At 56.5% G+C, this 55,373-nt stretch carries 57 protein-coding genes and 1 pseudogene (2 of these 58 cut by a window edge); 41 read left to right on the top strand and 17 right to left on the bottom strand.

Annotation, left to right across the window (positions count from 1 at the left end; translation table 11 throughout):
* The 15 genes and pseudogenes from ACIQY3_RS22190 to ACIQY3_RS22120 form a co-directional block, all read left to right on the top strand.
* Positions 1 to 978 carry the 3' portion of a DegT/DnrJ/EryC1/StrS family aminotransferase gene (locus ACIQY3_RS22190; protein WP_403023586.1) on the top strand. Its footprint begins 144 nt before the window's first position, so 978 of the gene's 1,122 nt are visible here — the last part of the coding sequence; its start codon lies beyond the left edge, outside the window; it ends in the stop codon at positions 976 to 978.
* A 6-nt stretch (positions 979 to 984) separates the two neighbouring features.
* Entirely contained in the window at positions 985 to 2,256 is a 1,272-nt protein-coding gene (locus ACIQY3_RS22185; protein ID WP_403023583.1) for an O-antigen translocase, read from the top strand.
* 41 nt (positions 2,257 to 2,297) lie between these two features.
* The gene (locus ACIQY3_RS22180; RefSeq protein WP_403023580.1) at positions 2,298 to 3,263 is read left to right on the top strand and encodes a glycosyltransferase family 2 protein; all 966 of its coding nucleotides are present in this window, start codon (positions 2,298 to 2,300) and stop codon (positions 3,261 to 3,263) included.
* Between the two features lie 2 nt (positions 3,264 to 3,265).
* Entirely contained in the window at positions 3,266 to 4,438 is a 1,173-nt protein-coding gene (locus tag ACIQY3_RS22175) for an O-antigen polymerase (RefSeq protein ID WP_403023577.1), read from the top strand.
* A 67-nt stretch (positions 4,439 to 4,505) separates the two neighbouring features.
* Positions 4,506 to 5,639, top strand: coding sequence for an NAD-dependent epimerase/dehydratase family protein (locus ACIQY3_RS22170; protein ID WP_403023574.1), 1,134 nt, complete (start codon positions 4,506 to 4,508; stop codon positions 5,637 to 5,639).
* A gap of 11 nt (positions 5,640 to 5,650) precedes the next feature.
* Positions 5,651 to 6,217, top strand: coding sequence for a serine O-acetyltransferase (locus ACIQY3_RS22165; protein ID WP_403023571.1), 567 nt, complete (start codon positions 5,651 to 5,653; stop codon positions 6,215 to 6,217).
* Positions 6,214 to 7,212 carry a hypothetical protein gene (locus ACIQY3_RS22160; RefSeq protein WP_403023566.1) on the top strand — a complete coding sequence of 333 codons (999 nt, stop codon included), beginning with the start codon at positions 6,214 to 6,216 and terminating at the stop codon, positions 7,210 to 7,212. Before ACIQY3_RS22165 ends, ACIQY3_RS22160 begins: the two co-directional genes overlap by 4 nt.
* Positions 7,209 to 8,189 carry an NAD-dependent epimerase/dehydratase family protein gene (locus ACIQY3_RS22155; RefSeq protein WP_403023562.1) on the top strand — a complete coding sequence of 327 codons (981 nt, stop codon included), beginning with the start codon at positions 7,209 to 7,211 and terminating at the stop codon, positions 8,187 to 8,189. Before ACIQY3_RS22160 ends, ACIQY3_RS22155 begins: the two co-directional genes overlap by 4 nt.
* A 10-nt stretch (positions 8,190 to 8,199) precedes the next feature.
* Positions 8,200 to 9,210 (top strand): glycosyltransferase family 4 protein, encoded by a 1,011-nt coding sequence (locus ACIQY3_RS22150; protein ID WP_403023559.1) that lies wholly within the window; start codon positions 8,200 to 8,202, stop codon positions 9,208 to 9,210.
* A 96-nt stretch (positions 9,211 to 9,306) separates the two neighbouring features.
* The gene (locus tag ACIQY3_RS22145) at positions 9,307 to 11,301 is read left to right on the top strand and encodes a polysaccharide biosynthesis protein (protein ID WP_403023556.1); all 1,995 of its coding nucleotides are present in this window, start codon (positions 9,307 to 9,309) and stop codon (positions 11,299 to 11,301) included.
* A 128-nt stretch (positions 11,302 to 11,429) separates the two neighbouring features.
* The gene (locus tag ACIQY3_RS22140) at positions 11,430 to 12,365 is read left to right on the top strand and encodes a glycosyltransferase family 2 protein (protein ID WP_403023553.1); all 936 of its coding nucleotides are present in this window, start codon (positions 11,430 to 11,432) and stop codon (positions 12,363 to 12,365) included.
* 197 nt (positions 12,366 to 12,562) lie between these two features.
* Positions 12,563 to 12,679 (top strand): annotated as a pseudogene (locus tag ACIQY3_RS22135) (isomerase); the annotation flags it as partial.
* A 60-nt stretch (positions 12,680 to 12,739) separates the two neighbouring features.
* Complete coding sequence (locus ACIQY3_RS22130) at positions 12,740 to 13,177, top strand: sugar 3,4-ketoisomerase (protein WP_403023624.1); 438 nt, start codon at positions 12,740 to 12,742, stop codon at positions 13,175 to 13,177.
* Positions 13,170 to 13,553: a GtrA family protein gene (locus tag ACIQY3_RS22125; protein ID WP_403023550.1), complete on the top strand. Its 384-nt coding sequence runs from the start codon at positions 13,170 to 13,172 to the stop codon at positions 13,551 to 13,553. Before ACIQY3_RS22130 ends, ACIQY3_RS22125 begins: the two co-directional genes overlap by 8 nt.
* A 19-nt stretch (positions 13,554 to 13,572) precedes the next feature.
* Positions 13,573 to 15,039 carry a hypothetical protein gene (locus tag ACIQY3_RS22120; RefSeq protein WP_403023547.1) on the top strand — a complete coding sequence of 489 codons (1,467 nt, stop codon included), beginning with the start codon at positions 13,573 to 13,575 and terminating at the stop codon, positions 15,037 to 15,039.
* A 157-nt stretch (positions 15,040 to 15,196) separates the two neighbouring features.
* On the opposite strand, the gene ACIQY3_RS22115 is transcribed toward ACIQY3_RS22120, so the two are convergent.
* Together ACIQY3_RS22115 and ACIQY3_RS22110 are read right to left on the bottom strand one after the other, a co-directional pair.
* Positions 15,197 to 15,673: an acyltransferase gene (locus ACIQY3_RS22115; protein ID WP_403023544.1), complete on the bottom strand. Its 477-nt coding sequence runs from the start codon at positions 15,671 to 15,673 to the stop codon at positions 15,197 to 15,199.
* Positions 15,674 to 15,789: 116 nt separating this feature from the next.
* Positions 15,790 to 16,920: an SGNH/GDSL hydrolase family protein gene (locus ACIQY3_RS22110; RefSeq protein ID WP_403023542.1), complete on the bottom strand. Its 1,131-nt coding sequence runs from the start codon at positions 16,918 to 16,920 to the stop codon at positions 15,790 to 15,792.
* A gap of 305 nt (positions 16,921 to 17,225) precedes the next feature.
* Here ACIQY3_RS22110 and ACIQY3_RS22105 point away from each other — a divergent pair, with 305 nt between their 5' ends.
* From ACIQY3_RS22105 to fabF, 3 genes are all read left to right on the top strand, one after another.
* Positions 17,226 to 17,561, top strand: a complete 336-nt coding sequence (locus tag ACIQY3_RS22105) for a ComEA family DNA-binding protein (RefSeq protein ID WP_403023539.1) — start codon at positions 17,226 to 17,228, stop codon at positions 17,559 to 17,561.
* Positions 17,562 to 17,765: 204 nt separating this feature from the next.
* Positions 17,766 to 18,560 (top strand): SDR family NAD(P)-dependent oxidoreductase, encoded by a 795-nt coding sequence (locus ACIQY3_RS22100; RefSeq protein ID WP_403023536.1) that lies wholly within the window; start codon positions 17,766 to 17,768, stop codon positions 18,558 to 18,560.
* Positions 18,561 to 18,592: 32 nt separating this feature from the next.
* Positions 18,593 to 19,867, top strand: a complete 1,275-nt coding sequence (gene fabF, locus ACIQY3_RS22095) for a beta-ketoacyl-ACP synthase II (RefSeq protein ID WP_403023532.1) — start codon at positions 18,593 to 18,595, stop codon at positions 19,865 to 19,867.
* Here the strand turns inward: fabF and ACIQY3_RS22090 are convergent.
* The 3 genes from ACIQY3_RS22090 to eat form a co-directional block, all read right to left on the bottom strand.
* Entirely contained in the window at positions 19,864 to 20,421 is a 558-nt protein-coding gene (locus tag ACIQY3_RS22090) for a TetR/AcrR family transcriptional regulator (RefSeq protein WP_403023529.1), read from the bottom strand. The two genes, fabF and ACIQY3_RS22090, sit on opposite strands and share 4 nt — an antisense overlap.
* 131 nt (positions 20,422 to 20,552) lie before the next feature.
* Complete coding sequence (locus ACIQY3_RS22085; protein ID WP_081744012.1) at positions 20,553 to 20,720, bottom strand: DUF2897 family protein; 168 nt, start codon at positions 20,718 to 20,720, stop codon at positions 20,553 to 20,555.
* A 124-nt stretch (positions 20,721 to 20,844) separates the two neighbouring features.
* Positions 20,845 to 22,209: an ethanolamine permease gene (gene eat, locus ACIQY3_RS22080; RefSeq protein ID WP_403023526.1), complete on the bottom strand. Its 1,365-nt coding sequence runs from the start codon at positions 22,207 to 22,209 to the stop codon at positions 20,845 to 20,847.
* Positions 22,210 to 22,604: 395 nt separating this feature from the next.
* Between eat and kdpF the strand changes: the two genes are divergently transcribed.
* The 6 genes from kdpF to ACIQY3_RS22050 all read left to right on the top strand — a co-directional run bounded on the left by kdpF (position 22,605) and on the right by ACIQY3_RS22050 (position 30,715).
* Positions 22,605 to 22,694, top strand: a complete 90-nt coding sequence (gene kdpF / locus ACIQY3_RS22075) for a K(+)-transporting ATPase subunit F (protein WP_007899818.1) — start codon at positions 22,605 to 22,607, stop codon at positions 22,692 to 22,694.
* Positions 22,695 to 22,702: 8 nt separating this feature from the next.
* Positions 22,703 to 24,397 (top strand): potassium-transporting ATPase subunit KdpA, encoded by a 1,695-nt coding sequence (kdpA, locus tag ACIQY3_RS22070; protein WP_403023523.1) that lies wholly within the window; start codon positions 22,703 to 22,705, stop codon positions 24,395 to 24,397.
* 10 nt (positions 24,398 to 24,407) lie between these two features.
* Positions 24,408 to 26,465, top strand: a complete 2,058-nt coding sequence (gene kdpB / locus ACIQY3_RS22065; protein ID WP_403023520.1) for a potassium-transporting ATPase subunit KdpB — start codon at positions 24,408 to 24,410, stop codon at positions 26,463 to 26,465.
* A gap of 156 nt (positions 26,466 to 26,621) precedes the next feature.
* Complete coding sequence (gene kdpC, locus ACIQY3_RS22060; protein WP_401323968.1) at positions 26,622 to 27,167, top strand: potassium-transporting ATPase subunit KdpC; 546 nt, start codon at positions 26,622 to 26,624, stop codon at positions 27,165 to 27,167.
* Positions 27,168 to 27,302: 135 nt separating this feature from the next.
* Positions 27,303 to 29,948, top strand: coding sequence for a DUF4118 domain-containing protein (locus ACIQY3_RS22055; RefSeq protein ID WP_403023516.1), 2,646 nt, complete (start codon positions 27,303 to 27,305; stop codon positions 29,946 to 29,948).
* Positions 29,949 to 30,016: 68 nt separating this feature from the next.
* Positions 30,017 to 30,715, top strand: coding sequence for a response regulator (locus tag ACIQY3_RS22050; protein ID WP_403023513.1), 699 nt, complete (start codon positions 30,017 to 30,019; stop codon positions 30,713 to 30,715).
* Between the two features lie 123 nt (positions 30,716 to 30,838).
* Here the strand turns inward: ACIQY3_RS22050 and ACIQY3_RS22045 are convergent, their stop codons facing one another.
* Positions 30,839 to 31,876: a patatin-like phospholipase family protein gene (locus ACIQY3_RS22045; RefSeq protein WP_403023510.1), complete on the bottom strand. Its 1,038-nt coding sequence runs from the start codon at positions 31,874 to 31,876 to the stop codon at positions 30,839 to 30,841.
* 222 nt (positions 31,877 to 32,098) lie between these two features.
* Between ACIQY3_RS22045 and ACIQY3_RS22040 the strand changes: the two genes are divergently transcribed.
* The 3 genes from ACIQY3_RS22040 (at position 32,099) to ACIQY3_RS22030 (ending at position 34,268) form a co-directional block, all read left to right on the top strand.
* Positions 32,099 to 32,377, top strand: a complete 279-nt coding sequence (locus ACIQY3_RS22040; RefSeq protein ID WP_054051974.1) for a hypothetical protein — start codon at positions 32,099 to 32,101, stop codon at positions 32,375 to 32,377.
* Positions 32,378 to 32,466: 89 nt separating this feature from the next.
* Entirely contained in the window at positions 32,467 to 33,234 is a 768-nt protein-coding gene (locus tag ACIQY3_RS22035; RefSeq protein WP_403023506.1) for a CHAD domain-containing protein, read from the top strand.
* Positions 33,235 to 33,470: 236 nt separating this feature from the next.
* Positions 33,471 to 34,268, top strand: a complete 798-nt coding sequence (locus tag ACIQY3_RS22030) for an acyl-CoA thioesterase (protein WP_403023504.1) — start codon at positions 33,471 to 33,473, stop codon at positions 34,266 to 34,268.
* Between the two features lies 1 nt (position 34,269).
* On the opposite strand, the gene ACIQY3_RS22025 is transcribed toward ACIQY3_RS22030, so the two are convergent.
* The 3 genes from ACIQY3_RS22025 to ACIQY3_RS22015 form a co-directional block, all read right to left on the bottom strand.
* Positions 34,270 to 34,632, bottom strand: coding sequence for a terminase (locus ACIQY3_RS22025; RefSeq protein WP_403023502.1), 363 nt, complete (start codon positions 34,630 to 34,632; stop codon positions 34,270 to 34,272).
* A 204-nt stretch (positions 34,633 to 34,836) separates the two neighbouring features.
* Positions 34,837 to 36,321: a methyl-accepting chemotaxis protein gene (locus ACIQY3_RS22020; protein WP_403023499.1), complete on the bottom strand. Its 1,485-nt coding sequence runs from the start codon at positions 36,319 to 36,321 to the stop codon at positions 34,837 to 34,839.
* A gap of 148 nt (positions 36,322 to 36,469) precedes the next feature.
* Positions 36,470 to 37,279 carry a TatD family hydrolase gene (locus ACIQY3_RS22015; protein WP_290025036.1) on the bottom strand — a complete coding sequence of 270 codons (810 nt, stop codon included), beginning with the start codon at positions 37,277 to 37,279 and terminating at the stop codon, positions 36,470 to 36,472.
* 234 nt (positions 37,280 to 37,513) lie between these two features.
* On the opposite strand from ACIQY3_RS22015, the gene ACIQY3_RS22010 reads away from it, so the two are divergent.
* The 3 genes from ACIQY3_RS22010 to ACIQY3_RS22000 all read left to right on the top strand — a co-directional run bounded on the left by ACIQY3_RS22010 (position 37,514) and on the right by ACIQY3_RS22000 (position 40,030).
* Complete coding sequence (locus tag ACIQY3_RS22010; RefSeq protein WP_403023495.1) at positions 37,514 to 38,935, top strand: transglycosylase SLT domain-containing protein; 1,422 nt, start codon at positions 37,514 to 37,516, stop codon at positions 38,933 to 38,935.
* A 103-nt stretch (positions 38,936 to 39,038) separates the two neighbouring features.
* The gene (locus ACIQY3_RS22005) at positions 39,039 to 39,473 is read left to right on the top strand and encodes a DoxX family protein (protein ID WP_403023492.1); all 435 of its coding nucleotides are present in this window, start codon (positions 39,039 to 39,041) and stop codon (positions 39,471 to 39,473) included.
* 248 nt (positions 39,474 to 39,721) lie between these two features.
* Positions 39,722 to 40,030: a class I SAM-dependent methyltransferase gene (locus tag ACIQY3_RS22000; protein ID WP_403023490.1), complete on the top strand. Its 309-nt coding sequence runs from the start codon at positions 39,722 to 39,724 to the stop codon at positions 40,028 to 40,030.
* Positions 40,031 to 40,048: 18 nt separating this feature from the next.
* On the opposite strand, the gene greB is transcribed toward ACIQY3_RS22000, so the two are convergent.
* The 3 genes from greB to ACIQY3_RS21985 are packed head-to-tail and all read right to left on the bottom strand — an operon-like array spanning position 40,049 to position 43,767.
* Complete coding sequence (gene greB / locus ACIQY3_RS21995) at positions 40,049 to 40,546, bottom strand: transcription elongation factor GreB (RefSeq protein WP_129436988.1); 498 nt, start codon at positions 40,544 to 40,546, stop codon at positions 40,049 to 40,051.
* A gap of 33 nt (positions 40,547 to 40,579) precedes the next feature.
* Positions 40,580 to 43,084, bottom strand: a complete 2,505-nt coding sequence (locus ACIQY3_RS21990; protein ID WP_403023485.1) for an ABC transporter permease — start codon at positions 43,082 to 43,084, stop codon at positions 40,580 to 40,582.
* Complete coding sequence (locus ACIQY3_RS21985; protein ID WP_007939984.1) at positions 43,084 to 43,767, bottom strand: ABC transporter ATP-binding protein; 684 nt, start codon at positions 43,765 to 43,767, stop codon at positions 43,084 to 43,086. The genes ACIQY3_RS21990 and ACIQY3_RS21985 overlap by 1 nt, the downstream gene beginning before the upstream one ends.
* A 10-nt stretch (positions 43,768 to 43,777) precedes the next feature.
* Here ACIQY3_RS21985 and ACIQY3_RS21980 point away from each other — a divergent pair, with 10 nt between their 5' ends.
* From ACIQY3_RS21980 to ACIQY3_RS21970, 3 genes are all read left to right on the top strand, one after another.
* Positions 43,778 to 44,383: an arylesterase gene (locus ACIQY3_RS21980; protein ID WP_403023482.1), complete on the top strand. Its 606-nt coding sequence runs from the start codon at positions 43,778 to 43,780 to the stop codon at positions 44,381 to 44,383.
* A gap of 56 nt (positions 44,384 to 44,439) precedes the next feature.
* Positions 44,440 to 44,733 carry a hypothetical protein gene (locus tag ACIQY3_RS21975; protein WP_003226812.1) on the top strand — a complete coding sequence of 98 codons (294 nt, stop codon included), beginning with the start codon at positions 44,440 to 44,442 and terminating at the stop codon, positions 44,731 to 44,733.
* Positions 44,734 to 44,963: 230 nt separating this feature from the next.
* Positions 44,964 to 45,935 carry a L,D-transpeptidase family protein gene (locus ACIQY3_RS21970; RefSeq protein WP_403023479.1) on the top strand — a complete coding sequence of 324 codons (972 nt, stop codon included), beginning with the start codon at positions 44,964 to 44,966 and terminating at the stop codon, positions 45,933 to 45,935.
* A gap of 123 nt (positions 45,936 to 46,058) precedes the next feature.
* Here the strand turns inward: ACIQY3_RS21970 and oprI are convergent, their stop codons facing one another.
* On the bottom strand, positions 46,059 to 46,310 hold the full coding sequence (gene oprI / locus ACIQY3_RS21965) for an outer membrane lipoprotei OprI (RefSeq protein ID WP_002553018.1): 252 nt from the start codon (positions 46,308 to 46,310) through the stop codon (positions 46,059 to 46,061).
* 645 nt (positions 46,311 to 46,955) lie between these two features.
* Between oprI and ACIQY3_RS21960 the strand changes: the two genes are divergently transcribed.
* The gene (locus ACIQY3_RS21960) at positions 46,956 to 47,243 is read left to right on the top strand and encodes a GNAT family N-acetyltransferase (RefSeq protein WP_020800382.1); all 288 of its coding nucleotides are present in this window, start codon (positions 46,956 to 46,958) and stop codon (positions 47,241 to 47,243) included.
* A 64-nt stretch (positions 47,244 to 47,307) separates the two neighbouring features.
* Here the strand turns inward: ACIQY3_RS21960 and ACIQY3_RS21955 are convergent, their stop codons facing one another.
* Together ACIQY3_RS21955 and ACIQY3_RS21950 are read right to left on the bottom strand one after the other, a co-directional pair.
* Complete coding sequence (locus ACIQY3_RS21955; RefSeq protein ID WP_095128921.1) at positions 47,308 to 48,384, bottom strand: 3-deoxy-7-phosphoheptulonate synthase; 1,077 nt, start codon at positions 48,382 to 48,384, stop codon at positions 47,308 to 47,310.
* A 129-nt stretch (positions 48,385 to 48,513) separates the two neighbouring features.
* A complete protein-coding gene (locus ACIQY3_RS21950; protein ID WP_403023471.1) occupies positions 48,514 to 48,957 on the bottom strand; it encodes a PilZ domain-containing protein in 444 nt (147 codons plus the stop codon).
* On the opposite strand from ACIQY3_RS21950, the gene ACIQY3_RS21945 reads away from it, so the two are divergent.
* The 5 genes from ACIQY3_RS21945 to cysB all read left to right on the top strand — a co-directional run bounded on the left by ACIQY3_RS21945 (position 48,956) and on the right by cysB (position 52,906).
* The gene (locus tag ACIQY3_RS21945) at positions 48,956 to 49,342 is read left to right on the top strand and encodes a thioredoxin family protein (RefSeq protein WP_403023468.1); all 387 of its coding nucleotides are present in this window, start codon (positions 48,956 to 48,958) and stop codon (positions 49,340 to 49,342) included. The two genes, ACIQY3_RS21950 and ACIQY3_RS21945, sit on opposite strands and share 2 nt — an antisense overlap.
* The gene (locus ACIQY3_RS21940; protein ID WP_403023465.1) at positions 49,339 to 50,292 is read left to right on the top strand and encodes a putative 2-dehydropantoate 2-reductase; all 954 of its coding nucleotides are present in this window, start codon (positions 49,339 to 49,341) and stop codon (positions 50,290 to 50,292) included. Before ACIQY3_RS21945 ends, ACIQY3_RS21940 begins: the two co-directional genes overlap by 4 nt.
* Positions 50,293 to 50,316: 24 nt before the next feature.
* Complete coding sequence (locus ACIQY3_RS21935) at positions 50,317 to 51,222, top strand: 5'-nucleotidase (protein WP_054052013.1); 906 nt, start codon at positions 50,317 to 50,319, stop codon at positions 51,220 to 51,222.
* A 94-nt stretch (positions 51,223 to 51,316) separates the two neighbouring features.
* Positions 51,317 to 51,820: a universal stress protein gene (locus tag ACIQY3_RS21930; protein ID WP_403023462.1), complete on the top strand. Its 504-nt coding sequence runs from the start codon at positions 51,317 to 51,319 to the stop codon at positions 51,818 to 51,820.
* Positions 51,821 to 51,931: 111 nt separating this feature from the next.
* A complete protein-coding gene (gene cysB, locus ACIQY3_RS21925; RefSeq protein WP_403023459.1) occupies positions 51,932 to 52,906 on the top strand; it encodes an HTH-type transcriptional regulator CysB in 975 nt (324 codons plus the stop codon).
* Between the two features lie 6 nt (positions 52,907 to 52,912).
* Here cysB and ACIQY3_RS21920 read toward each other — a convergent pair whose 3' ends face one another.
* Positions 52,913 to 53,395, bottom strand: coding sequence for a transcription elongation factor GreAB (locus tag ACIQY3_RS21920; protein WP_403023456.1), 483 nt, complete (start codon positions 53,393 to 53,395; stop codon positions 52,913 to 52,915).
* Positions 53,396 to 53,397: 2 nt separating this feature from the next.
* Complete coding sequence (locus ACIQY3_RS21915) at positions 53,398 to 53,805, bottom strand: hypothetical protein (protein WP_403023451.1); 408 nt, start codon at positions 53,803 to 53,805, stop codon at positions 53,398 to 53,400.
* A gap of 124 nt (positions 53,806 to 53,929) precedes the next feature.
* Between ACIQY3_RS21915 and earP the strand changes: the two genes are divergently transcribed.
* Positions 53,930 to 55,087, top strand: coding sequence for an elongation factor P maturation arginine rhamnosyltransferase EarP (gene earP, locus ACIQY3_RS21910; protein WP_403023446.1), 1,158 nt, complete (start codon positions 53,930 to 53,932; stop codon positions 55,085 to 55,087).
* 48 nt (positions 55,088 to 55,135) lie between these two features.
* Positions 55,136 to 55,373: the start of an elongation factor P gene (locus tag ACIQY3_RS21905; RefSeq protein ID WP_007943632.1), read on the top strand. Its footprint extends 332 nt past the window's final position; only the first 238 of its 570 coding nucleotides appear in the window; it begins with the start codon at positions 55,136 to 55,138; its stop codon lies beyond the right edge, outside the window.

Raw genomic sequence — 55,373 nt, 5'->3', positions numbered from 1 at the left:
GGTGCGAAATTCTGCTTTGGCGTGGCGAATGGGCTGGATGCGCTCACTTTGACCTTGAGGGCTTGGAAAATTCTCGGAAAGCTGAGCGTTGGCGATGAAGTGATCGTTCCTGCCAATACCTACATTGCGAGTATTTTAGCCATCACCGAAAATGGCTTGATCCCGGTTCTCGTTGAGCCGGATGAGTCTTTGAATATTTCCCCGGCTCTTATCAAGTCGGCGATTGGGCCTAAAACGAAAGCGATCATTCCCGTTCATTTGTATGGGCAGTTGGCTGACATGCCAGCGATCATGAGTATTGCCAAAGACCACGGCCTATTGGTTCTGGAAGACTCAGCGCAGGCACATGGCGCTAGTATTGGCGGAAAAATTGCGGGTAGCTGGGGTGATGCAGCAGGGTTCAGCTTTTATCCAGGGAAAAACCTTGGGGCGCTTGGAGATGCCGGAGCCATCACCACTAATGATGAGGAATTGGCTCACGTTGTAAAGGCCCTGCGTAATTATGGCTCTCACGAGAAATATAAAAATATCTATCAAGGTGTAAATAGCCGGCTTGATGAGATACAGGCGGCAATGCTAAGTGTGAAACTGAAATATTTGTCAGAAGATATTCAGAGTCGCAGGAAAATAGCAGAGTTGTACATGAACGGCATTAATAATGATCTCATTCGCCTGCCCATAGAGAAAGGTGTATCTCCATTAACTCTCGAGAGCCACGTATGGCATCTCTTTGTTGTACGCTCAGATAAGCGAGATGCGCTGCAGAAACACTTGGCCGCAGCGGGTGTTCAAACGCTTATTCATTACCCGATTCCACCTCACAAGCAACAAGCTTACAAGGACTGGAATAACTTGTCTTTCCCGATCACCGAAAACATACACGATCAGGTTCTGAGTCTCCCAATCGGGCCAACAATGTCTTTGGATGATGCTGCGACAGTGATCAGCGCGTGTAACAGTTTCAACGGTAATGGTTGAAGGATAATGACGCTGATTAAAACGAGTTTGCTCAACGGGATTGCTGTTCTCGTTAAAATGCTCACGCTGCTCGGGATAAATAAAGTACTGGCAATTTATGTTGGCCCTGTGGGCTATGCGGCGCTCGGACAGTTTCAGAACGCCATTCAAATGATAACTACATTTGCTAGCGGCGCGATCAATACGGGCGTTACCAAGTACACGGCAGAGTATCATTATGATGAGAAAAAGCAGCAGTCTGTTTGGCGAAGTGCTGGGACAATAGCTATCTCAGGCTCGTTACTATGCAGCGTCATCATATTGGTATTCAGTGACGAATTGGCAAATTGGATACTTAAAAGTACAGCGTTTGGAGGTGTTTTCAGGTGGTTCGCGGCCACTCTGGTTTTCTTCACCTTGAATACACTTCTGCTCGCTATACTCAATGGTAAAAAGGATCTGATTCGTTATGTGGCTTCCAATATTGCCGGAAGCGTATTTGCGTTTATAGTGACTACAGCCCTGTCTATATTTTCAGGGCTCTACGGTGCCCTGATAGCACTGGCCATTTATCAGTCAATCAGTTTTTTTGTTACTCTGTTTATTTGTTTCAAGGCCCCGTGGTTCCGTTTGACATACATGTTCGGACGTATCGACAGGGAAGTGGCGAAAAACTTCTTGAAGTATACCGCTATGGCCCTGACTTCAGCGGTTTGCGTACCGGTCAGTCATATTCTTGTGCGCAATCACTTAGGTGCGACGCTTGACTGGGAGGCAGCGGGTTACTGGGAAGCTATGTGGCGCCTGAGCGCCGCATATTTGATGTTAGTGACGACAACCTTGAGTGTTTACTACTTACCCAAGCTTTCGGAACTAACAAGTCAGGAAGAGGTAAGAGAAGAAATAATACAAGGCTATAAGTTTATTTTGCCTTGTGCTGCAGTTTGCGGATTAGTGATCTACCTGTTGCGTGATTTTATAATCCAGGTGTTGTTTACCGCTGACTTCCTTCCCATGAGAATCCTGTTTGCCTGGCAAATTGTTGGTGACACACTGAAGATTGGTAGTTGGATTTTAGCCTACGTCATGCTTGGTAAGGCGATGTTCAAACTATTTATATTCTCGGAAGTATTCTCCGCGGTATGTTTCTATGTGTTGACTGTTGTTTTAACTAAGTATATGGGGTTGGAAGGTGTTTCATTGGCTCACGCAATAAATTACGCAATTTATTGGGTCTTGATGATGTGGTTTGTTGCAAGGGCGCTCAAAAGGATGAAAGCCGAAGGTTTGGCAGGCTGACAGTGTTGGGCACTTGATTTTTTTTTCGTGAGGCGGTTACGTTGAATATTTATAATCCAAAAGTTTCTGTAATGATAATAACCTATAATCAATCTCATTTGATTGCGGAAACTATCGAGAGCGTTCTTGTTCAAGATTATAAGAATCTTGAAATAGTAGTGGCGGATGACGCTTCAACTGATGGGACGCGAGAAGTAATTTTAGATTTTCAACGTCGGTATCCCGATATAGTGATACCAGTCCTGAACGAGAAAAATATTGGCATTACTGGTAATTCCAATGCTGCCTTTTTTGCTTGTAGTGGTGAGTTAGTCGCTATTTTGGGCGGTGATGATCTATTCCTGCCTGGGAAAATAAAAGCACAGGTTGCACAATTTGAAGATTCGAAAGTAGTACTTTCCTATCACCCTGTGGATATTTTTAATCATGCGGACGGGAAAGTTCTTTTTCGCACCAACACGACTGAAAAAGAAAAAATCAATAACGTCTACGATCTGATATCGAAGGGGGGAATCCCCGGTGCATCTTCTGTCATGGTGAGACGTTCTGCATGCCCTTCGCACGGATTCGACCCGCTCTTCCCGGTTGTATCGGACTGGATTTTTTATATTGAAGTTGCGTTGCGTGGCGAAATTCGCGAACTGGCTGGCGTTTATGGGAAGTACCGTAAACACGGGTTGGGAGCAAGTGACCGAACATTTGAATTGCTGCAAGAGTCTCTTTTGACGGTTGATCTTATTGCTCAGCGTTATGAGAATGATCCTTCTATTCAAAAAGCCTGTCAGCAAGGTGGGTATCGTTATCTTCTTGGAGAACTATTTCGACAAGTTGTTAAAAAGAACAAGGCCAACGTAGAAGCTCTTCACCCTTTGTTTTTAAAGTATTCTCCTGGCAATAAAAAGTTGTTGACCAATGTTTTGTTCGGCCTACTCAAGAATTCGCTGGTTTTCAATTTTGTATCCGGTGCGCTTCCAAGATTAAAAAATGCAATCAAACGGAATGTGTAAGTATGCTTAATCCGGCATTTGTTTATATCTCTATGTGGTCGCTGGTTCTGCTGTTGTATTTTTTCGGCTTGACGACCAATTTGGTCTCTCCGTCAATAGTGGGGCTGATGGTCATATTGATGAATATGGTCAGCATATTCCTGCTCTATGTGCTTTTGAAAGGTCGGAAGAAAGTTCAATCTCTAAGCCTGGAAAAAGAAGGGGCTTATATAGGTATTGTTGGTAGGTTCTTTCGTTTGCTGTTCGGTATTTGGATAGTTGGCACGGTTTTCGAAGTGTACTACTCCGGCGGCGTCCCTCTCTATTGGCGTCTTGCGGGTATAGATAAGCTGTACACGGAGTTTGGTGTTCCTTCTCTTCATGGTGTAATGAACGCTTGTTATTTGCAAATGTTGTCAATGGCAACTTATTTGTCAATAAAAACGAAGTCCAAAACATTGGCTTTGGTGATCGCTGCATTGTTGTTCTGGCCAGTACTTATGTTAGGGCGAGGGATTTTGCTAAGCGGATTAATACAAATAGTCTGTGTGTCTCTTTTGTTGACGAAGATATCGTACAAAAAGATATTTGCACTGCTTATTGTTGCTTTATCCGTAGTCGTTGTATTTGGCTATCTTGGCGATATGCGACAAACTTCAAATCCGTTTTCCTATCTGGTATCGGGCAGATCCGCAGAAGTTTTTGACGCACTGCCAAGCGGCTTTCTTTGGTTCTATGTTTACCTGACGGCGGGTCTGAGTAACTTTTTCCATAACATAGACATCGTGAACCCTGCATGGTCGGTGTCTTATTCAATGTCTAATATGTTGCCTTCGGTCGTAAAAGCTTTTTTTGGATTAGACGCCAGGAACGATCTGTTTGAGTTTGTGGACCGGAATCTGAATACGTCAACTATTTATGCTGGCTTCGTATCTGATGTGGGGGCCTTTGGTGGCTTTGTCTTCGTTGCCCTGATTCAGTTGGTGTGTTGCTTTGTATATAATACGTCGCTGAAGGGGAGGCCATGGGGGATTTTTGCGTACTCAGTCGCTTTCCAGATTCTCGTGTTTTCAATATTTTATGACATGTTTTTCTTGCTTCCGACGCTGTTTCAGTTTTTTATCTGCTTTTCGCTTTATATTTTTGCGAATATGCGTGTAGGTATTCAAAAAAAGGAACCGCTGCAAGATACGTAAACTTTTGCTTATTCGGAACCCCCAGCTTTAGAAGATTGTTTTACTGTCGATTTCCAGAGGTACCATCATGAAAAAAATTCTAATCACCGGCGGCGCAGGATTCATAGGTTCGCATCTCGTTCCCAAATTGCTGAGCACCAACCATACAGTACGGATTCTGGACCCTCTGACCGTCCAGGTGCATGGCAGTCTTCCGACTGATCTCGATTGGTTGAGTGGTGAAGGGGTTGAATTCATTCGTGGGAGCGTCACTTCCCGAGAAGACTGGATAAAAGCGCTGGACGGGGTCGACGGTATTGTCCATCTGGCCGCCGAGACCGGCACAGGCCAGTCGATGTACGAAATTGCCCGCTACAACGAGGTTAACTCCCAAGGCACAGCCTTGATGTTTGATGTCTTGGGCAAGTTGCCGTCGCATAGCGTTAAACGGATTATTCTTTCTTCCAGCCGTTCGGTTTACGGTGAGGGTGCGTACATCAATCCCGAGACCAATCAGCGGGTCTGCCCGGCTGCTCGCTCGGCCGAGGCTTTGGGTAAGCAAATGTGGGAGCCGCTGTGCCCGTCTACCGGCACCGCCCTGCAACTTGTACCAACGACTGAAACGGACCTTATTGCGCCGTCTTCGTTTTATGCTGCGACGAAGTATGCGCAAGAAGATCTTGTTCGTATCGGTGGCCAATCAATGGGCATAGATTACACAATATTCCGTTTGCAAAACGTCTATGGGGAACGTCAGTCTCTTAACAATCCTTACACCGGAATTTTGTCAATTTTCTCAACCAAAATCCGCCGTGATAGCATTCTTCCTCTTTTTGAGGATGGTCTGGAAAGTAGAGATTTTGTTCACGTTGATGACGTCACGGATGCACTGCTTGCAGGATTGCTCGTCGAGAAGTCGCCAAATACTATCGTGAACGTCGGCAGCGGTATCGCCACCTCTGTTAAAGAGGTCGCAGAAGAGTTGACTCGTGCTTTTGGCAAGGAGCCAAATGTAACAGTCACCGGGCAATTCCGGGTCGGAGATATCCGCCACAATTATGCTGATATCACACGTTTGAACGAACTGTTGGGTGTTCATCCAAAAGTTACTTTGAAGGAAGGTCTCAAACGTTTCGCTGAATGGGTTCTTCAGCAACCGTTGCCGGAAGATCAACTGGAAAAGGCAAATCAAGAGTTACGCGCCCGAAAGTTGATGAACTAAGGAGATCGTTTATGGAGCAGGGCAGCCAGAGTTTGCGCAGTTTGTTGCGTGCGGATATTGACAGGCAGAGGGCGTTGTTTAACGCTCCCCTGGCCACGTCTAAAATAAAGTTGATCTTGGGTATGCTCTCCCCAAGGTTTGCTCCTGTCCTGCTCTATCGTTTGTCTTATTCAATGAATCGTAGGGGCTTCAAAATACTCGCCCGCTTTTTTTCCCTACTGAACTACACCGTATTTGGTATTGAAATAGCTGTTATCTGCAAAATTGGTCCGGGATTGTTTTTTCCTCACACTCAAGGGACTGTGATCGGTGCTGTCAGCATCGGCGCTAATGCAGTTATCTATCAAGGTGTCACTCTCGGTGCAAAAGACCTCGATTTCACATACGACGAAAGTCGTCGTCCGGTTGTCGGCGATAATGTCGTTATCGGTGCCGGTGCGAAAGTCCTGGGAGGCCTGACGCTGGGGGATAACGTTACGGTAGCCGCTAACTCAGTATTGCTCATGAGTGTGCCGGCAGATGTAGTCGTAGCTGGCATGCCTGCAAAGATTGTTAAACAACGGACGATTGAGTCGTGAAGTACTTGTTAGAAAACAAAAAAGTTTTATATATCGCTCCGGTTTTTTTTGGTTATGAGAGTGAGATAAAAAAAGAGTTGGAACAGCAGGGAGCTGACGTTGAGTTTTTGCTGGATCGACCATTTGATTCGCCGTTTTTAAAGGCCTTGACTCGGGTGCGGCGTGAATGGGTGATTGGTGCCGCCGATCGTTATTATAAAAATAAATTGGCTTCAGTTGATACTGAGTTTGACTACATCTTTGTTGTTAACGGACAAACGTTGTCTACCCATACACTTGCGGCCTGGCGTGAGCGGTACCCTTCGGCGAAGTTCATACTTTATATGTGGGACTCTTTTTCTAATCGGCAGCAGACTCTAAAAAATCTAAAATATTTTGATAGCGTCTTTACGTTTGACAAAAATGACTCTGAACAATACAGCGTCAATTTTCGTCCTCTGTTTTTTTCGGCTGGGTTTGAGTCAGTTGATGAAACGCCAGCCCAGTATGATATTAGTTTCATAGGCACGGCGCATACCGACAGGTTTTCCATAGTTGATAAGATTGACAAGCAACTTGCCTCGCCTATTAGAAAGTATTGGTATCTTTTTTTACAGGCCAAGTGGGTTTATTTGCTTTATCGTCTTACCAATAGCGGTTATCGCACTGCTAAATACGATGATTTCAAATTTGAATCTATTTCCAAAGCTGAAGTGCAACGTGTTTTTAATGCTTCCAAAGCGATACTGGATATAGAACATCCCCAACAGACTGGGCTGACTATGCGCACGTTGGAAACGTTGGGTGCGCGGAAAAAATTAGTGACCACTAATTCTAGTGTAAAGCAGTACGATTTCTACTCCGAAGATAATATTTTTATTATTGATCGACACACTCCTGTCATTCCGCAGGCATTTTTAGATAAACCCTATAAGGCGGTTGAGCCCCATATTTATCGTCGCTATAGTTTAGCCGGTTGGCTCGAGGAAATTATCGGTTTGGTGAACGAAAAATGAGAATTCTGGTTACAGGGGCGAGCGGATTTATAGGTCGTGCCTTATGCCTGGATCTCCAGGCCAAAGGTTTTTCCGTACGTGCGATGATGCGGAAGCAGTCCTCGGCTTGTACTGATTACGAGTGTGTGTTTGGTGAGTTAGATGATGAGGCGTTTCTTGCAGGGGCATTGGTCGACGTAGATGTCGTTGTTCATCTTGCAGGTAGAGCTCACCAATTCGGCAAGGCTTCGAAGAATCTGGACGCGATGTTTTCGGTGAACAGGGATCTCACCCTTAAATTTGCTTCTATCGCGGAAGGGCTTGGGGTAAAGCGGTTTGTCTTTGTCAGCTCTATTGGCGTAAACGGTGTAGAAACCGGATTGACGCCTATCGATGAGACGTCGCCGGCTAATCCCGTCAAGGACTATGCATTGTCCAAGTATGAGGCTGAGGTAGGCCTGAGTGCGCGATACGTAGATAAAAATAGCGAAATGGAGCTGGTTATTATCCGGCCTCCTCTGGTCTATGCAGCGAATGCGCCTGGCAATTTCCAAAGGCTGCTCAAGCTGGTTGAGCTTGGAGTGCCCTTGCCTTTTTCTGCGGTCGCTAACCAGAGAAGCATGGTCTCACTTAATAATCTCACTGATTTTATAAGGATCTGCGCGATTCATCCGAATGCGGCTGGCCAGTTGTTTATGGTTTCTGATGGTGACGATCTTGCGTTGCCAGAAATACTTGAAGCGCTTTCAGAAGGAATGGGACGGAAGTCCAGGCTCTTTTACTTTCCCGTACCGATCATGTCGGCAGTGAGCAGACTGCTCGGTAAAGCTGCGTTAATGACGCAATTGTGCGGTTCTTTCGTATTGAGCTCTGGTAAAGCACGGACGTTGCTAAACTGGACGCCACCTTTTTCTTCACGTGATGAGCTGATCAAATCGGCGCGAGAATTTGAGTTGTCCGGTGAAGCACGCCGTTCAAAACCGGGACGGTCCCAATAAGGAGTTTTTAATGCTGTGGTTATTTTTACCGGTCATCGCGATTTCTTCTTTCGCACTGACTTGGATTCTTCGTCGGTACGCATTGGCTCGAAGTCTTATCGATGTGCCCAACGCACGTAGCTCTCACACAACGCCCACTCCCAGGGGGGGCGGTGTCGCCATCGTCTTGTGCTTCCTGGCCGCTACCGTCGTGATGTTCTTTCTGGATATGTTGCCGCTGAATCAGGTGATAGCACTGCTGGGTGCCGGTTCGTTGGTGGCTATCCTGGGTTTTTTGGATGATCACGGACATATCGCAGCAAGATGGCGCCTTTTAGGCCATTTCCTGGCAGCGTTTTGGGCTTTGTACTGGATCGGTGGTCTCGCACCTATCACTATTTTTGGACTCAACATTGAGCTGGGCCTTTTCGGCTATTTCGTCGCAGCAATGTTTTTGGTCTGGATGCTCAATCTTTACAATTTTATGGACGGCATTGACGGCATCGCCAGTGTCGAGGCGGTAACGGTTTGCGTTGGCGCCGCGTTGCTGTATTCGCTGCAAGGGGGGGCCGCAGTAGTGGGACCGCTATTGCTTGCTAGCGCGGTGCTTGGATTTCTTTGCTGGAATTTTCCCCCTGCACGGATATTTATGGGTGATGCAGGAAGCGGGTTTCTGGGCGTGATTCTCGGTATCTTTGCTCTCCAGGCAGCGTGGGTATCGTCCAACTTGTTTTTTGCGTGGCTGATCCTGCTGGGTGTATTTATTGTCGACGCCACCGTCACGCTGATTCGCCGTTTGTTGAGGGGAGAAAAAGTCTACGAAGCGCATCGCAGTCACGCTTATCAATTTGCCTCACGTCAGTACAAACGGCATTTGCCTGTGACATTGGCGACAGGGATACTCACCATTGCATGGTTGCTACCGATTGCGTTCCTGGTGGTTGATGGCAAGCTGGAAGGCGTAGTCGGATTGCTTATAGCGTATGTACCTTTGGTGTTGCTGGCACTAAAATTCCGAGCCGGGGATGTAGAGCTTCGCTAGCCCGAGTAGGTTTTGGCGTGTTGGTCCTCTGATGAGCCTTCACGGAAAGGGGATACTGACCGTCCAGCCGTTTTATGTAAGGTGCTTAAAGGATTTATGGATAAATTACGTACTTTTTTGGTAGGGCTACCTCGTCGGCAGAAGCGCTTGATTCAGGTGTCTGCGGATATTGTTCTCGTTTGGCTGGCGTTATGGCTCTCCTTTGTGGTTCGGCTGGGGGTGGATGTACTTATAAACCCTTTTACTATGCACGAAGTGCTGTTTTTGAGCGCTCCAGCCATCGCTATTCCCTTGTTTGTCCGATTTGGCATGTATCGTGCCGTCATGCGGTACTTCGGCAGTGATGCACTAATAGCCATCATCAAGGCCGTAACCCTTTCCTCGTTAATCTTGGGTGTTGTCGTGTTCTGGTACAGCAATCACCAGAATATTGTTCCAAGATCGATCATTTTCAACTATTGGTGGCTCAGTCTAATAATGATTGGCGGGCTGCGGCTGGCGATGCGCCAGTATTTTCTCGGTGACTGGTTCACGGCCGCGCAACATGTTCCATTTACCAATCGCGACGATGGCCTGCCCAAGGTTGCGATTTACGGGGCAGGTGCCGCGGGCAACCAGCTGGTAGCCGCATTACGTATGGGGCGCGTCATGCGTCCGATTGCATTTATCGATGATGACAGCAGCATTGCCGATCGCGTCATCGCAGGGCTGCAGGTTTATAAACCCAAACATATTCAGCGCATGATCGACGCGACAGGTGCTCAAGAAATATTATTGGCTATTCCTTCGGCGAACCGTGTAAGGCGTCGTGAAATACTTGGATTTCTGGAAGGATTCCCGCTCCACGTTCGAAGCGTTCCCGGGTTTATGGACTTGGCGAGCGGACGTGTCAAAGTTGATGATATTCAGGAAGTAGATATCGCGGACTTGCTGGGGCGTGACGCAGTACCCGCGCAGGAAAATCTCCTCGAGCATTGCATTAAAGAGCAGGCGGTTATGGTAACCGGGGCCGGCGGTTCTATCGGTTCGGAGCTATGCCGACAAATACTTGAACTGCGTCCGACGACATTGATTCTGTTCGAGCACAGCGAGTTCAACCTATATAGTATTCTTTCCGAGTTAGAACAGCAGGTTGCCAGGAAGTCGTTATCTGTCAGACTGTTGCCGATACTTGGTTCGGTCAGTAATCCACGCAAGTTGCTCGATGTCATGAATACGTGGCAAGTAGATACTGTGTATCACGCTGCAGCGTATAAGCATGTGCCTATTGTCGAGCACAATATTGCAGAGGGTGTCATCAATAATGTCATTGGTACATTAAATACGGCTGAGGCCGCATTGCAGGCCGGTGTTGCCAACTTCGTTTTGATTTCTACCGATAAAGCCGTGCGTCCTACCAATGTGATGGGCAGTACTAAACGCCTGGCCGAACTGACGTTGCAGGCGTTAAGTCGCGAGTTGGCGCCCGTGTTGTTTCGCGATAACTCAAACGTATCTAGAGTTAATAAGACCCGGTTTACAATGGTCCGTTTCGGCAACGTTCTTGGATCTTCCGGATCGGTCATACCGCTGTTTCATAAACAAATCAAGGCCGGTGGCCCGCTTACGGTCACTCACCCGAAAATAACCCGTTATTTTATGACCATTCCTGAAGCGGCTCAGTTGGTAATTCAGGCGGGATCTATGGGAATGGGCGGTGACGTTTTTGTCTTGGATATGGGTGAGCCAGTCAAGATTGTGGAACTGGCTGAAAAGATGATTCATCTTTCTGGCTTCAGTGTACGTTCAGAGAAAAATCCGCACGGTGACATTGCGATTGAGTTTACTGGTCTTCGACCAGGAGAAAAACTGTATGAAGAGCTGCTGATAGGCGATAACGTCGTCAAGACTCCTCATCCGATGATTATGAGCGCAAATGAAGACTTTATATCCTGGGATATATTGAAAGGGAAATTGACGGAATTGATCTCGGCCGTTGAAGCCGATGACTACACACGTGTACGTCAGTTATTGCGTGATACGGTCAGCGGTTATGCGCCAGATGGCGAGATTGTAGACTGGATACATCAGCAGCGACGGCTGGATCCTTGATCGGGGCCACCTCGCTTCAGTCGCCCCCTCCAGTGGAATCGCTGTCCGGTGCTGTTTGGATGCGGACGTTTAGGTAATTGTTTCGAGTCCTGCTTGCAGGACTTTTATAATTTTTCAGGGGTCTCCTTTTGCTAACCTTAGTCATTCCTGTTTATCGCAATGAAGGTTCACTGCCTGATCTGGTCAGCGTGATAGACCGCCTAGATGACCAATTGCAACAAAACCTGGAGGTGGTTTTTGTTGTGGATGGCAGCCCGGATAATTGCTATGAGCTCCTCAGGAAAGACTTGCCTACGCGGAAATTCCGTTCGCAACTGATTTTGCTGTCTCGGAATTTTGGTTCCTTCATGGCTATCCGGACTGGTTTTCAGTTCGGTAACGGGGACCGATTTGCAGTAATGGCCGCAGATCTTCAAGAACCTCCCGAACTAATCGTTGAAATGAATAGCGTATTGATGTCCCAAGAAGTCGATGTCGTAGTCGGTGTTCGAGAGGGGAGGGATGATCCGCTGCTTTCCCGGTTGGCTTCTAAAGCCTTCTGGGGGCTCTATCGTCGTTACGTTGTTCCCGAGATCCCACTCGGAGGGGTGGATATGTTTGCCTGTAGCAAACACTTCCGTGACACGTTATTAACGCTTGAGGAGCGACATAGCTCTCTCATAGCACAGATTTTCTGGCTCGGATTTCGTCGCACCACCGTGACATACAAGCGCCAGAAACGGGAGCACGGTAAGTCAGCCTGGACGTTGCGCAAAAAAATAAACTACATGATGGACAGTGTATTTGCCTTCACCGATCTGCCGATTCGCCTGTTGACACGTGTCGGGGCAACGGGATCCATTTTGGCGTTTTTGTTTGGCTTGATGGTTGTCTGGGCGAAGCTCCACGGTGAGATCACGGTTCCCGGATATGCCGTAACAATATTGATGATTACGTTGCTTGGAAGTTTGAATTTGATGGGTTTGGGTATTGTCGGCTCTTATGCGTGGCGAACTTACGAGAATACAAAGAATAGGCCGCTAGCGATTCCGATGCGGGTGGAGCAATTTGGAGGCCCGGCGTGAATAGTTGTTCGGATCGTTTTATACATGAGCAAGCTATGTGCGCGCCAACTCAAATTGGCGCGGGAACTTCGGTAATGGCGTTTGCACGTTTGAACCCAACGGCACGCGTTGGTGAAAGTTGCTGTATTTTTGATGGTGTATCCATCGAAAAAGACGTAATTATCGGCAACGGTGCAGTTATCAAGCGAAATGCAAAAATTTCTGCAGGTGTCATTATTGGAGATGATGCCGTTGTTGGTTCGGGTGCGGTCGTAACCGCATCGGTACCTCCTGGCGCCATTGTGAGCGGTAATCCGGCGAAAATTGTTGGGTATACAACGGACGCTACACCTGTTGCCCCCGAAAGCAAACCTGGAAATGATGTTCCGTTGGACGTGCAGGGCACAACTGTTACAGGCGTGACCTTGCATAATTTGCACAGGGTCCAAGATAAGCGCGGAAACTTATCAATGGGTGAGTTTGGCCGGAGTATTCCTTTCCTGGTGTCGCGTTACTTCCTTGTTTACGATGTACCAGCGGAGGAAGTCCGTGGTGATCATGCGCACTTTCGATGCCATCAATTTTTAGTGGCAGTAAAAGGAACAGTTCATGTCGTCGCTGACGATGGAACAAACCGTGAAGAGTTTGTTCTGGATCGGGCCGACAAGGGGCTTTATCTTCCTCCGATGACTTGGGGGATTCAGTACAAATACTCCTCGGATGCAGTGCTTTTGGTACTGGCTTCAGATTATTACGATAATGAAGATTACGTCAGAAGTTACGATGAGTTTATCGCCCATGTTGCACTGAGCGTTGACACTAAAAGTGTATAAGATTCCATCAGAAACTAACGTGTTTGGACGCTTTTTGTTATCCGGTGGATTTAATACATTATCGACGTATCTTCTTTATCTGTTATTACTGACAGTGCTCTCGTATCAGGTGAGTTACACGATTTCGTACATCTCAGGTGTGGTGTTGTCTTATTTTTTAAATAGATTGTTTGTTTTTAAAACACACCAGGGGCTGCGATCTGTATTTCTGTTTCCCCTTGTGTATGTGATTCAGTACTTGTCTACCAGCTTGGTACTTTGGTTGCTAGTAGATAATATCGGTGTTGATAGTAGAGTTGCTCTACCCGTTGCAATCGTGATGTTCGTTCCGGTGAACTATTTTCTATCAAGAAAGATATTTTCTGATAAAAAATAAAAATAAATGGAGAGCTAAGTTGAGTAGAGTTTCAGTGTACTGCGGCCTCGCCGTAGCACTTGTTTTTTTAATTACCCACTGGGTCGTGGGCTTCATACCGGTTGGAGATGGGGCGGGTTGGGACGGAAGTGTCTATGTCCAATACATCGAACTCCTGGGCCAGGGAAAACCGATCTTCGGCGATCCATATCGCTCCATCCGCATGTCGGGCTTTCTTCCGCTTATCATTGCTGCTCATCTAGGCGCATCCAAAGCGTTATTGATTTGGCTTCAAGCCGTTCTTAACGCTGTTATGCTATCCATTGGGGCCTCGCTACTTCACGACGTGATGATCAGGTTAAAAGTTAAACAGTCCGTGGCGACATTGTCCATTGCGATCCTTGCGTGCAGTTGGATGTTTTTGTGCATGCCGATGTTTTATCCTATTTTAAGTGATCATGTCGCGCTGGCGCTGGCTTGCGTCTGCTTGTGGTGTTGGGTGCGTTCATACAAGTGGGCGATTTATATACTGTGTGCTTTTTGCGCCTGGATAATGCCGGGGCTGTTTCTTATACCCTTGGTTTTAGCCGCATTGCCACACCGAAGTAATGATACTGCGGTAATAGCCCCCAATAATTACAAGTATAGCTTCGTGTTATTTGGGGTTCTGGCAGTGCCTCTAACAATTTTATTACTGCAGACCATATACCATGTCCCTTTGTCGGCGGTTGCTTCGCATTCTGCCAGCATTAACGGGAAGACGGCGAGCGTCGACATGGTTTTGCTGTCGGCATGTGCGATGTTGGTTTCTTTGTATTTGATCATATGGCTCGCTGTCAGAGTGGGGCTCGATCCGGCCACGTGGAAATCATTAAGCTGGTCTGGTTTGCTAATAGGCGGCCTTTTCTTCGTTGCTTCGGCAACGTTAATGAAGCTCAGCTTTGATTGGAATACTGGCTTTGCAGGTCCTCCGTTGCTCGACTATTTGCTCTATCAGTCTCTCGCGGTGCCATTCAAACCGTTGGTAGCCCATTTTATAAGCTTCGGCCCAGTGATATTGCTTGCCATCTCAGCTTGTCTGAGCTGGGCATTCGGGAATCGACGCTCCATCCCTATTGGGCTTCTAGTGGTATTTCTTGCTTTCTTACCCTTGCTGGCTTTTGGTTCGGAGAGCAGGCAATGGATAGGTGTACTGCCCATCACCTTAATCATCTTCGCTGTTGCGGATTACACTTGGCGGACGCGTGTCTGGTGTCTGGTCGTATCCGCTTTGGTATTGGCTCCGGCGTTTTGGCTGAAACCCTCTATATCAATAGCCGCGGGCACCGGCTTGGGATTCCAGACATTTCAGTGGCAGTTTTATTTCGGCAGGCAGGGACCGTGGATGTCGCTCACAACTTATCAGGTTGGATTGATAGCTTTGTTGGCTTTTGTGGCAGTAACGGTATTGATGCGTATGTACTCTAATCGCTGTTCGGTACAGTGCCGTTCGACGATAACCAACTGACATAGATGCCGTCAACGATACGCAAACTATTTGCGTATCGTCAGGCTTTTTCGGCGGGTAGGCTAATAGCTACTGTCAGATGAACAAGGTATCGCAAGGTGTACGCCACCAAGGTGAGATAACCAATTTCCAAGACCCGCTCGTCAGCGTTAACTTTTTATTTTTTGGGTTGCAGAATTCTCGCGGGATTACCGATAACGGTCACGTTGGCAGGGACGGATCGAGTTACAACGGCACCTGCGCCGATCATCGCGTTCTCACCGACGGTTATTCCAGGAAGGATAGTGCAGTTGGCGCCCAGTGAAGCTCCTTTGCAGATCACGGTTTTGGCAAAGCTTTCCGGGTAGACCTTGCTTCTCGGGAAGCGGTCATTGGTGAACGTTGCGTTCGGGCCGATAAACACATCATCGGCGATAGAAATGCCATCCCAGATTTGTACACCGCATTTGATGGTGACGCGGTCGCCTATGACTACATCATTCTCAATGAAGACGTGATCACAAACGTTGCAATCCTCTCCAATTTTTGCTTGCGGTAGCACATGTGCAAACGCCCAAATTCGAGTACCTTTGCCTATCTGAGATGTCTCGCACAGTGCGTGGGAATGTACGAAATAGTCTTTGGGCTGGGTCATTTGTATCCGATCCATTATGTATTTTGGGCTAGGTAGTTTCCTGCAAATCTGGAGGCATTTCCATGATTTTCGCAGTCAGGCGGCTAGAAATAGATAGCTATTAGAAGAAATATTCCTCAGTATTTTTCACTCAGGATCGCCGACAAGACTACTTCTGCAATGATACGGTGTGCAAAATCGTTAGGGTGATTCAGTCCATTTCCGGTGACGTCGAGGTAAGCTTTTTTACGGAGCATTACATCCCATATCGATGTGACGTCCGCTACAGCTACCGAAGAGTATTTTTGTTGGAGTGACTCCAATGCAGGCAAATAATCATCGACGTTTCTTTTTTTCTGAATGATCGCTTTTGGGTTTGCACGTATTGGACTCACCAGCATGATGGGTACATCTGGAGCTCGCAGCCTGATAGTATCGATTAATTTTTCGAGATTGTTTTTATACTTGGCTGCAGAAAATATACTTTCATCGTTCATGCCGAAAGCTATCACTACCAAATCTGATTTCTTGTCTAGAACTCTATAGTCTACTGCTTTTATTGCATCTTTTGAGGACCAACCACCGACTGACGTATTTCGTGATAACCACATTCCCGGGTAAGTTTCACTAAGATAAGCCATTACCAAACCGGCGTATCCTGGTTGATTAGGGGGGGTATAAATGCTTGTCGCGTTGGCCCCTAATGTTATGGAGTCACCATAGAAAGTAATACTTAGAGGTTTGGTTCCTATCAGTTGTTGAAAACCTCCCAGATCCCCATAGATGTGAGGTGCTAGCGTTGCTTTTTTGTCATACGTAATGGCGTATTGATAACTTTGGAACTCTGTGGTCACCCGCACGCCATAGGTGTTTTTTTCGACGTCTGTGATTTGATCCGAGAATCCGAAAGGTGCGCGTTTAATTCTACTTCCCGGTGTCAGTGTGATCCCCTCTTTTGTGGGTAAGTAATCTTCTGGCTCTTTGTATATTTCGCCGGTGCCGGGATTGTAGACCTGGATGATTCGGATAGGGGTAAACATCGTCGCATGCTCATCGGAACGCCCCTGCTCGGCGTAGAAAGTCTCGCCGTAAACCGTTGGTCCTGTTAGCAACTTGTTTTCCATATGGAATTTTTTTACTGTATTCGAGCCACATTGCAGATTATCGCAAGTATGAAAATTTTCCTCTATTGGCGCTCCGTCGATTGCAACTGCAGCATTGACTGTACCAGTCAATAGAAAGAGAAGCGGGACCAGGGATTGACGCATTTTAATTACGCTCGATTGTGCCGTGTAATGACGATAAGTATTAAATGTCGAGGGGTACATGGTGACTAACAGGTATCGGGAAGGAGAAACGACGACATGTTGTAACGGTCTCAGGTGCTCGCCAGTATGCTTGGGTCGTCCTTCCAAGCCTATCGAAAGTTTATGACATGCCCGGCTGGAAATGGCGAATTTGCCTGTTTAACATCCTGTAACGGACACACTTTTGACAGTTTTTCTCCATCACCTAAGGTTGGATAGCAGCTTCGGAAAGCTGCGTTCTCAATCGATCTTATGGAGCTTCATTTATGCGTACTGGCTATTTCTACTCTCTGGTTTTTGCCCTGCTCACCAGCGCTTCCATTGCTGCTGTCGCCGCCCCCGTGGCCAAGCCCGAGACTGGCAACGCCCCCCTCGCGTTAGAAGTTGCCCCCCAGGCACAGCCTGCCAAAGTTGATCTCAATCAGGCGGATGCACCGACCCTGCAGCGTGAATTGGCGGGTATTGGCGAGGCCAAAGCCAAGGCGATTGTTGCTTATCGTGAAACCAACGGGCCGTTTGCGTCCGTAGATGAGTTGCTGGAAGTGAAGGGGATTGGCAAAGCCATTCTGGACAGGAATCGCGAGAAGCTTCAGGTGAACTAAGCTTGTAGACACTCTGGGGAGGCCGGTCATTGACCGGCCTTTTTGCATTGTGGTGCAGCCATTCCATATCCCTCCTTTCATCAGGATGTGGAAAATTACGACTATCATATCGCTTTCAGATTATGCCTATAATAAATACCGGCGCCGCTGAAGAGTGCTGACCCCAGCGGTTGCCTTCCTTCATTCTTTCCCAGGAGCACAGTCATGACTTCCACCCAGTCCAAAGGTACAGCCCTCGTCACCGGCGCTTCTTCCGGCATCGGCGCGATTTACGCCGAGCGATTGGCGGCACGTGGTTTTGATTTGTTGTTGGTGGCTCGCGACGAGCAGCGACTGGAAGCGGCGGCGAGCAAGCTGCGCACAGAGCACGGCGTTCAGGTTGAAGTGCTCAAGGCTGACCTGACGCAAAAGGATGAAGTGATAAAGATCGAACAGCGCCTGCGCAGCGATTCAAGTATCAGCCTACTGCTCAACAACGCCGGCGTCGCAGCCGATGGCTTGCTGGCCAATGCCGATATGGAGCAACTGGAGCGCCTGATTCAACTCAATGTCACTACCGTCACGCGGTTGGCTTCGGCGGCTGCCGCCAGTTTCGCCGAGGCCGGTCGGGGGACGATCATCAATATTGCGTCGGTCGTCGCGTTGTTCCCTGAGCGGTTCAACGCGACTTATAGCGCCAGCAAGGCGTATGTTCTGAGTCTGACCCAATCGTTGAACGCTGAATTGAATGGCACCGGCGTCCAGGTTCAAGCGGTGTTGCCAGGGGTGACACGCACAGAAATCTGGGAGCGTTCCGGTATTGATGCCAGTGGCATCCCGGCCGAAATGATCATGGAGGCTGGGGAAATGGTCGACGCGGCGTTGTCCGGTCTGGACCAGGGTGAGCTGATCACGATTCCTTCGTTGCCCGACGCTGCCGATTGGGATGCCTTTGTGGCAGCGCGCCTGGTGTTGGCACCGAATCTTTCCAAAAGTAAGGCCGCCACGCGTTACACGTGAGGCGCCATGAATCGGCTTGAGGTATTTGCGGTATGAGTGATCGTCGAATAGTTGTAACGGGCATGGGCATTGTGTCGCCGCTGGGTACTGGCGTCGAAGCTGTTTGGGCGCGTCTGCTGGCCGGGCGCTCCGGACTGCGGGCATTGCCGGACGAGGTGGTCGCTGATTTGCCGGCCAAGGTCGGTGGTGCCGTGCCGAGCATGGCGGAAGATGTGGAAGCGGGCTTCGACCCGGACCGGGCGACCCCGCCCAAAGAACAGAAGAAGATGGATCGCTTCATTATGTTTGCCATGGAGGCTGCGCGTCAGGCGTTGGAGCAGTCCGGTTGGAAAGCGCTGGACGCCGATGCCCAGGAACGCACCGCCACCATCATCGGTTCCGGTGTGGGTGGTTTCGGCGCGATAGCCGATGCGGTGCGCACCACCGACACGCGCGGTCCGCGGCGTTTGTCGCCGTTCACCATTCCTTCATTCCTGGTCAATCTCGCCGCCGGCCATGTGTCGATCCAGCATGCTTTCAAAGGCCCGTTGGGCGCGCCGGTCACCGCGTGTGCGGCGGGCGTCCAGGCGATCGGTGATGCGGCGCGGCTGATTCGTTGTGGCGAGGCGGATATTGCCGTGTGCGGCGGGGCGGAGGCGTCAATCGATCGCGTCAGCCTGGCCGGTTTTGCCGCGGCCCGTGCCTTGTCCAGCGGTTTCAACGAAACCCCGGAGCGCGCCTCGCGGCCGTTCGACAGTGATCGCGACGGCTTTGTGATGGGGGAGGGTTCCGGTCTGCTGGTGATCGAATCCCTTGAACATGCGCTGGCCCGTGGTGCCCAGCCCATCGCGGAGCTGGTCGGCTACGGCACCAGTGCCGACGCCTATCACCTGACCGCCGGCCCCGAGGACGGCAGCGGTGCCCGACGCGCGATGTCGCTGGCGTTGGCACAGGCCGGGATTTCGCCGGCGCAGGTCCAGCATCTCAACGCCCACGCGACTTCGACCCCGGTTGGGGATCTGGGAGAGTTGGCGGCGATCAAGTCATTGTTCGGGACGGACAACAAGATTGCAGTGACCTCGACCAAGTCGGCCACCGGACACCTGCTCGGCGCCGCCGGCGGGATCGAGGCGATTTTCACGCTGTTGGCCATCCGCGATCAGATCGTGCCGGCAACCCTCAATTTTGAGAACCCTGATCCGGCTGCGCAGGGCGTGGATATCGTCCATGGCGAAGCGCGGTCGATGCCGATCGAATATGCGCTGTCCAACGGCTTCGGTTTCGGCGGGGTGAATGCCAGCGTGCTGTTCAAGCGTTGGCAGGGCTAGTCACTGGACTGCTTGAGGTGATCGCGGGTGATGTCGAGAATTCGCTGGGCTAGCTCGGGGTTCTCGACACTGCGGGATAACAGAAGCGCCCCGACCAGCGTCGACATGATGACGATGCTGCGCTCGGCGGCGTTTTCGCCTTCAAGGGTGCCTTGCACCTGGGCAAGGCGCGCATTGAGCACGGCATCGCTGGTCGGGCTCGGTTGCCCGCGCAGCCCGAGTTCCGACGACATGGTCGGCAGCGGGCAACCTTCATGAGGGGATGTCTGATGCCATTCGGACAAATACGTGTCGATGAAAGCGTCCAGCGGACGTTCGGACGCGAACAGCTCGGCACACAACCCTTCGACTTGCTCGCCTGCGGCCACCAAGGCCTTTTCCACCAGTTCGTCCTTGGACTTGAAATGTGAGTAAAAGCCGCCGTGGGTGAGCCCCAACGCTTTCATCAGTGGTTGCAAGCCGGTCGCACCGATTCCGTCGCGGCGGAAACGTGCTGACGCTTCCTTGATGATGCGTTGGTGGGTCTGGGCTTTATGGTCCTGCGAGTAACGCATTTCTAATCTCCGCGACAATGCGCCATCTTAACCAATGAATGTTGGATGGTGACTGTACTTCTACTCCTAAAAAGCATGCAGATGCGTCGAACCACAAAAAATAAACCCCGCCGTATTGGCGGGGTTTTTTGTCAGCGGTCCTGAGCTTCCTTGGCATCCATTTCCGCATTGCGTTCGGCGACGCGTTTACGTTGCTCTTCGGTCAGATCGACCTTGGTGGCGGTGTCGCGCAACATCATCAAACCGCCAACGATCGAGCCGATTGCAACGACCAGAATCAACCAGGCATACCAGGGCATAGGGCTCTCCTTGAGGGCAGGCCGGTTGGCGGATTTCGCCAACCGATCGTGCATACCACTTTGAGCGATTCATTTTCGCAGTGGTTCCATTCTATGCCTGATATGTCAGCGACACCTGTGCTGTTTAAAGGCCGGTCAACATCGCATCCGCCGGCGCATCGGCGCGCAATTGCGCGGTGAGCATGAAATACACGAAACCCACCGCCATGAAGGCAAGGAAGATCAGCCCGATCAAGGCGTTGAACCACGCCATCGCCACCAGGCACACCACCGCCAGCACCAAGGCGATCATCGGCACCAGCGGATAGCACGGCGCACGAAAGGTGCGTTCCAGGTTCGGCTCGGTTTTACGCAGTTTGAACAGGCTGAGCATGCTCATGATGTACATCACGATGGCACCGAACACCGCCATGGTAATCATCGCCGCCGTCAGTGTCATGCCGCCGAGGTTGATCAAGCCGTCGCTGTAGATCGCCGCGATGCCGATCAGGCCACCGGCGATGATTGCCCGATGCGGCGTCTGGAAGCGCGACAACTTGGCCAGGGATTTAGGCAGGTAACCGGCGCGGGCGAGGGCGAAGAACTGTCGCGAGTAGCCAAGGATGATCCCGTGGAAACTCGCCACCAGGCCGAACAAGCCGATCCACACCAGCATGTGCAACCAGCCGGAGCTTTCGCCGACCACGGTTTTCATTGCCTGTGGCAGCGGATCGTTGATGTTCGACAGGGTGCGCCAGTCACCGACGCCGCCGGCAAAAAACATCACGCCCATGGCCAGCAGCACCAACGTCAGGATTCCGCTGATGTAAGCCTTCGGAATCGTGCGTTTCGGGTCCTTGGCTTCTTCGGCGGCCATGGCAGCGCCTTCGATGGCCAGGAAAAACCAGATCGCAAACGGAATCGCCGCAAACATCCCGGCAATCGCCGGCGCGCCGAACACATCGGAGCCGGCCCAGCCATTCAGCGCGAAGTTGCTGAAGCTGAAGGCCGGCGCGACCACGCCCATGAACACCAGCAGTTCGGCCACGGCCAATACGCAGACGATCAACTCGAAGGTGGCCGCGAGTTTCACCCCGAGGATGTTCAGGCCCATGAACACGATGTAAGCGCCGACGGCCGCGTGTTTCGGGTCGAGCGCTGGAAACTGCACATTCAGGTAGGCACCGATCGCCAAAGCGATAGCCGGCGGGGCGAAGACAAATTCGATCAGCGTCGCCAGCCCGGCGATCAATCCACCTTTCTCGCCAAAGGCGCGGCGGCTGTAGGCAAAGGGACCGCCGGCATGGGGAATCGCGGTGGTCAGTTCGGTGAAACTGAAGATAAAGCAGGTGTACATGGTGGCGACCATAAACGAGGTCACCAGAAAGCCCAATGTACCCGCCACGCCCCAGCCATAACTCCAGCCGAAGTACTCACCGGAAATCACCAGCCCGACCGCGATACCCCACAGGTGCAGCGTGCCCAGCGTGGGTTTGAGTTGTGTGTTCATGCGTTGCTCCCTGAACGGTTTGGAAAGCTCGGGGGAGGGCGTTGCAGTGGGCGTGCCATTTTGTATTTGGGCGTCGTAAAGCGGTTAAAGCTGTCGTATCGGGGATGATCGCGGCGGGATGCGCGCATTTTGTGCGCCAGTTGGGAGCAGTGCCGCCTGTTATGCCGCCTTCGCGAGCAAGCCCGCTCCCACAGGGAACGCATTTCAAATGTGGGAGCGGGCTTGCTCGCGAAGAGGCCTGCCCAGCCGCCACAAAACCAACCTGTAACGCCAACATAAACCCACTCTTTACGCTTTCTTTATGCCCCGCCACACCCCTCGCACTCGTTCCTTTACAGCCTTCCTTCCGACAATGACTCCACACGCGGCAATACGCCGTAACACGGAGAACTTCCATGAGCGTTCTGGACGGGGTGTCACTGCTATTGGCAGTGGGGCTGTTCATTTATCTGTTGGTTGCGCTGTTGCGCGCGGACCGGAACTAGGAGCGGCTATGCACAGTTATGACTATTGGCTGATCCTGGCCTTCTTCGCCGTGGTGCTGATCCCGGCACCGTTTTTGGGGCGCTTCTACTACAAGGTCATGGAAGGCCAGCGTACGTGGCTGTCGCCGATCCTCGGCCCGGTCGAGCGCGGCTGTTATCGGGTGGCCGGCGTTGATCCGCAGGCCGAGCAGAGCTGGCAGAAATACACGCTGGCCTTGCTCGCCTTCAACCTCGCGGGTTTCTTGCTGTTGTTCGCGATCCTGTTGTTCCAGGACCACTTGCCGCTCAACCCGCAAAACCTGCCGGGCCAGGAGTGGACGCTGGCGTTCAACACCGCCGTCAGCTTCATGACCAACACCAACTGGCAGGCCTACAGCGGTGAAGCGTCCCTGAGCTACCTGAGTCAGATGGTCGGCCTCACCGTGCAGAACTTCGTCAGCGCCGCCACCGGCCTCGCCGTGCTGGTTGCCTTGTGCCGCGGTATCGGTCGCAAATCCACCAAGACCCTGGGCAACTTCTGGGTCGACATGACCCGCGCCACGCTCTATGGCCTGCTGCCGCTGTGCCTGCTGCTGGCGCTGTACCTGGTCTGGCAGGGCGTACCGCAAACCTTCGCGCAGTACGTGAATGCCGTGACCATGCAGGGTGTCGATCAAGTCATTCCGCTCGGCCCGGCGGCCAGCCAGATTGCGATCAAGCAACTGGGCACCAACGGCGGTGGCTTCTTCGGTGTCAACTCGGCGCATCCGTTCGAGAACCCGACGGCGTGGAGCAACCTGTTCGAAATGGCCTCGATCATCCTGATCCCGGTCGCCCTGGTGTTCACCTTCGGCCACTACGTCAAAGACCTGCGTCAGAGCCGCGCGATTGTCGCCTGCATGTTCGCGCTGTTCCTGATCGGCGGCGCGACCTCGCTGTGGGCCGAGTACCAACCGAACCAGACCCTGGCCAACGCTGCCGTCGAACAGACCGCGCCGCTGGAAGGCAAGGAAGCGCGTTTCGGTACGACGGCAACAGTGCTGTGGTCGGTGACCACCACTGCGGCGTCCAACGGCTCGGTCAACGCCATGCACGACAGCCTCAACCCGCTGACCGGCATGGTCGCGCTGGTCAACATGATGGTCGGCGAAGTGATCTTCGGCGGCGTCGGCGCCGGGCTCTACGGCATGTTGCTCAACGTGTTGATCGCGGTGTTCCTCGCCGGCCTGATGATCGGCCGCACCCCGGAATACCTCGGCAAGAAACTGCAGGCCAAGGAAGTGCAGCTGCTGGTGGTGACCTTGCTGGTGATGCCGGTCGGCGTACTGGTGCTCGGCGCGATTGCTGCCAGCCTGCCCGGCCCGGTCGCGGCGGTGAGTAACCCTGGCGCCCACGGTTTCAGTCAGTTGCTCTACGCCTACACCTCGGCCAGTGCCAACAACGGTTCGGCGTTCGGCGGTTTCGGTGCCAACACTGCGTTCCACAACCTGATGTTGGGGTTGGGCATGTTGATCGGTCGCTTCGGTTACATCCTCCCGGTTCTGGCGTTGGCCGGCAGCCTGGCGATGAAGAAAACCGCTCCGATCGGCCAGAACAGCTTCCCGACTCATGGCCCGCTGTTCGTGACCTTGCTGACCGTGACCATTTTGCTGGTGGGCGGCCTGACCTTTCTGCCGACCCTGGCGCTGGGCCCAATCGCTGAACATCTGAGCATGGGCTTCTAAGGAGTCAATGATGAATATGCCCGCAACTAAACCGGCGACTGTCAAAGCGCCGGAACAACCGAAAACCGCGATCTCGGCCCTGTGGCGTCCGGCGCTGGTGCAAGCCTTCGTCAAGCTCGACCCACGGCAATTGCAGCGCGCGCCGGTGATGCTGGTGGTCGAACTGACCGCCGTGCTGACCACCGTGCTGTGCTTCATTCCCGACAGCGCCGTGCCGACCTTCGTCGCTGCGCAAATCGCTTTGTGGCTGTGGTTCACCGTGTTGTTCGCCAACTTCGCCGAAGCCTTGGCCGAAGGTCGCGGCAAGGCTCGCGCCGACAGCCTCAAGGCCGGCAGCGAAGGCTTGAGCGCCCGGCGCCGGACCTCCAACGGCACCTTCCAGGTGGTGCCCGCCACCAGCCTGCGCAAGGACGATGTGGTGCGCGTCGAAGCCGGGGAAATGATCCCCGGTGACGGCGAGGTGATCGAAGGTATCGCGGCGGTCAACGAAGCGGCAATTACCGGTGAATCCGCACCGGTGATTCGCGAATCCGGCGGCGACCGTTCGGCCGTCACCGGCAACACCCGGTTGGTGTCCGACTGGCTGCTGGTGCGCATCACCGCCAACCCGGGCGAGTCGACCCTCGATCGCATGATTGCGTTGGTCGAAGGCGCCAAACGCCAGAAAACCCCGAACGAAGTGGCGCTCGACATCCTGCTGATCGGCCTGACCCTGATCTTCCTGCTGGTGGTCGTCACCCTGCAACCGTTCGCCCACTTCGCCAACGGCAGCCTGCCGCTGGTGTTCCTGGTGGCGTTATTGGTCACGCTGATTCCGACCACGATTGGTGGTTTGCTGTCGGCCATCGGTATTGCCGGGATGGACCGCCTGGTTCTCCTGAACGTGATCGCCAAGTCCGGTCGCGCCGTGGAAGCGGCCGGGGACGTGCACGTCCTGCTGCTGGACAAGACCGGCACCATCACTTTTGGTAACCGTCGCTGCACGGCTGTGCATGCGGCACCGGGTGTCAATGCGAGGGAATTGGCTGAAGGTGCGTTGTTCGCCTCATTGGCCGACGACACCGCTGAAGGTAAATCCATCGTCGAATATCTGCGCGGGACTCATCCGCAACCCGAGCCGTCCACCGAGTTGCTGACCGCCGTGCCGTTCAGTGCTGAAACCCGCCTGTCCGGTGTCGATTATCAGGGCCGCGTGTATCGCAAAGGCGCGGTGGATTCGCTGCTGGCCTTCGTCGGTCTGAAGCGTGCGGACCTGGCGCCGTCCCTGTCCCGGGAAATCGACAAGATCGCCCAGAGCGGCGGCACGCCATTGCTGGTTTGCGTCGACGGTAAATTGCTCGGCGCGATCCACCTCAAGGACGTGGTCAAGCCTGGCATTCGCGAGCGTTTCGCCGAGCTGCGCAAACTGGGGATTCGCACCGTCATGGTCACTGGCGACAACCCGTTGACCGCTGCGGCCATTGCTGCCGAGGCGGGCGTCGATGACGTCCTGGCCGAAGCCACCCCGGAGAAAAAACTGGCGCGCATTCGCCACGAGCAGAACGACGGTCGCCTGGTCGCGATGTGCGGCGACGGCGCCAACGATGCCCCGGCCCTGGCCCAGGCAGACGTCGGCATGGCGATGAACGACGGCACCCAAGCGGCACGCGAGGCGGCAAACATGGTCGACCTCGACAGCGACCCGACCAAGTTGCTGGACGTGGTGCAGATCGGCAAGGAGTTGCTGGTCACCCGTGGCGCGCTGACGACCTTTTCCATCGCCAACGACGTGGCCAAGTACTTCGCGATCCTGCCGGCGCTGTTTGCCTCGATCTACCCGCAACTCGGCGTGCTCAACGTCATGCACCTGAGCAGCCCGCAGAGCGCGATCCTCTCGGCGATTGTGTTCAACGCCTTGATCATCGTGGTGCTGATTCCGTTGGCCTTGCGCGGTGTTCGAGTGCAAGCGGCGAGTGCGGCGGCGTTATTGCGACGCAACCTGTTGATCTATGGATTGGGCGGGATTCTAGTGCCGTTCGTGGGCATCAAGGCGATCGACATGCTGTTGACGGCGTTGCATCTGGTTTGACCTTGAGCGGTGTGCCCGTCACACCGCCTTCGCGAGCAAGCCCGCACCCACAATTTGAAATGCATTCCCCTGTGGGAGCGAGCCTGCTCGCGAAGAAGCCAACACGGTCCACCTGACTAAACGCTGTATTTGTTATCTGAATTCGAGGATTTCGAAATGTCCACAATGATACGTCCGGCCCTGAGCCTGCTGGTGCTGATGACCCTGATCACCGGCGTCGCCTACCCCTTGGTGGTCACCGGCGTGGCTCAGGTTGCTTTCCCGGACCAGGCCAACGGCAGCCTGGTGCGCGACGCCGACGGCAAGGTCCGTGGCTCGTCGCTGATTGCCCAGGATTTCGTTGGTGATGCCTGGTTCCACCCACGGCCATCGGCCGGTGCATTTGCCACCGTGTCGAGCAGCGCCAGCAACCTCTCGCCGAGCAACCCGGCGCTGGCGACTCGAGTGATCGACGATGCCAATAAATTGCTGGTGCCGGGGCAAGGTCCGGTGCCATTGGCGATGTTGACCACCTCCGGCAGCGGCCTCGATCCACACTTGCCACCGGCGGCGATTGCCTATCAACTGGCGCGAGTTGCGGCGGCGCGTAATTTGCCGGTGTCGACGCTTCAGCAACTGCTGAATGCGAACATCGAACAGCCGCTGGTGGGGCCGCCGGTGGTCAATGTGTTGGCATTGAATATTGCGCTGGAAAAGTTGTAGATCGGTGGTGGGGCCGCTATTCGCGAGCAGGCTCGCTCCCACATTGGAATGCATTTCAAAATGTGGGAGCGAGCCTGCTCGCGAAGGCGGCCGCACAATCACCCCCACAATAACTGGAAAAAGAGATTCCCAAGCATGAGCGATTCCGGCCGCGCCGACGCATTGTTAGCAGACCTGCCCCGCGACGGCCGTGGCCGGCTCAAGGTGTTCCTCGGTGCCGCGCCCGGTGTCGGCAAGACCTACGCCATGCTGCAGGCCGCTCACACCCAACTGCGCCAGGGCGTGAAAGTCCTTGCCGGCGTGGTCGAAACCCACGGTCGCGCGGAAACCGAAGCGTTGCTCGGCGGCCTGCCGCAACTGCCGCTGGTGCGCTCGGAATACCGTGGCGTGATGCTCGAAGAAATGGACCTCGACGGCCTGCTCGCAGCCAAGCCGAAACTGGTGCTGGTCGACGAACTGGCCCACAGCAACGCCCCCGGCAGTCGTCACACCAAGCGCTGGCAAGATATCCAGGAACTGCTGGCCGCCGGCATCGACGTGTACACCACGGTCAACGTCCAGCACCTGGAAAGCCTCAACGATAAAGTGCGCGGCATCACCGGCGTGCAGGTGCGCGAAACCCTGCCGGACTGGGTGCTGCAAGAAGCCTACGAACTGTTGCTGATCGACCTGCCTCCCCGGGAGCTGCTGGAGCGTCTGCGCGACGGCAAGGTCTACGTGCCGGAGCAGGCGCGGGCAGCCATCGAGGCGTTTTTCACCCAGACCAACCTCACCGCCCTGCGGGAAATGGCCATGCAAACCGCGGCGGCCCAGGTCGATGATGACCTGGCCCAGGGTTATCGCCAGCTCGGTCAGGCCGCACCGGCAGTGCGCGGTCGCTTGTTGGTCGGGGTTGACGGCGATGCCCAGGCCGAACGCCTGGTGCGTCATGCCAGTCGCGTCGCCCAGCGCCGGCATTTGCCGTGGAGCCTGGTGCATGTGGACAACGGCAGTGTGCGCGACGAGCAATCGCGCCTGCGCCTGCAAAGTGCCCAGCAACTGGCCGAACGCCTCGGCGGCGAAGTGGTTCTGCTGCGCGCCGGCGAGGTGGCAAAAACCCTGATCCAGCACGCCGCTGAACGTCGCGCCAGTCTGGTGTTGGTCGGCCAGTCTCGCCAGCGTTTGCGTCGGCGTTTGTTTGGTGGCGGTCTGGCGTCACGCTTGCTGCGCGATGCCCGAGGCCTGGAAATCAACGTTCTCGACAGCGATCACGAAGAACACGCGCCACGTCAGCGTTCGACGCATTCACTGGTCTGGTTCGACTACGCGCTGGCCGTGGTGGCCACTGTGTTGGCCAGTGCGTTGGCCTGGGCCGTGGCGAGCGTTTTGCCGCTGCCGAATATCTCCCTGGTGTTCCTCGCCGCCGTGTTGCTGGTGGCGGTGCGCAGCAGTCTCGGCCCGGCGCTGGCCTGTGCGGCGTTGTCATTCCTGACCTACGACTTTCTGTTCATTCCGCCGAATTTTTCTTTCAGCATCCAGCGTGAAGAAGACGTGCTGACCTTGCTGTTTTTCCTGCTGATGGCGGCGCTCACCGGCAACCTCGCCGCGCGGCAACGCCGCCAATTGCAGGCCCTGCGCGACACCCAGGAAGAAACCACTGAACTGCTCGACCTGTCGCGCAAACTCACTGCCGCCACCGACCGCCAGGCTGTGGTCAGCGCCGCCGCCCAACACTTGAACGGCTGGAGCGATCTGCAATTGTGCCTGCTCAACCGCGACGGGCAGGGCGGCTGGAAAGTCGAGACCGGTGGCCCGCTGGAGTTCTCCGAAGCCGAACGCGCCGCTGCCGATTGGGCCTGGCAACACGATCAACCGGCGGGCGCCGGCACCGGTACGCTGCCGTTCGGGCGTTGGTGGTGGTGGCCGTTGTCGGTCGAAGACGGGCCGCTGGGGTTGCTCGGCGTATGTGCCAATGAAGGCCAGACCCTGAGCGGTCAGCGTCGGCGTTTGCTGACCGCCCTGAGTCAACCGCTGGCCCAGGCCCTGGCCCGTGCGCAATTGGCCGAAGACCTGGAATCAGCGCGACTGCACGGCGAAACCGAGCAACTGCGCAGTGCCTTGCTGGCCTCGGTGTCCCACGATTTGCGCACACCGCTGACCTCTATGCGCGGCAGCATCGACAGCCTGTTGGCCCTCGGCGAAGCGATCCCGCTGGAAGATCGCCGCGAGTTGCTCGAAGGCACCCGCGACGAAGCCGAACGCCTCGACCGTTACATCCAGAATCTGCTGGACATGACCCGCCTCGGTCACGGCGCACTGAAACTCGCACGGGACTGGGTGTCGCCCGCCGACATCGTCGGCAGTTCGCTCAATCGCCTGCGCGCGGTGCTGGCGCCGTTGCAGGTCAGCACCGAAGTGCCGGCCGAGCTGCCGTTGCTCTATGTGCATGCGGCGCTGATCGAACAGGCGCTGGTCAACGTGATCGAAAATGCCGCACGGTTTTCTCCAGCGCACGGGCGCCTGAATGTGCGCGCCGGGGCCGATGACAACGAGTTGTTTTTTGCCGTCAGCGATGAAGGACCGGGGATTCCGGAGGACGAGCGGGCGAAGATTTTCGACATGTTCTACACCGCCGCCCGTGGCGATCGGGGCGGGCAGGGCACCGGGCTGGGGTTGGCGATTTGTCAGGGCATGGTCGGCGCCCATGGCGGGCGGATCAGCGTCGCCGACGGCATCGAAGGTCGCGGCACCTGCATCACTTTGCACCTGCCGTTGCAGGCGCAACCGGCCTTTGAAAATTAAGGGCCGAAAGTGAAGCCTGATCACGCTTGCGCTACTCTCTTGCCACCTCTTTGTGTTGATGTGAATTCATGAGCCAGACCGCGACCATTTTGGTCATCGACGACGAACCGCAGATCCGCAAATTCCTGCGCATCAGCCTCGCCTCCCAGGGCTACAAAGTGCTGGAGGCCGGCACCGGCAACGAAGGGCTGGCGCAAGCGGCGCTGAACAAACCCGATCTGTTGGTGCTCGACCTCGGTTTGCCGGACATGGACGGCCAGCAAGTGCTGCGTGAGTTTCGCGAGTGGTCGACGGTGCCGGTGTTGGTGTTGTCGGTGCGGGCCAGCGAAGGGCAGAAAGTCGAAGCGCTGGATGGCGGCGCCAACGACTACGTGACCAAGCCGTTCGGCATTCAGGAATTCCTCGCCCGGGTGCGCGCCCTGTTGCGTCAGGCGCCGGCCGGTGAAGCCCAGCAAGCGGCCCTGACGTTCGGCCCGCTGACCGTGGACCTGGCCTATCGCCGGGTGCTGCTCGACGGCGCCGAAGTCGCGCTGACCCGCAAGGAATACGCGGTGCTGGCGCAACTGGCGCGGCATCCAGGGCGGGTAATCACCCAACAGCAATTGCTCAAGGACATCTGGGGACCGACCCATACCGAGGACAGCCATTATCTGCGGATTGTGGTGGGGCATTTGCGGCAGAAACTGGCGGATGATCCGACCCAGCCGCGGTTTATCGTGACCGAGGCTGGGGTTGGGTATCGGTTGTTGAGTGAGGGTGGCGTTTAGGTTTTGTGGTGTCTGGTCGGGCGCCTTCGCGAGCAAGCCCGCTCCCACATTGGAATGCATATCCCTGTGGGAGCGGGCTTGCTCGCGAAGAGGCCCTCTCATTCACTCGAGAATCATGGGTTGTCAGTTCTGCTCATTCTCATACCGATCCATCGTATCCCGCGCAATCTCCCTTCCCAGCGCGATCAATTCCGGCGCTTTGTAAAACTCGAAAAACCGGCACACCCGCTTCGGCACGTTGATCAGGACGTCCGGTGGATACCCGGCAATCTTGTACTGCGCCAACGACGTCTGCATCACCTCGAAACTCTGGTTGATCAGGTCCAGCAAAGACGCGGGCCCGACGTTATCGATGATGAACGAACCTGTCGCGGATTTCGGTGCGCCTTCACCTTGCGGGGCCGCCGCCGGTTGCTGGGCTTCAGGTTCGGCGGACTCGATCCACGGATTGATCTCCGCCGCTTCGGCCTTCAGCGCTTCCTGTTCCAGCAACAGTAATTGTTCGGCCTGTTTGCGCCGGAACGGCATCTTCGAACCTAGGGAGTTGATCAAGCTGTTGAACCGCGACTTGAACGCCGCCGGACGCTGGATCACCGGCAGTTGGTAGTGACGCTGGTTGGTCGAGTTGAGGTTGACCGCGATGATCAAATCACAATGGCTCGACACCACCGGCACGATCGGCAACGGGTTCAGCAAACCGCCATCCACCAGCATGCGATTGCCCTGCATCACCGGCGTGAACAGACTGGGAATCGCCGCCGAGGCGCGAATGGCCTGGTGCAGGCATCCGGCCTGGAACCAGATTTCCTGCTGGTTGGTCAGGTCGGTGGCCACCGCCGTGTAGGGAATGCGCAGGTCTTCGATATTGATCTCGCCGACGATCTTGCGGATCTGGCCGAAGACTTTCTCGCCACGAATGGCGCCCAGGCGAAAACTCACGTCCACCAGACGCAACACGTCGAGGTAATCCAGGCTTTCGATCCAGTCGCGATATTCGTCGAGTTTGCCAGCGGCATAAATCCCGCCAACCACGGCCCCCATGGAACAACCGGCGATGCAGGCGATGTCGTAGCCACGCCGTTCGATCTCTTCAATGACACCGATATGGGCATAGCCCCGGGCTCCACCCGAGCCCAGCACCAGTGCGACACGCTTTTTCATGAATCGCCCTCGTCTGACAAGGTTCAACAATGCACCCATCAAGGGGCGTGCTTCAATCGGTAAGGTCGCAAGGGAGGGCAGGGGCGTCGTTTTTTCGACACTGCATGGCGACAGATGGGTATGCTCGCGAGCGCTATAGTTTGTACGGGCGGGGCAAGGCACTTTTTGCGCGGCGCACCGTCTTACTTGCACGACTGTTTATCTATCTTTGAGGTGTTATCGATGAAAGCCTGGATCTGTGTGCCTTTGATTGCCCTGGCATTGGCCGGTTGTGCCGGCAAAACTGCGTACCGCGACAGCTGCGGCACCCAGATCGATGCGGCCTGGCATGAGCTGGACCTGGCCAAGGCCGAAGGTTTCGCTGGCACCGTCAGTTACTCCAAGGCCCTGTCGCTGTTGACCGGCGCCAAGACCCAGCAACAATTCGAAGCCTACGAAGGTTGTACCAGCAAGGCCGAGAAGGCGCGTTTCTATATTCGTGAGTCGCGCGCCGGTCGATAAGCGCATGATGTAGCTCAAGGCCTGCGGCTTGCGCGGCAGGCAGGATGATATTGAGCGGGATAACGGAATCTCGATTCAGGGAGCAAATGATGTCTGCCTTGGTTGACCGGTTGGTGGCTCAAGTCTTGAGCATTGAAGTCCGTTTGCTGGCCTGCCAGGCACGCTTGAGTGCCCGCACTGACCCGGAGGCGCTGCACGATTTGCGCACCACGGTGCGGCGCTTGCGCAGTCTGTTGCGACCGCTGCGGGGTTTGCCCGGAGTCGAGCAACTGGAAAGCGCGGCGTCCGGGGTCGGTGAGCTGACCACGCCGCTGCGCGATCGCGAAGTGCTTGCGGCGTACTTGCTCGAGCACGATCAACCCGAGGCGGCGCAGCGGCGCATGGCGCAAATGGACGTGGCTTACCCGACCGTTGCGACCAGCCCGCAAGTCATTCAACTGCTGATGATCCTCGACGCCTTTCCGCGCTTCCTGCGCGCCTCCCAGCGTCAGGGGTTGCTCACGGGATTGCGCAAACGCATCGAAAAACGCCTGGCCAAGCAGTGGAAAAAACTGGACGAAGCCCTGCACGATCCAGCCCATGATCCCCATCGTTTGCGCTTGTTGATCAAGCGTGTGCGCTACGGCATCGAGGCCTATCCCGAACTGGATCGCCTGCCGAAAGCGGCGATGCCACGGCTCAAATCGGCTCAGGCTGCTTTGGGCGATTGGCACGACTGCTGGCAGTGGTTGCTACGGGCGGAACAGGAGGCGGATTTGCTGCCTTGTGTCGCGGTCTGGAAAACCACCATGGCCAAGGCTGAAGGTCGTGCTGACCGGGTGCTCGATAAACTCAGCAAGGCCTGCTTCAAGTCCTGAAAACACCACAAAATCAAGTGTGGGAGCGGGCTTGCTCGCGAATGCGGTGTGTCAGTCACCACCTGTATTGACTGACACACCGCATTCGCGAGCAAGCCCGCTCCCACATTGGTTTTGTGTTGAACATGAGGCGTGTGCGGCTCATCTGTCAGTGCATTTGGCCGGAATAAGCGCTGTATCCCCCCCGCAGGCTGGTTAAGATCCCTTCATCCTTTTCCCGCATTCTTGAGGTTCCCATGCGCTTTTCCGATCTGCTCGATGCTGTGCGCAGCCAGCCGCAGGAGTTATCCATTCCCGCCGAATGGGGCCAGGGCAGGGCTACTTTCGGTGGCCTGATTGCCGCGTTGCAGTACGAAGCCATGCGCGCGAAAGTCCCGGCGGATCGTCCGGTGCGTTCCCTGGCGATCACCTTTGTCGGCCCGGTCGAGCCGGATGTGCCGGTCAGTTTTGAAGTCGATGTGTTGCGCGAAGGCAAAGCCGTCAGCCAGGTGTTGGGCCGGGTGATGCAGAAAGGTCAGGTGGTGACGTTGGTCCAGGGCAGTTTCGGCGCCTCGCGACCTTCCGAAGTGGCGGTGGAAGCCCAGCCTGCGCCCGAGATGAAACACTGGGACGACTGCCAGGAACTGCCTTACATCAAAGGCGTGACCCCGGAATTCATGAAGCATCTGGCGATGCGCTGGAGCGTCGGCGGATTGCCGTTCACCGGCAATAAATCCCGGGACATGGGTGGTTGGGTGCGGTTGCGCGGGGATGTGAAGGAAGAGGCGATCAGCGAGGCGTATATCCTCGCGCTGGTCGACGCCTGGCCACCGGCCCTGTTGCCGCACCTGAACAAACCGGCGGCGGGCAGCACGCTGACCTGGACCATCGAGTTCGTCCAGCCGCTGTTGGCGCTGAGCACGTTGGACTGGTGCAAATACCTGGTGGACATCGAACTCGCCCGTGACGGCTACGGCCACGCGGCGGCGAAGTTGTGGAGCGCTGACGGTCAGTTGATTGCCATGAGCCGGCAGACCGTGACGATCTTCGCCTGACTCAGCGACGGTGGCGCTTACGCCAGGCGCGCCACCAGCCACCGCTGAGGAAAAACCGTGGGAAGGTCAGGAACTGCTCGACCAGCAAGCGTGACATCGCGTCTTTGCGATCGGTGAACGGCTCGGAGGCTTGCGCCTCCAGGCTGTGCCCGTGGCGCTGCAAGCCCAACGCAGCGATAACGCCAATCACGCCGATCACGACATTCAGCAAACTCAGGCTGAACACCCCGGACACGATCAACAAGAACCCGATGATGAACAGCGGCACGGCGATCAGGTGTATCGCCAGGTTGGTGGGGTGCTGGTGATTGTGCGGGTAGGACTTCCATTGCCAGGCCGGAAGGTTGGGGTGACGTTTGCCCATGATGAAACTCCTCAAATCCATGTTGAACACAGGTTTGAAGAATAGGCGGGGCGGCGGTGGGCGGCGAATCAAGGTTGGCTATCGAAGTGATAGCGGTAATGGTCAATATTGATGTTGACCGGGCGGACGCCTTCGCGGGCAAGCCTCGCTCCTACAAGGGATCGCGGTCTACTGTAGGAGCGAGGCTTGCCCGCGAAGAGGCTCTCAGAGTTTCAACTGCCCGATAGCCCTGCTCAATTCCCCAGCCAACGTCGCCAACTCATTACTGGTATTCGCCGAGTCCACGGTCTGCTGCACAGTGTTCTCGGTCACATCACGAATGCTCACCACCGAGCGATTCATTTCCTCCGCCACATGACTCTGCTGCTCGGCGGCCACGGCGATTTGCGTGTTGCTTTCACGCATCTGCGCCACTGCGCTGGTGATTTGCGCCAGCGCCGCTCCGGCTTCCTGAGCCTGCTGCACGCAGTCATCGGCCTTAAATGAGCTCTCCTGCATGAAGTCCACCGCGTCCCGGGTTCCGGCCTGCAAAGCGGAAACCATCAAGGTGATTTCATCGGTGGAGGTTTGCACGCGCTTGGCCAGGTTGCGTACTTCATCGGCCACCACTGCAAAGCCTCGGCCCATTTCACCGGCCCGCGCGGCCTCAATAGCGGCGTTGAGCGCCAGCAGGTTGGTTTGCTCGGCGATGCTGTGAATCACACTGACCACGCCGTTGATCTTTTGGCTGTCCTCGGCCAGGCGCTGGATCATCTCGGCGGTCTGCTGCACACCGCTGGACAACCCGGCAATCGACTTCTGCACCCGACTGACCACTTCCTGGCCACTGCCGGCCAGGGTGTCGGCGCTTTGCGACAGGTCGCGAGTGGCGCCGGCGTGCTGGGCGATGTGATACACCGTGGCGGTCATTTCATTGATCGCGGTGGCCGCCTGATCGGTTTCGCTTTGCTGGCCGAGCATGCCGTGGCGCACTTCATTCATGCTCGACGCCAATCGCGCCGCACCGACATCCAGTTGCCGGGCGGTGTTGGCGACCGTATTGACCACCCGCTGATAACCGGCCTGCATCGCGTTGAACGCGTTGGCCATCTGCCCGACTTCATCCTTGCAGGCCAGGGGCACCCGGGCCGACAGGTCGCCGGTTTTCTCGACGTGCAGCATTACGTCTTTCAAGGTGTTGAGCTGGCTGAGCAAAAAGCGGATCAACAACTGTGAAGCCCCAAGCATCGCCAGCATCAGGATCGCCACCGCCATCGCATAGTTGAAGAAGCGTTCGCTGAACACCTGGCTCAGGCTTGGGCCGTAAGCGATCACCGCGACTTGCTGGCCATCGGCGCGACTGAACACCTCGGCGCCCATCAGCGAAGTGTCGCCGAACAGCGGCATGGCATTGATCTCGACCCAGCCGTTGTTGGTATCCGTCAGCTCCAGAACCGGTTGTTCGTTCAGCCGTGGGGCCTGTCCGTGACTGAAGATCAGCACGTTGTCAGTTTTGGGCAGCGGCTGCCCGGCGGGCCAGGCGTTAAGCAATCGCGCCTGGGCCTGGGCCGAGGCCTGGGACGCGTGGCTGCGGGCCTGCTGTTCGAGCTGTACGGCGTACAGCACTAACAGCAGGGTGGTGACAAAGGCGACCGCATTGACCGCCCAGAATTTGTATTTCAGCGAGATGTTGCTAAGCCAGGCACCCATAGGAAGGTCTTCTCTGATAGCGGAAACAGCATTGGCAAGGTGCCAGTATTGTGCCGCTACTCAGCGATTAGGATCTTGATGCAAGTCAACGCCCACTACTGTTGCAATGTGGGAGCGAGCAAGCCCGCTCCCACAGAGGGAATTGTGGTTATTGGGGAAGTGTGGGCAGGTTGAAGAATGCCCGCGCACACGCCGTCGTATGCGCCGCCAGGTCCTCTTCGCTTTCCTCACGATGCAACGCCACTTCGCGCAGCACTTCGGTCAGATACGCCGGCTCGTTACGCCCGTTCTTCGGCTTCGGCCTTAGGCTGCGCGGTAGCAGGTACGGCGCATCGCTCTCCAGCATCAAGCGGCCGCGCTTGATCTCTTTCACCAACGGATGCAGGTGCGTGCCCCGACGTTCATCGCAGATCCACCCTGTGATGCCGATGTGCAAATCCAGGTCGAGGTAGCTAAACAGCGCTTTCTTTTCACCGGTGAAGCAATGCACCACGGCGGCCGGCAACTGGTCGCGGTAGTCGCGGAGGATTTCCAGCAGACGCTGGCTGGCATCGCGCTCATGCAAGAACACCGGCAATTGCAGCTCGACCGCCATGGCCAGGTGCTGTTCGAGCACCTTTTCCTGCTGCGGGCGCGGTGAGAAGTCGCGGTTGAAATCCAGCCCGCATTCGCCCACGGCCACCATGTTCGGCTCCTTGAGCAAACTGCGCAGGCGCTGTTCGCTGTCGGCGTTCCAGTCGCTGGCGGAATGGGGGTGAATGCCGGCGGTGGCGAACAGCCGTTGCGCGCTTTCATCCAGTTGTCGACACAGCTCCAGGGCTTGTTCGCTGCCGTCGACGCTGGTCCCGGTGAGCACCAATTGGCAGACACCGGCCGCGTAGGCGCGATCGAGTACAGCCTGGTGTTTATCGTCGAAACTGGGGTTGGTCAGGTTGACGCCGATATCGATGAGTTGCATGGTGCTACCTCGGACCAAAGGCCGGAAAGCATATCAGAGCTGTAGATTTATAAGAAAAGCCAAGAACTACAACGAGTTGAAGCTGTCTCTTGATGCCGCGAGACAGGTCGGGTTGGTGAAACTGCCATCACTGTGCCAGTCTTTCGCACTTTGCCAGCGCTCCAGGCGCTCTGTTTCTGTCGTTCGATGTCATGAATTTTCGTGAGGTCGACCAGTATTCTTTCCGGAGAGTGGATGACACGTCCCTCGGTTTTGCTACTGCTGTGTTGTTCGTTGCTGCTGCCGCTGCCGGCGGTTGCGCGTCTGGCCGGACCGCTGCAAGCCGTGCCGGCCACCAAGGTGCGCGACCTGGCGGAAATCCGCAGCAGCCGAGTGCTGAAGGTCTTGGTCAACCAGAGTCGTAACAGCTCCGGCGAAGTCCAGGGCCAGGCCATCGGCGTCGAATACCATCGCCTGCGTGCCTTCGAGCAATACCTCAACGGCCACGCCCGCGACGGCCAGGAAATCACCCTCAAGATCATCCCCAAAGCCAAAGACCAATTGCTCGGCGCCTTGCAGCGTGGAGAGGGCGATCTGGTGGCGCCGGGGGAGTTGCTCGATCCGCAATCCGGCCACGCGGTCAGTACCAGCGAACCGATTGCCAGCAACGTGCCGCTGATTCTGGTCGGGATCAAGGGCGAACGCCGCTACACCAAACTCGAACAGCTCTCCGGCAAAACCCTGGCGTTGCCCACGGGCAGTGCCGCCGGGGATGCGGTCAGCCAGATCAATCAGAAACTCGCTCTGCACAAATTGGCGCCGATATCGGTTGAGTGGGTCGATCCCAGTTTGGCGGTCGAGGACGTGCTGGAGATGGTCCAGGGTGGCATCTTCCACCTGACCATCGTCGAGCAACCGATCGCCGAGCGCTGGGGCAAGATCCTGCCCAAGTTGCGCTTCGATCGGCAATTGCTGATCAGCGAACCCGGCGAGGAATACTGGTTCGTGCGCCGCGATGCGTCGATGCTGCGGGCCAGTATCGATCGCTTCCTGACCACCTATAAAAAGCCGTCGGATGAGGACGTGGCATTCCTGCGTATCTACCGACGGCTGTATCAAGTCCACTATCCGCTGGCCAAGGCTGACCGACAGCGTCTGGAAAAACTCCGTCCGGTGTTGCAGAAACACGCGGACGCCCAAGGCATGGACTGGCTGAACCTGGCGGCGCTGGCGTTCAAGGAGTCGGCGCTGCAACCCGAGGCGCGTGGTGGCGGCGGTCCGACCGGCCTGATGCAGATTACTCCGTCCGCCGCCCAGCGCGTCGGGGTGAACAATATTCAGAACCTCGACGCCAATGTGCAGGCCGGGGCCAAGTACCTGGCGATGATCCGCCGTAAATTCTTCTCCAGCCCCAAACTCAACGAGCGCGAGCGTATGGCGTTCGTGCTGGCGGCCTACAACATGGGGCCGGAACGGGTTCAAGGCATGCGCGCCGAGGCTCGGCGTCGGGGTTTGAATCCGAATCAGTGGTTCTTCCAGGTCGAGCGCATTGCCATGGAGCAGGTGGGGATGGGCGCCGTCAGCTATGTTAATAGCGTGAACAAGTATTACTTGGCGTTCGATCGGGAGCGGGAGTCGTTGGAGCCCCAGGGGCAAAAAGTCGCCTCACGGAAATAATCGACTAAACTGATGGTTATGGCGAAATATTTGCGCTTTTATCATTCGATTTAACGATTAATATAGCGGCCAACCAACACACACATTCAATGGATGACACAGCATGAGCTCACTGATCAACAAGGTACTGTTTACCCGCGCTGGCTACGGCCTGACTGTTCTGCGGATCTTCGTCGGCATCATCTTCGCGGCCCACGGTTCGCAGAAACTCTTCGGGATGTTCGGTGGCTACGGGATTGCCGGCACCGCGCAGTACATGGAAAGCCTGGGCCTGGCGCCGGGTCACCTGATGGCGATCCTGGCGGGTGGTACCGAGTTCTTCGCCGGCCTGGCCTTGATCATTGGCCTGCTGGTGCGTCCGGCGGCACTGGGGTTGATCTTTCTGTCGCTGGTGGCGATCTTCACGGTGCACATCAGCAACGGTTTGTTCATGGCCAACAACGGTTATGAGTTCGCCCTGGCCCTGCTCGGTGGCAGCATCGCGGTACTGATCGAAGGTGCCGGCAAGCTTTCGGCGGACCGTGCCATCGCTGGCTGACCGCTCTGGCTCAACGAAAAGGCCCGCATTGTGCGGGCCTTTTTTGTTGCGCGTCATTCTTGACACTGTCCGGTCAGGTTCTCTAGGATGCTGCTCATGCGCCGATTTAAACAGCTACTTGCGGGGCGCCAGGTGACTCATTCAGTTGCCGATAGAAGCCTGGAACAGGCTTCGAAATACCGCTAAAGCGCTGGTTCGGTGTTGCCTCTCACCTGCCATGCAGACTTTCGAGGTAGAGACACGACCCAATGAATGCACTAAGCCCCGTTGTACGCCCCGCGCCGATCACGGCACACCTCACCCAGCGCAATCCAAAAATCCTGCTTGGCGGCAAACATCAGCCGACGCTTCTGCGTTATCTCGATGGCTGGCCACGTCGCACCGGCGGTCCTGCCGCGTTCCTGATCCAGTTTGTCGAAGACGGCGAGTCCCTGGCGCGCTTTGCCAGCGACAGTTTCGATCTGGCGGTGATTCAGTCGCCCACGCTTGAAGACGCACCGGAAGTGATCCGGCAGCTGACCAGGGTTGCCCGTCAGGGGTTGATTACCCGGCGCTGAGGCTTACAGCGCTGCGGCTCATAGATAATCGATCGCCACGATATACACGCACTGCTCACCGGTCGGTGTCTGGACCCGCACTTCAGCGTCCAGCGCCTTGCCGATCAGTGCCCGCGCCAGCGGCGAGTCAATGCTGATCAGGCCCAGTTTCAAGTCCAGTTCATCCGGGCCGACGATGCGATAGCGCGATTCCTTGCCGTCCTCATCTTCAATCGTCACCCAGGCGCCGAAGTACACCTTGTTCGGATCGCTGGGTTTTTCACTGACGACTTTCAGGGCTTCCAGGCGCTTGGTGAGAAACCGCACGCGGCTGTCGATCTCGCGCAGCATTTTCTTGCCGTAGGTGTACTCGGCATTTTCCGAGCGATCACCCTGGGCCGCCGCTTCGCTGACCGATTGCGTCACCTGCGGCCGGCGCACGTGCCAGAGTTCGTGAAACTCGGCGCGCATCCGCGCTTCACCTTCGGGGGTGATCAGCGCGGTGCCAGCGGTGCGGGGAGGGCGATAACGGCTCATGGCGACTTCTTTTGTTAGAGAGTGCTGAGTCTATCAACCCTCGCGCAAGACTGTCAGGGGGCTGGCGTTCAACGCGCGCCGGGTGCCGAAGACACCGGCACCACCGATCAGCACCGCGCCGATGACTGGCAGCACCAGCAGCCAAGGATGCGGGTGCCAGGGCAGGTCGAAGGCGTAGCGGTAAAGCACCAGGCTGACCAACTCCGAACCCAGTGCCGCCAGCAAACCGCTGACCGCGCCGAGCAAGCCGAACTCGATCCGTCGGGCCTTGACCAGCAATTGCCGCTCGGCCCCCAGTGCCCGCAGCAGCGCGCCTTGGCGAATCCGTTCATCCAGCGTGGCTTGCAGGCCGGAAAACAGCACCGCCATCCCCGCCGCCAACACGAACAACAACACGTACTCCACCGCCAGGGTGACTTGGGCGAGGATGCTGCGCAGCTGTTCCAGCAAGGCTTCGACTTGCAGGATGGTCACTGCCGGGAAGGCGCGGGACAGATCGACAATCTGCTGATCGTGACCCGCCGCCAGGTAGAAACTGGTGAGGTAGGTCGCCGGCAGATCCTTCAAGGTGCCGGGCTGGAAGATCATGAAGAAGTTCGGCTGGAAGTTGTCCCAGTTGATCTCTCGCAGGCTGGTGACTTTCGCTTCGCGATTGACCCCGCCGACGGTGAACACCAGATGATCACCCAACTTGAGCTTCAGGCTTTCTGCAACTTTGCCTTCGACCGACACGCCGGGAATTTCATCCGGCGTTTGTTCGGTCCACCAGTTGCCGGAGGTAAGCTTGTTGCCCGCCGGCAGGTCCGCCGCCCAGGTCAGGCTCAGGTCACGCTGGATCGCCCGGTCGCCGGCCGAATCCTTGCTGACGATGTCCTGCACCGCTTCGCCATTGATGCTGATCAGCCTTCCGGGCACCACCGGGTATAGCGGCGCCGATTGCGCCGACAGTTCGATCAGGCGATCGGTGAAGGCTTGTTTGTCCGCCGGCAGGATGTTCAGCGCGAAATAATTCGGCGCGTTTTTCGGTAGCTGGTTTTGCCAGGTGTCGAGTAACTCGCCGCGCAGCAAAGCGATCAGTGCCATGGACAACAGGATCAAACCGAAGGCCAGGGATTGGCCAGCGGCCGCCAATGGGTGACGCAGTAACTGACCCAGGCCCAGGCGCCACGGCAAGGACGCGCGGGCCAGCATCCGGCGCAGGCTTTTGAGCAGCAACAGCAGTAAACCGCCGAGCACCACGGCGGCGATCACGCCACCACCCAGCAGGGCGAAGGTCAGGACCAGGTCCAGGCTCAAGCGCCACATGATCAGCCCGAGCGCACCCAGCGCCGCGCCGTAGACCATCCAGGTGCTGGACGGGATCGGCAACATATCTCGACGCAATACCCGCAGTGGCGGCACCCGCCCGAGTGCGGCCAGTGGCGGCAGGGCGAAGCCGGCCAGCGCCACCAACCCGGTGCCGATCCCGGCAATCGCTGGCAACAAGCCGCCCGGTGGAACGTCGGTGGGCAGCAAGTCATGCAGCAGCGCAAACAACCCGAGCTGAGCGAGCCAGCCGAGCAGGGCGCCGCTGAGGCTGGCGAGCAGGCCGAGCACTGTCAGCTGCAAACTGAACAGCACCATGGTTTCCCGGCGGGACAACCCCAGGCAACGCAGCAATGCACTGGCATCAAATCGGCGCGTGGCAAAGCGGGTCGCCGACAGCGCCACCGCCACCCCGGACAGCAAGACCGCCACCAGGCTGGCCATGTTCAAGTAGCGCTCGGCCTTGCCCAGCGCACCACCGATCTGCCGATTCCCGTCCCGGGCATCCTGCAGACGCTGGTTGGCGGCGAGGCCGGGCTTGACCAGTTGGCGATAGGTTTCCAGCGCTTGGGCCTTGCCGCGCCAGAGCTCGCGGTAACTGACCCGGCTGCCGGGCTGCACCACGCCGGTGGCGGTGAGGTCGCTGAGGTTGATCAACACTCGCGGCGTCAGGCTGTAGAAATTGCCGGCGCGATCGGGTTCATAGGTCAGCACTCGTGTCAGCTTCAAGGTCTTCATGCCGACATCGATGCTGTCGCCGATCTTCAGGTCCAGCGCCGTCAGCAAGCGTGCTTCGACCCAGGCTTCGCCGGATTTCGGCCCGCCCCCGGTTTCTTCCGGGGCGAAGGGCGCGGGGGCGCTTTTCAGTTCGCCGCGCAGCGGATAGACATCGTCGGCTGCCTTGATGCTGGACAACTGGATGCCGTTGTCGGTGGCAATGACGCTGGAGAATTCCACCACTTGGGCGTGTTCCAGCCCAAGCTCGGTGCCGCTCTTGATCTGTTCCGTTCGCGCCGGCGAACTGCCTTCGAGCAACAGGTCAGCGCCGAGAAACTCAGTGGCGCGCAACATCATGGCGCCGTTGAGGCGAGCGCCGAAATAGCCGATGGCGGTACTTGCCGCCACGGCCACCAGCAAGGCGAAGAACAACACCCGCAGCTCACCGGCGCGGGCATCGCGCAACAGTTGGCGGATGGCGAGGCTGAACAGGCGCAATAGCGGCAAGCGTGCCATCAAGGCTCCAGAGGGGCGACCAGCAGGCCGGCTTCAAGGCGGATCAGGCGCCGGCAGCGATGTGCCAGGCGTTCGTCGTGGGTCACCAACACCAGGGTCGTGCCGCGTTCCTTGTTCAATTCGAACAGCAGGTCGCTGATGCGCTCGCCGGTGTGGCTGTCGAGGTTGCCGGTGGGCTCATCGGCGAACAACACGTCCGGTTCAGCGGCAAACGCCCGGGCAATCGCCACGCGCTGTTGTTCGCCGCCGGAGAGCTGGCGCGGCGAGTGAGTCAGGCGCTGGCCCAGGCCAACTCGCTGCAGCAATTCGGTGGCGCGCTCCCGGGCATCTTTGCGGCCGTCGAGCTCCAGGGGCAGCATGACGTTTTCCAGCGCGTTAAGACTGTCGAGCAACTGGAACGACTGAAAGACGAACCCCACATGCTCGGCGCGAATGCGTGCGCGCTGGTCTTCGTCGAGATTGCTCAACCCCTGGCCGGCGAGGGTGACTTCGCCACTGCTCGGCAGGTCGAGGCCAGCCAGCAGGCCGAGGAGGGTGGACTTGCCGGAACCGGAGGCGCCGACAATGGCCAAACTGTCGCCCTTGTTCAGTTCCAGGCTGAGTTCGTGCAGGATAGTCAGTTCACCTTCCGCGCTGGGAACCACTTTGCTGAGGTTCTTCGCGGTGAGAATGCTTGCGCCCATGGAGAATCCGATGCGTGTGTGGTTTTTGAGTGCTGGCCTGGCCTTGATGTGCATGGCCCAGAACGCAGCGGCGGGTACAGTCCTGATCGTTGGCGATAGTATCAGCGCCGGTTTCGGACTGGATACCCGCTTGGGGTGGGTGTCGCTGCTTGAGCAACGGCTCAAGCGCGAAGGTTTCGACGATAAAGTGGTCAACGCCTCCATCAGCGGCGACACCAGTGCCGGAGGCCAGGCACGCCTGCCGGCGCTGCTTGCAGAGCATAAACCGGAGCTGGTTATCCTCGAGTTGGGAGGCAACGACGGCTTGCGCGGAATGCTGCCAACACAATTGCAACAAAACCTTGCGGCGATGATCGACAGCTCCAAGGCGAGTGGTGCCAAGGTCTTGTTGCTGGGGATGCAACTGCCGCCGAACTACGGTGCTCGTTACACCGAGGCGTTTGCGAAGGTCTACGGCACACTGGCGGACGAGAAAAAAATCCCGCTGGTACCGTTTTTTCTCGAAGGAATCGGCGGTCATCCAGACCTGATGCAAGCCGACGGCCTGCACCCGGCTGCGGTGGCTCAGGACAAGTTGCTGGAAAATGTCTGGCCGACACTGAAACCGCTGCTTTGACGCTTTTCTAGTGGCGGTGTTTCGGCTAAGGTGGCGCCCCCGATTTGGAGCCCCCGATGCCGCGTCCTGCCTGGTCCCTTTTTGCCTACCAACTGATCGAGCCTGACGAGCAGCTGGATCTGTTCGCCTGCCAGGAAGTGCGGGTGCATCTGGTGACGCGTCAGCTGGAGCTTGGTGGTTCAGCGGACCGGACCCTGTGCGGCAGCCTGTTGCCGGCGCAGCCGCGCTGGTCGAGCGTGGATCGCCGGGTGTTCCAGGACCAGCGTTTGTGCTCACTGTGCCGGGCCATCCTTGAATCGCAGAAGCGCGGCACTTCGCCGATCTGGCCGGAACTGCGGTTCGAGCTTTAGACCCCCTGTGGGAGCGGGCTTGCTCGCGAAAGCGGTGTGTCAGTCTCCTTATCATTGACTGACACACCGCTTTCGCGAGCAAGCCCGCTCCCACATTTGATCTCGCCGCGACTCCCACATGAAAAAAACGTCATGTATCGCCTGCTACGTTCTCGACCTCCCCGAATTTACGGGCGCCGGTGTACAATCGCCTTCTTATACCCTTGTCGATCATGCGAAGGATTTTCCGGATGTTGCCGCGCTTTCCTGCCGTCACCCGCTGCCTGACCCTTGCCGCCCTCTGTGTGGCCGGTCCAGTTTCAGCACTAGAGCTGCCTCTACCGCCCCCTGGTGAAGACATCATCGGTCAGGTGCAAGTGATCAAGGCCAAGTACGAAGATACCTTCGCCGACCTTGGTACCACTTACGACCTGGGCTATTCGGAAATGGTCGCGGCCAACCCGGGCGTCGACGCCTGGCTGCCGGGTGCTGGCACCGAAATCATTCTGCCGACCCGTTTCATCCTGCCGCCGGGTCCGCGTGAAGGCATCGTCATCAACCTGGCCGAGTACCGCCTCTACTACTACCCGAAAGGCCGGAATGTGGTGTACACCTTCCCGCTGGGAATCGGTCGTGAAGGTTGGGGTTCGCCGATTGCCCACACCACTATCACCGCCAAGACGCCGAACCCGACCTGGACCCCTCCAGCTTCGATCAAGGCTGAGCACGCCGCCGACGGTGACCCGTTGCCGAATGTGGTGCCGGCTGGCCCGGACAACCCGCTGGGGCCGTTCAAGTTCAGCCTGGGCACCCCGGGCTACCTGATTCACGGCTCGAACAAGAAATTCGGCATCGGCATGCGCACCAGCCACGGTTGTTTCCGCATGTTCAACAACAACGTGCTGGAAATGGCGAGCATGGTGCCAGTTGGTACGTCGGTGCGGATCATCAACGACCCGTACAAGTTTGGCCTGAGTGGCGGCAAGGTTTATCTTGAAGCGCACACGCCGCTGGACGACAACGGCAATCCGTCGGTGGTCGACAAGCACACCGCGGTAATCAACGCGATGCTCAAGCGTGAAGACATCACCAACAACCTGCGCATGAACTGGGATGTGGTGCGTGACGTGGTCGCTGCCGAAGATGGCCTGCCGGTGGAAATCGCCGTGCCGAATACCTCCGCACCGATGGTGTCGAGCGTGCCGGTCGATCTGCAGCAGTAAGCACGAAAAAAGAACCCGCCGACGTTGGCCGTCGGCGGGTTTTTTTATGGCCGGTACTAAACGCCGGGCATAAAAAAAGCCGACCCATAAATGGATCGGCTTGATAACAATCCCGAAGGACTATTACTTGCGGCTAGCTTTGTCCAGCATGCGCAGAGCACGCTCGTTAGCTTCGTCAGCAGTCTGTTGTGCTTTTTGAGCAGCAGCCAGAGCTTCATCAGCTTTACGGTAAGCTTCGTCTGCACGAGCCTGGGAGCGAGCAGCTGCGTCTTCAGTAGCGGTCAGACGTGCTTCGGTTTCTTTCGATACGCTGCTGCAACCGGTAGCCAGAACTGCGGCCAGAGCCAGAGCAGAGAATTTCAGAACGTTGTTCATCGTGTTCCCCTTCAAGGACTTTCTATTAAGTAGCTGTCTCCTCAGAGTGAGGAAATAGCCGGCGTACATACTACCCATTACTTGTCGTAAGTAAACTGACGTAAAGCAAGAAGCAAAAAAAATTGTAGGCGTTGATTCTTTTTCGAGCAACTTTTAACTGCTCTGGATAAAAAATACCCAGCTGCAAGGCCCGAGATGAGCGAGCCGCATGAGAAAAGTTCCCTATTCCGAAGGCAGTATTTCCGGTCTTTGTTAAAGTCTGTCTACATGCTTTCGTCTACACTTTTGTTCGGATTTTGCGCAGCGCCTCTCATATCTTTCTGCATGTTGAGGTGACTTTAACGAAGGGCGCTCGTCTTAAGTCTCAACATCCGGCAATGTTCAGGCTTTCGACCCGGGAAGATCTTCGGTCGAGCCGTCCCTGCATCACCCGGAGCAGCACCCCGCAGCCCCCCTCGGCATGATGACGAGCGTACCTTGAGCATTTTCGCCAATGGTGCCTACTATTTGATACGTGCCCAGGTTGCGCGAGATCGGTGTCGCTCTTCTCGGTGTCCATTCAGGCACAGGGTGGCGTAGATGTTCCTTCGCCGGAAAAACATCGGTAAGGTAGGGGTCAGAATCCAAGACCCGCGAGGAGTAGTGATGAGCGAGGCGTTGTCCATCCACCATGACCAGGCTGGTCATCAGTTCGAGACCAATGTGGACGGTCATCGTGCCTACCTGACCTATATGGATCTGGGGAAACAGACCCTGGATATCTATCGCACCTTCGTGCCCAACGCACTGCGTGGCCGTGGCATTGCGGCGGCATTGACCGAGCAGGCCCTGCAGTACGCCGAAGAAATGGGTTACACGGTGATTCCATCGTGCTCCTACGTGGAGCGCTACATGGAACGTCATCAGCGGCACGCGGCCAAGCTGAGCCAGTAAACGCAACGCATAAAAAAACGCCGGGTTTAAGCCCGGCGTTTTTTTTGTGCCTGAAAAACAACGATCAACTGCGATCGCGTTTCGGCAGCACGTCCTTGAGCTTGGCATGCATGCTGCGCAAGGTGTTTTCGGTAGCGGTCCAGTCGATGCAGGCGTCGGTGATCGACACGCCGTATTGCAAGTCGGCGAGGTCTTTCGGGATCGCCTGGCAGCCCCAGTTCAAGTGACTCTCGACCATCAGGCCGATGATCGACTGGTTGCCTTCGAGGATCTGGTTGGCGACGTTCTCCATCACCAGCGGTTGCAGGGCCGGATCCTTGTTGGAGTTGGCGTGGCTGCAATCGACCATGATGTTCGGCTTGATCTTGGCCTTGTTCAGCGCTTGCTCGCAGAGCGCGACGCTGACCGAATCGTAGTTCGGCTTGCCGTTGCCACCGCGCAATACCACGTGACCGTAGGCGTTGCCCTTGGTGGTGACGATCGACACGCCACCTTCCTGGTTGATACCCAGGAAACGATGCGGGCTGGAAACCGATTGCAGGGCGTTGATCGCGACGGTCAGACCGCCGTCGGTGCCGTTCTTGAAGCCGACGGCCGAGGACAGGCCGGAAGCCATTTCACGGTGAGTCTGGGATTCGGTGGTGCGCGCGCCGATGGCCGACCAGCTGATCAGGTCCTGCAAGTATTGCGGGGAGATCGGGTCGAGGGCTTCGGTGGCGGTCGGCAGGCCCATCTCGGCCAGGTCCAGCAACAACTGGCGACCGATGTGCAAGCCATCCTGGATCTTGAACGAGTCGTCCAGGTACGGATCGTTGATCAGACCTTTCCAGCCGACGGTGGTACGTGGCTTCTCGAAATACACGCGCATGACCAGATACAAGGTATCGGACACTTCGGCGGCCAGAGTCTTCAGGCGTTCGGCGTATTCGTGGGCAGCCTTGATGTCGTGGATCGAGCACGGCCCGATCACCACGAACAGGCGGTGGTCGGTGCCATCAAGAATGTTGCGAATGACTTCGCGGCCCTTGGTCACGGTGCGCAGGGCAGCGTCGCTCAAAGGGATATCACGCTTGAGCTGATCGGGAGTGATCAGGGTTTCGTTGGAAGCGACGTTTAGGTCGTTGATCGGTAAATCAGCCATCGTTTACTCGTCAGGTCACGGGTGCCGGCCGCCAGCGAACCCGCGCGGCGGAGCACAGCAAATTAAGCGCGTCGGGGGACCCGAACCTTAGCGCGTTACGCGCCTGCTCGACAATGGGCAAACACCGGTTTAATCCAGCACTGGCTGAGCAAAAGCCTTGCGGACCGTGTCATTGGAGAACTCGTCGGCGTGCTGCTGCACCCATTCGAGGGCCAGGGCTTGAGTTTCCTGCAGATCATCATGGGCATCATGCAGTCGGCAATAACGCTCGATCTGGCACACCTGCTCGCCCATCCGCGCACTGAACAGCATCTGCTCATCGACAAAGGCAATGCCCACCAGGTAGCCGCGTTTTCGGCGCAGGCACCAGGCCACGTAGCCCAGAAAACGCAAGTCGGGGTTCAAGGTCGGCATGCGCACTTCCAGCGCCGTGCCGTGGCGCCAAGCGCGGTGGTAATTGCAAGCCATGCCACCGAGGCTGATAGTGTGCAGCCGTTGCCGTGAAATGCACTCATGTTTGAGCAGCGTAAGTTCCACGGGCACATCGTCAGGATGAGGAAGAAAACGTCCCATGAACACGGACTCCCTGTGTCGCCCATTTGACATTGTTTCCCCCAGTATAGTGGTCGAATCGGAACTGACCGATTTTGACGCCGACCAACGGCTGCTGGCGATGAGCGGCGTTTCCCTGGTGATTTTCACCAGTGTCGGCTGCGCCAGTTGCCGTTTTGCCCGCGAGCAATTGCCGAGACTCGATCTGGCGATCGACCGGTTGTGCTGGATCGACGCCGCCGACAACGGTGGGTTGGTGGAACGTTATGAGGTCTTTCATTTGCCGGCGCTGTTTGTGGTGCGCGACGGTGAGTTCTTTGGAGCGGTACAGTCGCGCCTGACCGACACCGAACTGAACCGGGCGGTGGGCCAGGCGCTGAGTCGAATTGCTGAGGAGTTGCCATGATGGGAGCAGTTGCCAAGCCGACAATCGGCATTATCGGGACCGGCGCAATTGGTGGTTTCTACGGGGTGATGCTGGCGCGCGCCGGTTTCGATGTGCATTTTCTGTTGCGCAGTGAATTTTCCGCAGTCGCCGAGCGCGGGCTGCAAGTCAACAGCGCGGTGCATGGCGCGTTGACGCTGAATCCGGTCCAGGCTTATTCAGCGGCCGAAGACATGCCAGCGTGCGACTGGTTGCTGGTGGCGGCGAAGAGCACCAGTCCGGGTCTCGCACCGATCATCATTGAAGCCGCAGCGCCTGGTGCCAAAGTGTTGTTGCTGCAAAACGGCCTCGACGTCGAAGACAGCTTGCGAGAGTCGCTGCCCGATTCGCTGCATGTGCTCGGTGGGCTGTGCCTGATTTGCGTCCATCGCGAAGGTCCGGGTGTGATCACCCATCAGGCCCTCGGCGCGGTCAATGTCGGTTACCACAGTGGCCCGGTCAGCGACGACGCTGCACGCATGGCGCTGGTCGAAGAGGGGGCCGGGTTGTTCCGTACCGCCGGTATCGATTCCCAAGCCATGCCCAATCTGCATCAGGCGCGCTGGCAGAAACTGGTCTGGAATATTCCTTATAACGGTCTGTCGGTTTTGCTGGGGGCGAGTACCACTCCGCTGATGGCGGATGCCGACAGCCGCGCGCTGATCCAGGCATTGATGGCCGAAGTGGTGCAGGGTGCCAGGGCGTGTGGTCACGACATACCGCCCGGTTACGCCGACTACCTGTTTATGATGACCGAGAAAATGCCCGACTATTGGCCGAGCATGTACCACGATTTCCTGCACAAGCGACCGCTGGAACTGGAGGCGATTTACGCCCGTCCACTGGCGGCGGCGAAAGCGGCGGGATGTGAGCTGCCACGCATCGAGGCCTTGTATCGGGCGCTCGGTTTTATTGATCGACGTAACGTTTGAGTCGATCCACCAGAGGGGAAAGGCATGGCCAAGGACATAGATGACAAGTTGGTGCTGGCGATTTCCTCGCGAGCGCTGTTCGACCTGAGCGAAAGCCACAAGGTCTATCTGTCGGACGGGGTCGAGGCCTATCGGCAATACCAGATCGAACACGAAGACGAAGTCCTCGCGCCCGGTGATGCGTTCCCGCTGGTGGAAAAACTCCTGAACCTCAACGCCAGTCTGGGGCGTGCCCGAGTCGAAGTGGTGCTGGTGTCGCGCAACAGTGCCGACACCGGACTGCGGGTGTTCAACTCGATTCACCACTACGGCCTGGCGATTTCCCGTGCGGCGTTTGTTGGCGGGCGCAGTCCCTATCCCTATCTCAAGGCCTTTGGTTGCGACCTGTTTCTCTCGACCCATGCCGAAGACGTGCGCAGCGCGCTGGACGCCGGTTTTGCTGCCGCGACCATTCTGTCCGGCGGTGCGAGCCGTGCCGCCAGCGATGAATTGCGCATTGCCTTCGACGGTGACGCGGTGCTGTTTTCCGACGAGTCAGAGCGGGTCTATCAGTCCGGTGGCCTGGAAGCGTTTCAGGCCAGTGAACGTGAATCAGCCCGCGAGCCCTTGCGCGGCGGACCGTTCAAAGGCTTCCTAGCGGCGTTGAATTTGTTGCAGCGCGAGTTCCCCGAAGACGCCTGTCCGATCCGCACCGCACTGGTCACCGCGCGTTCAGCGCCGGCCCATGAGCGCGTGATTCGCACGCTACGTGAGTGGGATATTCGTCTGGACGAATCGCTGTTTCTAGGCGGCCTGACCAAAGCAGCTTTTTTGGAAGCGTTTGCCGCCGACGTGTTTTTCGACGATCAGGCCGGTCATTGCGAGCTCGCGCGCGAAGTGGTCGCCACCGGTCATGTGCCACATGGCATAAGCAACGAGCAGAAAGTTTAAGCCCTTGCTTCAAGGTGTTACGCGGCCCGTCGTACTCGGCAAGGCACTGCTAAGCTGAATCAATCTCCGCCATGTCGGCACGCAAGGAGGTCATATGATTCGTTCCATGCTGTATGCCACCGACCTCGGCCTGTACGCACCTTTGGTGATGCAGCACGCCTTGGCGCTGGCGCGAACATTCAATGCCGACTTGTATGTGGTGCACGCAGTGGAACCCATGGGGCTGTTCGCCGAATCGGTGCTGCAGAGCTACCTCGATGAGCAGGCGTTGAATGAGTTTCACAGCCAGGGCCTGAACACGGTGATCGCCAATATCGAACGGCGGGTGCTGGAAAGTTTTCGTGAAGAGCTGGGGGATGAGGGGGAGCAAGACCTGGAAAGGATTCAAGCGGTGCGGGTGCTTCAGGGCGATCCGTCGCAGGTGATTCTCGACCAGGCGCAGAAACTCTCGGTGGATTTGCTGATCGTAGGTAGTCATAGCCATCGCGCCAGTGCGGAAACCCCGCTGGGCCGCACGGCAGCTCGGGTCCTGCAGTTGGCCCGGGTGCCGGTTTATCTGGTGCCGCTGGTGGAGCGTCGGCGTCTAGGAGATCGCTAGAACAAATAATGGCGTTTTGATAAAAAAGTTCTAGATTTATTCTTCAAACCATTAATATAGTTATATACCGTCGCTGATGCCCGTGGCGTCTACCTGCTTTGAGGGATTCATATGAAGCTTCAACAACTGCGCTACCGCGGGGCAGTGGCGCACCACGACCTCAACGTTTCCGCTACCGCCCAAAGTCTCTACACCTCGCAGCCGGGCATCAGTAAACAGATCCGTTTGCTGGAAGACGAACTGGGCGTCGAGGTCTTCGCCCGCAGCGGCAAGCACCTGACCCGTGTCACCCCGGCCGGCGAGCGCATCATCACCACCGCCGGCGAAATCCTGCGCAAGGTTGAAAGCATCAAGCAGATTGCCCAGGAATTCTCCAACGAGAAGAAAGGCACCCTGTCGATCGCGACCACCCACACCCAGGCGCGTTATGCGTTGCCGCCGGTGATCAGCAATTTCATTAAGCAGTACCCGGACGTTGCGTTGCACATGCACCAGGGTTCGCCGATGCAGATCGCCGAAATGGCCGCTGACGGCACCGTGGATTTCGCCATCGCCACCGAAGCGCTGGAACTGTTCGGTGACCTGGTGATGATGCCGTGCTACCGCTGGAACCGTTGCGTGGTCGTGCCCCAGGGCCACCCGTTGACCAAGCTGCCGAAGCTGACCCTTGAAGCCCTCGCCGAATACCCGATCGTGACCTACGTGTTCGGTTTCACCGGCCGTTCGAAACTCGACGAAGCGTTCAGCCATCGCGGCCTGACGCCGAAAGTGGTGTTCACCGCCGCCGACGCCGACGTAATCAAGACTTACGTGCGCCTGGGCCTGGGCGTGGGCATCGTCGCGAAAATGGCGGTCGATGCCAAACTCGACAGCGACCTGGTGATGCTCGATGCCAGTGATCTTTTCGAATCCAGCATCACCAAGATCGGCTTCCGTCGCGGCACCTTCCTGCGTGGCTTCATGTGCGACTTCATCGAAAAGTTTGCCCCGCACCTGACCCGCGAAGTCATGGCCAAGGCGATCCAGTGCCACAACAAGCAGGAATTGGAAGAACTGTTCGACGGCGTCGAACTGCCGGTTCATTAATCTGCGTTAAATCACCTCGGTAACAGCAAACTGTTGCCGAGCGCCCGCCACCAGAATCTCCACCTCGTCCCCTTCGAACTTGCCCAGCAGGCTTTTGCCCAGCGGCGAGCGGGGGGTGATGACGGTGATCATCTGCCCCACCAGATCGACCTTCAAACCCGCCGCGTCAGGCGCCAGGAACAGCCACTGTTCGCGTCCCTTTTCGTCTTCCAGACCGAGCAGGGCACCGACTTCGATACCGCGCTGATCGTCATACGGTCGCAACGTCAGGTTCTGGCACACCGTCAGTGAATGACGAATTTCCTCGACCCGTTTCGCCTGCCCGGCCGCGAGGTACGACGCCTCCAGACCCAATGTGTCGTACTTGTTTTCGGCGATGTTTTCTTCGTGGGTCGCGGTTTCGTAAGCGGTTTGCGCTGCGCGTTCGGCGATGTCGAGATCGATGCGCAGCTTGTCGAGAATCAGTTGGTGGACGATTTGCTTGTTCATGATCAATCGCAGAATTGCTGGACGTTGGCGCGGCTTTTTTCGCTCGGCGCGGTCTGGTCCTGTTGCAGCCAGAACTGGCATTTGGGGTTCGACAGGTTGCGATTATTGGTGCGGGCCTGATCGAGGAATTGCTGTTGCTCGTTCTTGCGCAGGTTTTCTTTGTATTGTTCGAACAACGGACTCTGCGGCGGGATGTCCGGTGCTGGTTGAGCCACCGGCGGATTGGCCAGTTTCTGTACGGCCTGGGCCACCGGCGCCAACTGCTCGGGGAAGATAAAACGCGAGGCGAGCCAGCACGTCAGCGCGATGGCCAGGAACCCCAGCCAAAGGCCCAGGGCAATGCTGCCGGTCAATTGCAGGGCATTGAGGCGGATCGGCAACGGACGGCGCGGGTTGGGACGATAGGGCATGGCTGCCTCCTGGCGGGTGGTCGCGGGCGGATGGCGATTGTCGCACGAAGATTAATCGTCGTCGGCCCTTCTGCACGGGGTAATTTATGCGGACAATCGGCGCCTTTGCCAACGGGAGCCTTGAATGCCTGAACTGCCTCAAATGAAAAACCGCGGGCGCTGGGATATTTTTTGCACCGTGGTCGACAACTTTGGCGACATCGGTGTGACCTGGCGCCTGGCCCGTCAACTGGTGGCCGAACATGCGGTGGACGTTCGCCTGTGGGTTGACGACCTGCGTGCCTTCGAACGCCTGTGCCCCGAGATCGACATCCACGCGCCCCAACAGTGGCAGCAGGGTGTCGAGGTTCGGCATTGGCCGGCTGAATGGCAGCCCGTGGAGGCCGCCGACGTGGTCATCGCCGCATTCGCCTGCCAACTGCCGAGCCCGTACATGGACGTCATGGCCGCGCGGGAAAAGCCGCCGCTGTGGATGAACCTGGACTATTTGAGCGCCGAAGACTGGGTCATCGGTTGTCACGGTTTGCCGTCGGTGAAGTACAAGAGCGTACAGAAGTTCTTCTTCTTTCCGGGGTTCCAGAAGGGCACCGGGGGCTTGCTGCGTGAGCGTGGATTGCTGGAACGGCGTCGGCAATTTCAGCAAAAACCCGAAGCCCAGCGGGAATTCCTGCAGGGATTGGGGATTGATCCTGCGCCCGCTGCGCAATTGATCTCGCTGTTTGCCTACGAAAACACCGGGTTGGCGAGTTGGCTCGACACACTGGCCGCCGCCCCGTCGCCCACGCATCTGCTGGTGCCGGAAGGACGGATACTCGGTGACGTCGAACGCTGGCTCGGGGTGAACGGGCTGGTGGCGGGAGCGCTGCACGTGCGTGATGCCCTGACCGTGCAAGTGCTGCCGTTCGTCCGACAGGATCAATACGATCACTTGCTGTGGTGCTGTGATTTCAACGCCGTGCGCGGCGAAGATTCGTTTGTCCGTGCTCAATGGGCAGGGCGGCCGATGCTTTGGCACATCTACCAGCAAGACGAAGATATCCACCTCGACAAGCTCGATGCCTTCCTCACGCTCTATACAAAAGGCCTGTCGACGCCTGCCGCAGAGGCGATCAGCGGTCTTTGGCGAGCGTGGAATGCCGGCGAAGACATCGCCGACCAATGGCTGGCGACCCGCAAACACTGGCCGGAGCTGCAAAAACACGCTGAGGCGTGGTGTCTGGAACAAGCCTTGCAGGCGGATCTTGCCGCGGCGCTGGTACAGTTTTACCTAAATTGGATATGATACGCGGCCTAGATTTTTGTAAATCCCATCCAAATTCGGATATTCGCAATGAAAACTGGTAAAGAACTGAAACCCGGTACCGTGATCCGTCTCGAAAACGATCCTTGGCTGGTTCAGAAAGCTGAATTCACCAAGTCCGGTCGTAACAGCGCGATCATGAAGACCAAGCTGAAGAACCTGCTGACCGGTTACAAGACCGAGATCGTTTACAGCGCTGACGACAAACTGGACGACGTAATCCTCGACCGCAAAGAAGCGACCCTGTCCTTCATCAGCGGCGACACCT

This window comes from Pseudomonas sp. NPDC096950 (genome assembly GCF_044762525.1).
In the GTDB taxonomy this organism is placed as follows: Bacteria; Pseudomonadota; Gammaproteobacteria; order Pseudomonadales; family Pseudomonadaceae; genus Aquipseudomonas.
This window is presented reverse-complemented; position numbering and strand designations above follow the sequence as displayed.

Coding starts and splice junctions, on each gene's coding strand:
- ACIQY3_RS21920 (WP_403023456.1), bottom strand. CDS start 53,395: ATGAACAAGCAAATCGTCCACCAACTGATTCTCGACAAGCTGCGCATC.
- ACIQY3_RS22030 (WP_403023504.1), top strand. CDS start 33,471: ATGCGCTTTTCCGATCTGCTCGATGCTGTGCGCAGCCAGCCGCAGGAG.
- oprI (WP_002553018.1), bottom strand. CDS start 46,310: ATGAACAACGTTCTGAAATTCTCTGCTCTGGCTCTGGCCGCAGTTCTG.
- ACIQY3_RS22050 (WP_403023513.1), top strand. CDS start 30,017: ATGAGCCAGACCGCGACCATTTTGGTCATCGACGACGAACCGCAGATC.
- ACIQY3_RS22055 (WP_403023516.1), top strand. CDS start 27,303: ATGAGCGATTCCGGCCGCGCCGACGCATTGTTAGCAGACCTGCCCCGC.
- ACIQY3_RS21950 (WP_403023471.1), bottom strand. CDS start 48,957: ATGGGACGTTTTCTTCCTCATCCTGACGATGTGCCCGTGGAACTTACG.
- kdpF (WP_007899818.1), top strand. CDS start 22,605: ATGAGCGTTCTGGACGGGGTGTCACTGCTATTGGCAGTGGGGCTGTTC.
- earP (WP_403023446.1), top strand. CDS start 53,930: ATGCCTGAACTGCCTCAAATGAAAAACCGCGGGCGCTGGGATATTTTT.
- ACIQY3_RS22020 (WP_403023499.1), bottom strand. CDS start 36,321: ATGGGTGCCTGGCTTAGCAACATCTCGCTGAAATACAAATTCTGGGCG.
- ACIQY3_RS21955 (WP_095128921.1), bottom strand. CDS start 48,384: ATGGCTGATTTACCGATCAACGACCTAAACGTCGCTTCCAACGAAACC.
- ACIQY3_RS22155 (WP_403023562.1), top strand. CDS start 7,209: ATGAGAATTCTGGTTACAGGGGCGAGCGGATTTATAGGTCGTGCCTTA.
- cysB (WP_403023459.1), top strand. CDS start 51,932: ATGAAGCTTCAACAACTGCGCTACCGCGGGGCAGTGGCGCACCACGAC.
- ACIQY3_RS21945 (WP_403023468.1), top strand. CDS start 48,956: ATGAACACGGACTCCCTGTGTCGCCCATTTGACATTGTTTCCCCCAGT.
- ACIQY3_RS22110 (WP_403023542.1), bottom strand. CDS start 16,920: ATGCGTCAATCCCTGGTCCCGCTTCTCTTTCTATTGACTGGTACAGTC.
- ACIQY3_RS22085 (WP_081744012.1), bottom strand. CDS start 20,720: ATGCCCTGGTATGCCTGGTTGATTCTGGTCGTTGCAATCGGCTCGATC.
- ACIQY3_RS22005 (WP_403023492.1), top strand. CDS start 39,039: ATGAGCTCACTGATCAACAAGGTACTGTTTACCCGCGCTGGCTACGGC.
- ACIQY3_RS22165 (WP_403023571.1), top strand. CDS start 5,651: ATGGAGCAGGGCAGCCAGAGTTTGCGCAGTTTGTTGCGTGCGGATATT.
- ACIQY3_RS22010 (WP_403023495.1), top strand. CDS start 37,514: ATGACACGTCCCTCGGTTTTGCTACTGCTGTGTTGTTCGTTGCTGCTG.
- ACIQY3_RS21915 (WP_403023451.1), bottom strand. CDS start 53,805: ATGCCCTATCGTCCCAACCCGCGCCGTCCGTTGCCGATCCGCCTCAAT.
- greB (WP_129436988.1), bottom strand. CDS start 40,546: ATGAGCCGTTATCGCCCTCCCCGCACCGCTGGCACCGCGCTGATCACC.
- ACIQY3_RS22090 (WP_403023529.1), bottom strand. CDS start 20,421: ATGCGTTACTCGCAGGACCATAAAGCCCAGACCCACCAACGCATCATC.
- ACIQY3_RS22105 (WP_403023539.1), top strand. CDS start 17,226: ATGCGTACTGGCTATTTCTACTCTCTGGTTTTTGCCCTGCTCACCAGC.
- ACIQY3_RS21940 (WP_403023465.1), top strand. CDS start 49,339: ATGATGGGAGCAGTTGCCAAGCCGACAATCGGCATTATCGGGACCGGC.
- ACIQY3_RS22000 (WP_403023490.1), top strand. CDS start 39,722: ATGAATGCACTAAGCCCCGTTGTACGCCCCGCGCCGATCACGGCACAC.
- ACIQY3_RS22035 (WP_403023506.1), top strand. CDS start 32,467: ATGTCTGCCTTGGTTGACCGGTTGGTGGCTCAAGTCTTGAGCATTGAA.
- ACIQY3_RS22100 (WP_403023536.1), top strand. CDS start 17,766: ATGACTTCCACCCAGTCCAAAGGTACAGCCCTCGTCACCGGCGCTTCT.
- ACIQY3_RS21975 (WP_003226812.1), top strand. CDS start 44,440: ATGCCGCGTCCTGCCTGGTCCCTTTTTGCCTACCAACTGATCGAGCCT.
- ACIQY3_RS22170 (WP_403023574.1), top strand. CDS start 4,506: ATGAAAAAAATTCTAATCACCGGCGGCGCAGGATTCATAGGTTCGCAT.
- ACIQY3_RS21960 (WP_020800382.1), top strand. CDS start 46,956: ATGAGCGAGGCGTTGTCCATCCACCATGACCAGGCTGGTCATCAGTTC.
- kdpA (WP_403023523.1), top strand. CDS start 22,703: ATGCACAGTTATGACTATTGGCTGATCCTGGCCTTCTTCGCCGTGGTG.
- kdpB (WP_403023520.1), top strand. CDS start 24,408: ATGAATATGCCCGCAACTAAACCGGCGACTGTCAAAGCGCCGGAACAA.
- ACIQY3_RS22185 (WP_403023583.1), top strand. CDS start 985: ATGACGCTGATTAAAACGAGTTTGCTCAACGGGATTGCTGTTCTCGTT.
- ACIQY3_RS22145 (WP_403023556.1), top strand. CDS start 9,307: ATGGATAAATTACGTACTTTTTTGGTAGGGCTACCTCGTCGGCAGAAG.
- ACIQY3_RS22015 (WP_290025036.1), bottom strand. CDS start 37,279: ATGCAACTCATCGATATCGGCGTCAACCTGACCAACCCCAGTTTCGAC.
- ACIQY3_RS21985 (WP_007939984.1), bottom strand. CDS start 43,767: ATGGGCGCAAGCATTCTCACCGCGAAGAACCTCAGCAAAGTGGTTCCC.
- ACIQY3_RS21935 (WP_054052013.1), top strand. CDS start 50,317: ATGGCCAAGGACATAGATGACAAGTTGGTGCTGGCGATTTCCTCGCGA.
- kdpC (WP_401323968.1), top strand. CDS start 26,622: ATGTCCACAATGATACGTCCGGCCCTGAGCCTGCTGGTGCTGATGACC.
- eat (WP_403023526.1), bottom strand. CDS start 22,209: ATGAACACACAACTCAAACCCACGCTGGGCACGCTGCACCTGTGGGGT.
- ACIQY3_RS21980 (WP_403023482.1), top strand. CDS start 43,778: ATGCGTGTGTGGTTTTTGAGTGCTGGCCTGGCCTTGATGTGCATGGCC.
- fabF (WP_403023532.1), top strand. CDS start 18,593: ATGAGTGATCGTCGAATAGTTGTAACGGGCATGGGCATTGTGTCGCCG.
- ACIQY3_RS22040 (WP_054051974.1), top strand. CDS start 32,099: ATGAAAGCCTGGATCTGTGTGCCTTTGATTGCCCTGGCATTGGCCGGT.
- ACIQY3_RS21930 (WP_403023462.1), top strand. CDS start 51,317: ATGATTCGTTCCATGCTGTATGCCACCGACCTCGGCCTGTACGCACCT.
- ACIQY3_RS21990 (WP_403023485.1), bottom strand. CDS start 43,084: ATGGCACGCTTGCCGCTATTGCGCCTGTTCAGCCTCGCCATCCGCCAA.
- ACIQY3_RS22115 (WP_403023544.1), bottom strand. CDS start 15,673: ATGACCCAGCCCAAAGACTATTTCGTACATTCCCACGCACTGTGCGAG.
- ACIQY3_RS22025 (WP_403023502.1), bottom strand. CDS start 34,632: ATGGGCAAACGTCACCCCAACCTTCCGGCCTGGCAATGGAAGTCCTAC.
- ACIQY3_RS22175 (WP_403023577.1), top strand. CDS start 3,266: ATGCTTAATCCGGCATTTGTTTATATCTCTATGTGGTCGCTGGTTCTG.
- ACIQY3_RS22150 (WP_403023559.1), top strand. CDS start 8,200: ATGCTGTGGTTATTTTTACCGGTCATCGCGATTTCTTCTTTCGCACTG.
- ACIQY3_RS22045 (WP_403023510.1), bottom strand. CDS start 31,876: ATGAAAAAGCGTGTCGCACTGGTGCTGGGCTCGGGTGGAGCCCGGGGC.
- ACIQY3_RS21970 (WP_403023479.1), top strand. CDS start 44,964: ATGTTGCCGCGCTTTCCTGCCGTCACCCGCTGCCTGACCCTTGCCGCC.